The sequence below is a fragment of the Luteitalea sp. TBR-22 genome (assembly GCF_016865485.1).
In the GTDB taxonomy this organism is placed as follows: Bacteria; Acidobacteriota; Vicinamibacteria; order Vicinamibacterales; family Vicinamibacteraceae; genus Luteitalea.
The window spans coordinates 5297874-5355280 of sequence record NZ_AP024452.1 but is presented as its reverse complement, the minus strand read 5'-3'; the positions used below and the strand labels follow the sequence as shown (position 1 = coordinate 5355280).

The 57407-nt window shown below is 70.4% G+C and carries 50 protein-coding genes and 1 pseudogene (2 of these 51 cut by a window edge); 28 read left to right on the top strand and 23 right to left on the bottom strand.

The features are described from left to right. The 4 genes from TBR22_RS22225 to TBR22_RS22210 all read right to left on the bottom strand — a co-directional run. Positions 1–856: the 5' portion of a radical SAM protein gene (locus TBR22_RS22225; protein ID WP_239490027.1), read on the bottom strand. Its footprint begins 503 nt before the window's first position; the window shows 856 of its 1359 coding nt (coding positions 1–856); the start codon lies at positions 854–856; its stop codon lies off the left edge, out of view. A 108-nt stretch (positions 857–964) separates the two neighbouring features. Continuing rightward, positions 965–1237, bottom strand: coding sequence for a hypothetical protein (locus TBR22_RS22220; protein WP_239490026.1), 273 nt, complete (start codon positions 1235–1237; stop codon positions 965–967). Positions 1238–1241: 4 nt separating this feature from the next. After that, entirely contained in the window at positions 1242–1583 is a 342-nt protein-coding gene (locus tag TBR22_RS22215) for an STAS domain-containing protein (protein ID WP_239490025.1), read from the bottom strand. Positions 1584–1607: 24 nt separating this feature from the next. Further along, positions 1608–2234, bottom strand: a complete 627-nt coding sequence (locus tag TBR22_RS22210) for an RNA polymerase sigma factor (RefSeq protein WP_239490024.1) — start codon at positions 2232–2234, stop codon at positions 1608–1610. A 47-nt stretch (positions 2235–2281) separates the two neighbouring features. On the opposite strand from TBR22_RS22210, the gene lysA reads away from it, so the two are divergent. Further along, positions 2282–3550 (top strand): diaminopimelate decarboxylase, encoded by a 1269-nt coding sequence (gene lysA / locus TBR22_RS22205; RefSeq protein WP_239490023.1) that lies wholly within the window; start codon positions 2282–2284, stop codon positions 3548–3550. Continuing rightward, entirely contained in the window at positions 3547–4134 is a 588-nt protein-coding gene (gene tmk, locus TBR22_RS22200; protein WP_239490022.1) for a dTMP kinase, read from the top strand. Before lysA ends, tmk begins: the two co-directional genes overlap by 4 nt. Here the strand turns inward: tmk and TBR22_RS22195 are convergent. The 12 genes and pseudogenes from TBR22_RS22195 to TBR22_RS22145 all read right to left on the bottom strand — a co-directional run bounded on the left by TBR22_RS22195 (position 4097) and on the right by TBR22_RS22145 (position 11098). Further along, positions 4097–4345 (bottom strand): hypothetical protein, encoded by a 249-nt coding sequence (locus TBR22_RS22195; RefSeq protein WP_239490021.1) that lies wholly within the window; start codon positions 4343–4345, stop codon positions 4097–4099. The two genes, tmk and TBR22_RS22195, sit on opposite strands and share 38 nt — an antisense overlap. Before the next feature lie 26 nt (positions 4346–4371). Beyond that, positions 4372–5448 (bottom strand): S1 family peptidase, encoded by a 1077-nt coding sequence (locus TBR22_RS22190; protein WP_239490020.1) that lies wholly within the window; start codon positions 5446–5448, stop codon positions 4372–4374. Positions 5449–5523: 75 nt separating this feature from the next. After that, on the bottom strand, positions 5524–5982 hold the full coding sequence (locus TBR22_RS22185) for a hypothetical protein (protein ID WP_239490019.1): 459 nt from the start codon (positions 5980–5982) through the stop codon (positions 5524–5526). Between the two features lie 131 nt (positions 5983–6113). Further along, entirely contained in the window at positions 6114–6587 is a 474-nt protein-coding gene (locus TBR22_RS22180; protein ID WP_239490018.1) for a ComF family protein, read from the bottom strand. Between the two features lie 120 nt (positions 6588–6707). Continuing rightward, positions 6708–6782 (bottom strand): annotated as a pseudogene (locus TBR22_RS26985) (hypothetical protein); the annotation flags it as partial. A gap of 58 nt (positions 6783–6840) precedes the next feature. Continuing rightward, the gene (rsfS, locus tag TBR22_RS22175; protein ID WP_239490017.1) at positions 6841–7233 is read right to left on the bottom strand and encodes a ribosome silencing factor; all 393 of its coding nucleotides are present in this window, start codon (positions 7231–7233) and stop codon (positions 6841–6843) included. Next, positions 7220–7918 carry a nicotinate-nucleotide adenylyltransferase gene (nadD, locus tag TBR22_RS22170; RefSeq protein ID WP_239490016.1) on the bottom strand — a complete coding sequence of 233 codons (699 nt, stop codon included), beginning with the start codon at positions 7916–7918 and terminating at the stop codon, positions 7220–7222. Before nadD ends, rsfS begins: the two co-directional genes overlap by 14 nt. After that, positions 7911–9161, bottom strand: coding sequence for a GTPase ObgE (gene obgE, locus TBR22_RS22165; RefSeq protein ID WP_239490015.1), 1251 nt, complete (start codon positions 9159–9161; stop codon positions 7911–7913). Before obgE ends, nadD begins: the two co-directional genes overlap by 8 nt. A 39-nt stretch (positions 9162–9200) precedes the next feature. Next, positions 9201–9461 carry a 50S ribosomal protein L27 gene (gene rpmA, locus TBR22_RS22160; protein WP_239490014.1) on the bottom strand — a complete coding sequence of 87 codons (261 nt, stop codon included), beginning with the start codon at positions 9459–9461 and terminating at the stop codon, positions 9201–9203. Between the two features lie 14 nt (positions 9462–9475). Further along, positions 9476–9790 (bottom strand): 50S ribosomal protein L21, encoded by a 315-nt coding sequence (rplU, locus tag TBR22_RS22155; protein ID WP_239490013.1) that lies wholly within the window; start codon positions 9788–9790, stop codon positions 9476–9478. 164 nt (positions 9791–9954) lie between these two features. After that, the gene (locus tag TBR22_RS22150) at positions 9955–10695 is read right to left on the bottom strand and encodes a hypothetical protein (RefSeq protein WP_239490012.1); all 741 of its coding nucleotides are present in this window, start codon (positions 10693–10695) and stop codon (positions 9955–9957) included. Positions 10696–10723: 28 nt separating this feature from the next. Beyond that, positions 10724–11098, bottom strand: a complete 375-nt coding sequence (locus TBR22_RS22145) for a tetratricopeptide repeat protein (protein WP_239490011.1) — start codon at positions 11096–11098, stop codon at positions 10724–10726. A 136-nt stretch (positions 11099–11234) separates the two neighbouring features. On the opposite strand from TBR22_RS22145, the gene dprA reads away from it, so the two are divergent. From dprA to TBR22_RS22125, 4 genes are all read left to right on the top strand, one after another. Then, positions 11235–12365 carry a DNA-processing protein DprA gene (dprA, locus tag TBR22_RS22140; RefSeq protein WP_239490010.1) on the top strand — a complete coding sequence of 377 codons (1131 nt, stop codon included), beginning with the start codon at positions 11235–11237 and terminating at the stop codon, positions 12363–12365. An 18-nt stretch (positions 12366–12383) separates the two neighbouring features. Continuing rightward, positions 12384–15044 carry a type I DNA topoisomerase gene (topA, locus tag TBR22_RS22135; RefSeq protein ID WP_239490009.1) on the top strand — a complete coding sequence of 887 codons (2661 nt, stop codon included), beginning with the start codon at positions 12384–12386 and terminating at the stop codon, positions 15042–15044. 43 nt (positions 15045–15087) lie between these two features. Then, positions 15088–16584, top strand: a complete 1497-nt coding sequence (trmFO, locus tag TBR22_RS22130; protein ID WP_239490008.1) for a methylenetetrahydrofolate--tRNA-(uracil(54)-C(5))-methyltransferase (FADH(2)-oxidizing) TrmFO — start codon at positions 15088–15090, stop codon at positions 16582–16584. A 71-nt stretch (positions 16585–16655) separates the two neighbouring features. Further along, entirely contained in the window at positions 16656–17603 is a 948-nt protein-coding gene (locus TBR22_RS22125; protein WP_370651550.1) for a tyrosine recombinase XerC, read from the top strand. Positions 17604–17722: 119 nt separating this feature from the next. On the opposite strand, the gene TBR22_RS22120 is transcribed toward TBR22_RS22125, so the two are convergent. The 3 genes from TBR22_RS22120 to abc-f all read right to left on the bottom strand — a co-directional run bounded on the left by TBR22_RS22120 (position 17723) and on the right by abc-f (position 22663). Next, positions 17723–19132: a sigma-54 dependent transcriptional regulator gene (locus TBR22_RS22120; RefSeq protein WP_239490006.1), complete on the bottom strand. Its 1410-nt coding sequence runs from the start codon at positions 19130–19132 to the stop codon at positions 17723–17725. A 61-nt stretch (positions 19133–19193) separates the two neighbouring features. Further along, on the bottom strand, positions 19194–20420 hold the full coding sequence (locus TBR22_RS22115) for a nitrogen regulation protein NR(II) (RefSeq protein WP_239490005.1): 1227 nt from the start codon (positions 20418–20420) through the stop codon (positions 19194–19196). 170 nt (positions 20421–20590) lie between these two features. Next, the gene (abc-f, locus tag TBR22_RS22110; protein ID WP_239490004.1) at positions 20591–22663 is read right to left on the bottom strand and encodes a ribosomal protection-like ABC-F family protein; all 2073 of its coding nucleotides are present in this window, start codon (positions 22661–22663) and stop codon (positions 20591–20593) included. Between the two features lie 400 nt (positions 22664–23063). Between abc-f and TBR22_RS22105 the strand changes: the two genes are divergently transcribed. The 5 genes from TBR22_RS22105 (at position 23064) to TBR22_RS22085 (ending at position 27423) form a co-directional block, all read left to right on the top strand. Further along, positions 23064–23684 (top strand): RNA polymerase sigma factor, encoded by a 621-nt coding sequence (locus TBR22_RS22105; protein WP_239490003.1) that lies wholly within the window; start codon positions 23064–23066, stop codon positions 23682–23684. An 11-nt stretch (positions 23685–23695) separates the two neighbouring features. Beyond that, complete coding sequence (locus TBR22_RS22100; protein WP_239490002.1) at positions 23696–24544, top strand: anti-sigma factor; 849 nt, start codon at positions 23696–23698, stop codon at positions 24542–24544. A 121-nt stretch (positions 24545–24665) separates the two neighbouring features. Beyond that, positions 24666–25475, top strand: coding sequence for a hypothetical protein (locus TBR22_RS22095; protein ID WP_239490001.1), 810 nt, complete (start codon positions 24666–24668; stop codon positions 25473–25475). Positions 25476–25513: 38 nt separating this feature from the next. Continuing rightward, positions 25514–26029, top strand: coding sequence for a hypothetical protein (locus TBR22_RS22090; RefSeq protein ID WP_239490000.1), 516 nt, complete (start codon positions 25514–25516; stop codon positions 26027–26029). Between the two features lie 26 nt (positions 26030–26055). Then, positions 26056–27423 (top strand): APC family permease, encoded by a 1368-nt coding sequence (locus TBR22_RS22085; protein WP_239489999.1) that lies wholly within the window; start codon positions 26056–26058, stop codon positions 27421–27423. 29 nt (positions 27424–27452) lie between these two features. On the opposite strand, the gene TBR22_RS22080 is transcribed toward TBR22_RS22085, so the two are convergent. Together TBR22_RS22080 and TBR22_RS22075 are read right to left on the bottom strand one after the other, a co-directional pair. After that, positions 27453–27821 (bottom strand): hypothetical protein, encoded by a 369-nt coding sequence (locus TBR22_RS22080; protein ID WP_239489998.1) that lies wholly within the window; start codon positions 27819–27821, stop codon positions 27453–27455. A 15-nt stretch (positions 27822–27836) separates the two neighbouring features. Then, positions 27837–28712, bottom strand: a complete 876-nt coding sequence (locus TBR22_RS22075) for a PEGA domain-containing protein (protein WP_239489997.1) — start codon at positions 28710–28712, stop codon at positions 27837–27839. A gap of 229 nt (positions 28713–28941) precedes the next feature. Between TBR22_RS22075 and TBR22_RS22070 the strand changes: the two genes are divergently transcribed. The 8 genes from TBR22_RS22070 to TBR22_RS22035 all read left to right on the top strand — a co-directional run bounded on the left by TBR22_RS22070 (position 28942) and on the right by TBR22_RS22035 (position 42826). After that, on the top strand, positions 28942–30333 hold the full coding sequence (locus TBR22_RS22070) for a hypothetical protein (protein ID WP_239489996.1): 1392 nt from the start codon (positions 28942–28944) through the stop codon (positions 30331–30333). A gap of 126 nt (positions 30334–30459) precedes the next feature. Further along, positions 30460–31206 (top strand): fumarylacetoacetate hydrolase family protein, encoded by a 747-nt coding sequence (locus TBR22_RS22065; protein WP_239489995.1) that lies wholly within the window; start codon positions 30460–30462, stop codon positions 31204–31206. A 74-nt stretch (positions 31207–31280) separates the two neighbouring features. Beyond that, positions 31281–31928 (top strand): fructose-6-phosphate aldolase, encoded by a 648-nt coding sequence (gene fsa / locus TBR22_RS22060; RefSeq protein ID WP_239489994.1) that lies wholly within the window; start codon positions 31281–31283, stop codon positions 31926–31928. A 3-nt stretch (positions 31929–31931) separates the two neighbouring features. Beyond that, positions 31932–33482 carry an acyl-CoA carboxylase subunit beta gene (locus tag TBR22_RS22055; RefSeq protein ID WP_239489993.1) on the top strand — a complete coding sequence of 517 codons (1551 nt, stop codon included), beginning with the start codon at positions 31932–31934 and terminating at the stop codon, positions 33480–33482. A 205-nt stretch (positions 33483–33687) separates the two neighbouring features. Beyond that, positions 33688–35214: an acetyl/propionyl/methylcrotonyl-CoA carboxylase subunit alpha gene (locus TBR22_RS22050; RefSeq protein ID WP_239489992.1), complete on the top strand. Its 1527-nt coding sequence runs from the start codon at positions 33688–33690 to the stop codon at positions 35212–35214. 15 nt (positions 35215–35229) lie between these two features. Continuing rightward, the gene (locus tag TBR22_RS22045) at positions 35230–35736 is read left to right on the top strand and encodes an acetyl-CoA carboxylase biotin carboxyl carrier protein subunit (RefSeq protein WP_239489991.1); all 507 of its coding nucleotides are present in this window, start codon (positions 35230–35232) and stop codon (positions 35734–35736) included. A gap of 2 nt (positions 35737–35738) precedes the next feature. Next, positions 35739–39866 (top strand): translocation/assembly module TamB domain-containing protein, encoded by a 4128-nt coding sequence (locus TBR22_RS22040; RefSeq protein ID WP_239489990.1) that lies wholly within the window; start codon positions 35739–35741, stop codon positions 39864–39866. Continuing rightward, positions 39866–42826, top strand: a complete 2961-nt coding sequence (locus tag TBR22_RS22035; RefSeq protein ID WP_239489989.1) for a POTRA domain-containing protein — start codon at positions 39866–39868, stop codon at positions 42824–42826. The genes TBR22_RS22040 and TBR22_RS22035 overlap by 1 nt, the downstream gene beginning before the upstream one ends. Before the next feature lie 41 nt (positions 42827–42867). Here the strand turns inward: TBR22_RS22035 and TBR22_RS22030 are convergent, their stop codons facing one another. Then, positions 42868–43554, bottom strand: coding sequence for a glycosyltransferase family 2 protein (locus tag TBR22_RS22030; RefSeq protein WP_239489988.1), 687 nt, complete (start codon positions 43552–43554; stop codon positions 42868–42870). Here TBR22_RS22030 and TBR22_RS22025 point away from each other — a divergent pair. Both TBR22_RS22025 and TBR22_RS22020 read left to right on the top strand, forming a co-directional pair. Further along, the gene (locus tag TBR22_RS22025) at positions 43535–44176 is read left to right on the top strand and encodes a hypothetical protein (RefSeq protein WP_239489987.1); all 642 of its coding nucleotides are present in this window, start codon (positions 43535–43537) and stop codon (positions 44174–44176) included. The two genes, TBR22_RS22030 and TBR22_RS22025, sit on opposite strands and share 20 nt — an antisense overlap. Beyond that, positions 44173–46218 (top strand): O-antigen ligase, encoded by a 2046-nt coding sequence (locus TBR22_RS22020; RefSeq protein ID WP_239489986.1) that lies wholly within the window; start codon positions 44173–44175, stop codon positions 46216–46218. The genes TBR22_RS22025 and TBR22_RS22020 overlap by 4 nt, the downstream gene beginning before the upstream one ends. A 25-nt stretch (positions 46219–46243) precedes the next feature. Here TBR22_RS22020 and TBR22_RS22015 read toward each other — a convergent pair whose 3' ends face one another. Beyond that, the gene (locus tag TBR22_RS22015; protein WP_239489985.1) at positions 46244–47050 is read right to left on the bottom strand and encodes a CPBP family intramembrane glutamic endopeptidase; all 807 of its coding nucleotides are present in this window, start codon (positions 47048–47050) and stop codon (positions 46244–46246) included. A 65-nt stretch (positions 47051–47115) separates the two neighbouring features. Here TBR22_RS22015 and TBR22_RS22010 point away from each other — a divergent pair, with 65 nt between their 5' ends. From TBR22_RS22010 to TBR22_RS21980, 7 genes are all read left to right on the top strand, one after another. Next, positions 47116–48543 carry a sigma-54 dependent transcriptional regulator gene (locus TBR22_RS22010; protein ID WP_239489984.1) on the top strand — a complete coding sequence of 476 codons (1428 nt, stop codon included), beginning with the start codon at positions 47116–47118 and terminating at the stop codon, positions 48541–48543. A 12-nt stretch (positions 48544–48555) separates the two neighbouring features. Beyond that, positions 48556–50394 carry an ATP-binding protein gene (locus TBR22_RS22005; RefSeq protein ID WP_239489983.1) on the top strand — a complete coding sequence of 613 codons (1839 nt, stop codon included), beginning with the start codon at positions 48556–48558 and terminating at the stop codon, positions 50392–50394. A 13-nt stretch (positions 50395–50407) separates the two neighbouring features. Then, complete coding sequence (locus tag TBR22_RS22000) at positions 50408–51019, top strand: hypothetical protein (protein WP_239489982.1); 612 nt, start codon at positions 50408–50410, stop codon at positions 51017–51019. A gap of 771 nt (positions 51020–51790) precedes the next feature. Next, on the top strand, positions 51791–54559 hold the full coding sequence (locus TBR22_RS21995) for a vitamin B12-dependent ribonucleotide reductase (protein WP_239489981.1): 2769 nt from the start codon (positions 51791–51793) through the stop codon (positions 54557–54559). A 257-nt stretch (positions 54560–54816) separates the two neighbouring features. Beyond that, a complete protein-coding gene (locus TBR22_RS21990) occupies positions 54817–55587 on the top strand; it encodes a hypothetical protein (protein WP_239489980.1) in 771 nt (256 codons plus the stop codon). Further along, entirely contained in the window at positions 55584–57125 is a 1542-nt protein-coding gene (locus TBR22_RS21985; protein ID WP_239489979.1) for a serine protease, read from the top strand. The genes TBR22_RS21990 and TBR22_RS21985 overlap by 4 nt, the downstream gene beginning before the upstream one ends. Before the next feature lie 157 nt (positions 57126–57282). Next, positions 57283–57407, top strand: partial view of a TonB-dependent receptor gene (locus TBR22_RS21980; RefSeq protein WP_239489978.1) — the 5' end (the start) only. 3073 nt of this gene lie beyond the right edge of the window; only the first 125 of its 3198 coding nucleotides appear in the window; the start codon lies at positions 57283–57285; its stop codon lies beyond the right edge, outside the window.

Below are 57407 nucleotides of genomic sequence, written 5' to 3'. Positions count from 1 at the left end.
CCCAGCACAGGCGGTCGACGCCGATCTCGGCGGCCAGCTTCCTGGCGCGCGCCATCTCCGCGTCGTTGTCGTTCCACCGGAACAGGATGTAGCGCCAGTTCACGAACGGCACGTCGGTGCCGAGCCTGCGCTTCTCGTCCATCACGGCACGGAGGTTCTTCATGACGTGCTCGAAGCGCCCGCGCTGCCGGTAGGTGGCGTAGACGTCCTGCGACGCGCCGTCCACCGAGAAGGTGATCTCGTCGATGCCCGACCGCACCAGGCGCCGCGCCGACTCCTCGTTGAGCGCGCCGCCGTTGGTGGACGTGTACAGGTAGATGTGCGGGTAGTCGCGCTTGACGATCTCGCACATCTCCACGGCGCGCTTGTGGAGGAAGGCCTCGCCGTAGTTGAAGAAGTCGACGCGCTCGAGGGTCGGCCCGACCTCGCCGAGCACGCGCAGGAACAGGTCGACGTCGAGCATGCCCGCCTGCCGCGTCTTCGTGATGCCGGTCTCCGGCGCACAGCAGGAGTCGAGGCACGACACGTTGCACGCCGCCGTGCTCTCCACGTACATGCGCGAGGGGAGCGGACCGACGTCGAGCGGGCGCTGCGGCGGCTGCTCGTCCTCGGCCAGCGGCAGCTTCAGCGGGCAGTCGCCGCAGAAGTCCGAGCCACCGGCGTTGAGTTCCTGCCGCAGCCGCGACGCGGTGGGGCCGGTCCAGATCGCGTTGAGGCTGTCGGTGCGTGCATCACCGAGCACCCGCTTGCCGTACGGGTCGGCGCAGCCGCACACCACCCGCCCATCACACAGCAGGACGGCGGTGCTCCACGGCCAGGAGCAGCGATAGCGGGTGGCGAGATAGTTCTCGGACATCAGCAATTGCAGAATTTCACAATTTCAGAATTTCATCACCATCCCCATCCTTCGAGGCGCTGAGGTGGTGGCGAAATTCTGAACTTCTGAAATTCTGAAATCTCTTCTCTACTCCCCGTCTTCCGGCAGCTTCTTCACGAGGGCGCCGAGACGTTCGTTCTCGTAGGTCACCGTGTTCAGGAAGAGGCTCTCGATGAAGTACGCGCGGAGTTCCTCGGGCGACAACTGCTCGGCGAGGTGCTGGATCTCCCGCATCATGTCCTCGTAGGTCCGCGCCAGTTCGTGCCGGACCGTCACTTCCTGGAACAGGGTCTCGACCACCGCGAGCAGGTCGCCGTCCAGCGGGATCTCGACGCCAGTGCTGGTCTTGATGGCATTCACGTCGCTAGCCTCCGAAGCTCGCCAGTGCGCTCGCGGCGTCGGGATGCACCTCGATGATCTTCTGCGTGTTGGTCATCGTCAGCATGGTGTCGACGCGCTTCTGGAGGCCGGAGAGCTTGAGCGTGCCTCCCGCGCCGGTCACCTGCCGGTACAGGTCCACGAGGCAGCCGATGCTGGCGCTGTCGAGGTAGGTCACTGGCGTCAGGTCGATCAGCACCTTGCGCTGGCCCTGCTGCACCAGGTCGCTCACGGTGCTGGCGAAGTCCGGAAGGATCGGGTACAGCATGCGGGCTTCCAGGACCCGGACGACGGCCACGTCGCCATGGTGCTCGGTCGTGAGGTTCATCGTGTCATTGGCTCCGTTCCAACGCTACTCGCGGCGGCCGACGGTGGCGCGCCGCGGCGTGGAGAGGCCCGATTCCTGCAGACGGCGGATCTGCCGGGCAAGTTCCGTGCGCCCCCGGTTGATGCGGGACTTCACCGTGCCCTCGGGCAGGTCGAGCATCACCGCGATCTCCTGGTACGACAGTTCCTTGATGTCGCGCAGCAGCACGGCCGACCGCAGGGTCGGCGCCAGCTGCGTGAGCGCCAGCCGGAGCAGCGCCCGCTGGTCCTCCCGCTCGATGCCGGCCAGCGGTCCGGGCTCGGCCTTCGTCGCCGTGCCCATCTCGCGCGAGTCGACGTCGCGCGAGATCGTCTCGCGCTCCTTGCGGACGCTGCGGTAGTGGTCGATGCACAGGTTGCGGCTGATGCTGATCAGCCACGTCTGGAAGTTCGCCCGCCGGTCGAACGTGTGCAGCGACTTGAAGATCTTGACGAAGATGTCCTGCGTCAGGTCCTCGGCCTCGTCGTGCTTGCCGGTGAACTTGTACGCGACGTTGAACACCTTGCGCCAGTGCTGCCGGACGATCTGGCCCCAGGCATCCTGGTCGCCGGCGAGGCACTGCTCGATCAACGCATCGATGCCGGAGGGGGGCTGGGTGGTATCGGAGGTCATCGGGCGGGGGCGGGTCGCATGATATCAGGGGAGTCCACCTCCAGCGTATGATCCTCGCCGTGGCGGCACCCGACACCACGCACGCACCCGTCTTCGCCCTCCACGAGGTCCCGCTGCCGGCCATCGCCGCGGCCGAAGGCACGCCCTGTTACGTCTACAGCGCCCCGGTCGTCCAGGCTCGCCTCGCGGGCCTGCAGCAGGCCTTCGCCGCCTGTGGCCACCCCTGGGCCTTGCACTACGCCCTGAAGGCGAACTCGTCGTTGGGTATCGCCCGCCTCGTGCGCGAGGCCGGCGTGGACGCCGACGCCAACTCCATCGGTGAAATCCATCTGGCGCTGCGGGCCGGATTCCGGCCCGATCAGGTCGTGTTCACCGGCGTGGGGAAGTCGCCCGCCGAACTGACCGACGCCGTCGGCCTCGATCTCAAGGCGATCAACGCCGAATCGGCCGGGGAGCTCGACCGTATCGACGCGATCGCCCGGACGCAGGGCCGTCGGACCCGGGTCGCGCTCCGCGTCAACCCCGACGTCGACGCGCAGACGCACGCCCACATCACCACCGGGCTCAAGTCCAGCAAGTTCGGCGTCCCCATCGACGACGCACCGGGCCTCCTCCGGGCGCGCAAGGACGCGGCCGGGCTCGAGATCATCGGCCTTCACGTGCACGTCGGGTCCCAGATCACCACGCTCGGGCCGCTGTGCGCGGCGGCCCGCAAGGTGGCCGACCTGGCCGTGGCCCTGCGCGCGGAAGGGTTCCCGCTCTCGCACCTCGACCTCGGTGGCGGTCTCGGCATCGTCTACGAGGGCGGCGACGTCCCGACCTACGAGGCCTTCGCGCAGGCCCTGGTGGACGTTGCGCGGCCGACGGGGCTCACGCTCATCGTCGAGCCCGGTCGGACCGTCGTCGGGCCCGCCGGAGTGCTCCTCGCGCGGGTGATCGACGTGAAGCCGCACGCCGGCGGTGGCCGTTTCGTGGTGCTCGACGCCGGCATGACCGAGCTGATGCGGCCGGCCCTGTACGGGGCCTTCCACCGCATCCTCCCGGTGGAGCCGAGCGACCGGCCCCTGGTGTCGTGCGACGTCGTCGGACCGGTCTGCGAGAGCAGCGACAGCTTCGGCCGTCCCCGCGAGCTGCCCGACCCACAGGTCGGCGACCTGATGGCCATCATGGACGCCGGGGCCTACGGCGCCGTCATGTCCAACACCTACAACCGTCGTCCATTGCCGCCCGAACTGCTGGTGCAGGCCGACGGCAGCTGGCGCACGCTGCGCCGCCGCCAGACCATCGACGACATGCTCGCCCTCGAACAGGCATGACGCGCGGCAGACTCATCGCCTTCGAGGGACTCGACCAGAGCGGCAAGCAGACGCAGGCCGCTCGCCTGCGCCAGGCGCTCGAAGCGCGGGGCCTCACCGTCGTCGACTTCGATTTCCCGGACTACGCCACGCCGCTCGGCAAGGAGATCGGCGCGCGCCTGAAGGGCGAGCGCACGTTCCCGCCCGACTGCCTGCAACTGCTGTACGTGGCCAACCGGTGCGAGCATCGCCCGGCGATCGAGGCGGCGCTGGCGGCCGGGCAGTGGGTGGTCTGTGATCGCTGGACGGCCTCGTCGGTGGCCTACGGCGAGGCCCAGGGCCTGCAGCCCGAGTGGCTGCGCCTCATCCAGCGGGTGCTGCCGCCGGCCGACACCACCGTGCTGCTCGATATCGCCCCCGAGGTTGCCGCCCGTCGGAAGCAGCAGCACCGCGATGCCTTCGAGCAGGACCTCGAGCTCCTGGGGCGTGTCAGGGCCAGCTACCTGCGCCAGGCCGGCGAGGCGCCCAACTGGCACGTCGTCGACGCCGCGCAGGATCGCGACCAGGTCACGGCCGACGTGCGGCGGCTCGTCCTCGGGGCTTGATCGGGCCGACCACCTCGACCTTCACCGCAACCCCTTCGATCGAGCTGGGAAGCCGCCGCGCGGTCGGAGGCGCCTGCGCCACGTTCACCTTGACGGCGTACTCCCCGTCCACGCGCGTCAGGCCGACGGCGGCATCCTGGCCGCTCGCCTCGAGGCGCTGCTGCGTGGCGCGCTTGGCCGACCGGGCCTGCTCGAGCGAGATGTGAGCCATGGCCTGATCTTGGACCCGTGCGCGCCTCACGACAAGAGCGTCGCGCCCAGCGACTCGAGCACGGTGTGGATGGGGTTGGCGAACGTGAGGCCCTGCCCGTTGCGCCCGCCGCTGTCGCTGCCGGCAAACAACAGCGCCACCGCCCGCATGTCCTCGTCCAGGATCAGCGAGCCGCTGTCGCCGCCGTCGCTGAACGGGCCGCGCCCGGTGCCCTCGATCTCGATCTGCCCGTCGAAGCGCACGTTGCCCACCTCGTACTCGACGACGACGTTGTCGAGGTCGAAGGCGGTGACCCTGCCGCGCGTGGCGCCCGTGGTGCGGCCGACCTTGTAGACGACGTGCCCTTCGTCGACCAGTTCGGGGCCGAGCCCGGCGAGCACGCGGTCCTTGCCGCGCACGAGCCCGCGCAGCCTCGCGTGATCGAACGGCACGCCGCGTTGCAGTCGCGCGAGCGCGGCGTCCACCGCGTTGGCCCCACGGGTCCTGAAGCGGATCCACTTGCCGAGCGTGGCGACCGTGTCGCGGGGCGCGCGGCCGCCGTCGATGACGCCGGGTTGCACGATGAGGTCGCCCTTGCGCCCGAGGTCCTCGTTGGCGAGCACGTGGTTGTTCGACAGCACGTGGACCGAGCCGCGATGACGCACGAAGGCTCCGATCGTGCCGGCGGTCACGTCGACGTGGCCGATCGACCCGCCGATCAGCAACGGGCGGAGTTTCGAGCGATGCCAGGGAACGGCCGCGCGCGCCGCGACGGCGCGCTTGTCGATGCGCCCGACGACCCGGAGGTCGACCTCGCCCTTCGCCCGCGCGACCAGTCGTTCGACGACCGTGCTGTGGCGCAGCGACGGCCGCTGGATGCGGACGGCGAGGCGGAATTGCCGGTCGTGCCGCGACACGCCCAGGGCGATCGAACGGGGCACGGCGGGCACGGCGTCCAGGGCGCGGGCGCGGATGCCGAAGGTCGCATCCGGCCCCGAGAGCCGCTCGAGCGCATCGACCGCCCGGGCGCCGGCCCGATGGACCCGATTGGCCTCGACCACCATGGGTTCGATGATGTCGCCGAGGAGTTCAGCCTTGAGGCTGCGAGCCGAGTCGAGACGCACGTGTCCTCCTGATCGCCCGGATGCGCAGGATGCGCACCCTCGCTGATCAACGTCCTCGACGGCCGAGCCGCACCGCTACTTCCAGGTTGCGAGGTTCTCGGCCTTCACGGGCAGGTCCCAGTGCGCCTGCAGGAGCTCGAAGCGGCGCTGCTCCTCCTTGTCGAACAGCGCCTTGTCCGGATAGAGCTCCTTCAGGATCGCGCTGTTGTCGAACGGCGCGAAGGCCGTCGCCGCGTCCTTGAAGGTGATCGTGACGCGCATGTCCCAGCGGCCGTCCTCGGTGCCGTGGTAGACGGGGTAGTCGACGGTCACCTTCAGGATGCGCCCGAGCGCCTGCTCCTTCATCAGCACCGGGTAGTGGTTCTTCCTGAACAGCGCCTTGAACTCGTCGAACGCGCCCCAGCGCGTCTTGTAGTAATACTCGACGACGAACGGGGCGGCGGCCGTGGACGCGGCGGGCGCCTGGGCGAGGCTGGTGGCCGGCAGGGTCGCGAGCAGCGCGCACGCGATCACGAACGAGCGGAATCGGGGCATGGGACGGATCTCCTGCGCCGAAGTGTACAGAGGCCAGGTGGAGTGTCTACCCCGCCGTTCGTCATGGTGACCCCGGCGCGGTCGCCTGCCCTGAGGGACGCCGACGCGGCATCGCCCAGTCCCTGGTGGCGTCAGCGCTCCGCGCGGGCCACGACCGCGGCGCGCACGTCGCGCGCGCCGGCCTCCCGCAAGACCTGTGCGCACGCCGACAGCGTTCCCCCGGTGGTCACCACGTCGTCGACCAGCAGGATGCGGGCACCGGCGACCATCGCCCGCACGCGTGCGGCTCCACGTCCCGTGAGCGCCGGTCGCAGGCCAATCGCCCCACGCAGGTTCCGTCGCCGCGCCTCGGCGGGGAGGCCGGCCTGGGTATGCCGCCAGCGAAGGCGTGCCAGTGGCTGCGCGACGGGCGCGCCGAGCGCGCGCGCGACCCGCTCGGCCTGGTTGAAGCCGCGGCGCAACCGTCGCCAGGGATGCAGCGGCACGGGGACGACGAGGTCGATCGCGTCGAGGTGGAGGTGCGGGTGGAGGACGAGGTGCGCGGCCAGCCGGGGCGCCAGCGTCTGGTGGCCTCCGTACTTGAACGCCTGCACGATGGCCCGCATCACGCCGTCGTAGCGGGCTGCGCAGGCGATGGCCGACAGGTGCGGCGGCCGGTCGTCGCACCGGCAGGTCGCTCCGGCGGGTCGAGGCCGGCCACACCGCTCGCAGAGCGACCCCTCGTACCAGGGCACGGCGGCCCAGCAGGTGTCGCACACCGGTCCGGCCGTCGGCCGGGCCAGCGGCTCGTGACACGCCACGCACGCCGGGGCGAGCAGCAGCGCCAGGGCGGCGTCCAGCAGGCCCGGGGGCGCCGGCTCAGCGGGACTCGACGGCCAGCTCGGTGCGAGGGGCGGTGCCCCAGAGACGGTCGAGCGAGTAGAACTCGCGCGTGTCGGGCGTGAAGACGTGCACGATGAGGTCGAAGTAGTCGAGGAGGATCCACTCGGCACGGTCGTAGCCCTCGACGTGCGCGGGACGGATCCCGTGTGCCTTCAGCTTCTCCTCGATCGCGTCGGCGATCGCCTGCACCTGGCGGATGTTCGTGCCCGTGCAGATCAGGAAGAAGTCGGCGAACGCCCCGACGCCCCGCAGGTCCATCAGGGTGACCCTGGTGGCCTTGCGATCGAGCGCCGCGTCCACCGCGGCGCGGACGTCGTCCGGGATCGGGGCTGGCTGCTGCTCGGCCCGCTGCGCGTCAGTACTCGCCATGCAAGCGTCTCGCCGCCGGTGTGGGGGTGTACAGGCCGTGCCGGCGGATGTGCGCGGCCACGGAGGGAGGCACGGCGGTGCCCACCTCCTGTCCAGTAAGGACTCGTTGACGGATGTCGGTCGAGGACACGTCGGGGGTGTCGGCTTCGACCAGCCAGATGCGGCACTTCCCGGCGCCATCGGCGGGATCGAGCACCCCGCCGCGCGGCACGGCGCGCAGGCGGGGCGCCACCGCCGGGTGGTTGCGCGTCGCCTCCGGCAGCGCGTGGCCGGGGCGCGTCACGACCACGAAGTGGCCGGCGTCGAGCACCTCGGGGAAGCGGTGCCAGGTGTCGATTGCTGCAAACGCGTCGGCGCCGGTGATGAAGAAAATCTGCAACGGGTCGTGGCCGAGGGCGGCCAGCGCCTGCAGCGTGTCCCACGTGAACGTCGGCCCGGGGCGGGCGAGCTCGAGGTCGCTGGCCACGATCAGCGGGTCGTCGGCCGCCGCGAGCGCCGCCATGGCGAAGCGGTGCCACGGCGACGCGCTGGGCGAGGCCTTGTGGGCGGGGACGTGCGAGGGCATCAGCCACACGGCGTCCAGCGAGAGAGCCCGGGCTGCGGCGTGGGCCGCGGCCAGGTGACCGAGATGCACTGGGTCGAGGGTGCCACCGAGCACCCCGAGGCGCAAGGGGCGCTCACTCATGCGGGGCGTCTGGCGCTGCCGGGCTGCGACGCGAACGTCTCAGCGCCTCGATCGACGAGGGGCGCGTGGGCGCCGGCCCGGATGCAGGTGCCGCCTGGTCGACGTCGGCCTCCGGCGGTGCCGTGTCCGGGCCGACCGCCGGCGCCTCGTCCGGGCGTGCCGCGTCCGCCTCGGCGCGCCGCGCCCGTTCGAGGGCCCGTTCCGCGCTGACGTGCTGCACGTACGGCCAGAGCGTCTCCAGCAGCTCGGGCACGCCCTCGCCGGTGACGGCGGAAATGGCGTGGAACGGCAGGTCGAGGCTCGCCGCGTGGGCCCGGAGCGCCTCGAGGCGGGCCGGGTCGCCGAGGATGTCGATGCGGTTGGCCGCGACGACCTGCGGCCGCGCCGCGAGCGGCAGCGCATCGGGATCGAGCGTGTCCGCATTGGGCACGTACTGCTCGAGCTCGCGCCGGATGACCTCGAGATCCTCGACGGGATCGCGACCCGACGCGTCGCTGACGTCCACCACGTGCAGGAGCACCTTGGTGCGCTCGACGTGCCCGAGGAACCGGTGCCCGAGGCCCTTGCCCTCGTGCGCCCCCTCGATGAGCCCCGGCACGTCGGCCATCACGAAGCTGCGATCACCGCTGAGCGCGACCACGCCGAGGTTGGGGACGAGCGTGGTGAAGGGGTAGTCGGCGATCTTGGGCTTGGCGGCCGAGACGCGGGCGATCAGCGTCGACTTGCCGACGTTGGGATAGCCGACGATGCCGACGTCGGCGAGCAGCTTCAGCCGCAGGCGGATCTTGAAGACCTCGCCCTTCTCGCCGGAGTCGGCGCGGCGCGGCGTGCGGTTGGTCGACGAAGTGAAGCGCGCGTTGCCGCGTCCACCGCGTCCGCCCTTGGCGGCCTGCACGCGGTCGCCGACCATCGTGAGGTCGGCGAACTGGTGGGCGTGGCCGAACTCGTCGATGCGGTAGGCCACCGTGCCGGGCGGCACGGGCAGCTCGAGGTCCTTGCCGGACTTGCCGGTGCGGAGCGAGCCTTCGCCGTTGCCGCCGCGTGGCGCGGCGAAGTCGGGGTGGAACCGGTAGTTGACGAGGGTGTTGTGGTGCGGGCTGGCGACCAGGTAGACCGATCCGCCAGCACCGCCGTCGCCGCCATCGGGGCCGCCGCGCGGGATGAACTTCTCCCGCCGGAAGCTGATGGCGCCCCGTCCGCCGTCCCCGGCGCTGACGTCGATGTCGACTTCGTCAACGAACATGCGGGGATGCGGGACGGCCTGAGCCTGTCCCGAGCAGTGCTACTCGGTGACCGGGTGGACGCTGATGAAGCGGCCGCGGGCGCCGTGGTCCTCGAACTTGACCACGCCCGACACCTTGGCAAACAGCGTGTCGTCCTTGCCCAGGCCGACGTTCTGGCCGGCGTTGAACCGACGGCCGCGCTGACGGACGAGGATCGACCCACCCGTCACGACGTTGCCGTCGAACTGCTTCACGCCCAGGCGCTGCGCGTTGCTGTCGCGCCCGTTGCGCGAACTGCCCTGTCCCTTTTTATGAGCCATGACGTACGTCCCTGCTAGACGAGGATGTCCTTGACCTGGATGCGCGTGTAGGTCGCGCGATGCCCCTTGGTCCGGCGCATCCCCTTGCGACGCTTCTTCTTGAACACGCGAATCTTCGGCCCACGCGACTCGCCGGCCACCGTCCCGACGACGCGGGCGCCCGCGACGAACGGGGCGCCGACGAGCACGTCGCCGCCGTCCTTGCCCACGAGCAGCACCTGCTCGACGGTGACTTCCTGGCCGGCCTCGACGTCGACGCGGTCGACGGTGACGATCTCGCCCGGGGTGACTTTCACCTGGCGGCCGCCGCTTTGAATGATGGCAAACACGGTCGTTGCTCCTGCGTGCTACTGCTACGGTGTCCGCTGTCCGGACCCGGCAAAGACGACGAGCATAGCACAGCCCGTCTGGGGAGGGGAACCAGAAATGCCGCAATGCCGGGAATGGCGCGATGCCTTGGTAGGGCGCGGTCCCCGGTACCTGGCCCTTCCTTCTACTTCAGCATGATCCGCGAACCGCGGACGCGGGTGGTGCTCAAGGTGTTCAGGAACGACGGCAACACGGCATCCATCTGCTCGAAGAACGACGACAGGGCCGGGACGTTCTGCTGGCTCGGGTAAAGCCGCTCCTCGCGGTAGCTCTCCTGGTACAGCACCGCGCCGGTCCGGCCGTCGATGAACACGAGCTTGGGCCGCAGGATGTACCCCTTGCGCTCCATGTACACGCGGGTCGGCATCACCGTGCGGCGGCCGAACTGGTCGTACACCTCGCGCTCCTGCGTGACGATGCCGGAGGCCTGGTGCGGCCGGAAGATGACGGTGCCGGTGACGATGAGGGGCTGCTGGAACTCCTCGCCGATCTTCTTCCAGTACGCCGCGTTGGCAAACAGCGGCTCGTAGGCCTCGAGATCCTTCTCGTCGAGGATCTTCTCGGGAAACGCCATCGACGACGGCGCGTCGGCGGGCACGGGGGAGCCCGGCGTGGACGGGCCCTTGGCCTGGTCACGGGCGACCTGTTGCAGGGGCAGTGGGTCGGCCTCGATGACCCGCAACTTGCTCTTGGTGCGCAACTGGCTCCGCAGCAGGCGGACCGTTTCCATGTTGGCGTCGACGTCCTCGGCGCCACCGGAGATGAAGCCCACCACGTGGACGCGCGAGAACGGCGTGACGTCCAGCTTGGCCTGGATGGGCGTGTCGATGGGCACCTCGTACACCGAGGTGCAGCCGACGCCCATGGCCAGTGCCGCGCCCGCGAGCGCGAGGCTAGCTGCCCGAAGTGCCCGAGTTCCTCTTGGCGCGGTCATTGATTTCCTTGAACAGATCGTAGTTCTGCTGGATGGAGAGGTTCTGGGGTTCGAGCTCCAGCGCCTTCTCGTACGCCTTGCCCGCCCGATCGAACTTTCCGAGCTGTTCGAACGCGATGCCAAGGTTGTTGTAGGCCGCCGCGTAGGTCGGGTCGATCTCGGTGGCGCGCTCCCAGCGGAACACGGCCTCCTGCCAGAGGCCCTTCTGGGCGACGGCGATGCCGAACTCGACCTGCGCCCGGGCCTGCTCGCGGGCTTTGTCCTCGGCCGACGCGACGGCAGACGCACCCAGCACGAGCGCCAGCGCGAGCATCCACGAACGGGTCTTGGTCATGGGACTGATTGCCACTATACACCTGTGCCGGAACCCCGATAATCGCAGTTCCTGCCTCCCGACACGCGACAGGATCAATTGACGCGCGAGCTCACGTTTCAGCCGGCATGGCGGCCACTTTGCACCAGCCGCACGCGTGTCAGCCCCGTCCCTCGATGCCCTCGCCCTCGGACTGGCCGCCGCGGCCCAGCCGGCCTGCATCGCCCGGATGCTCAGGGCCGCGCCAGGCCTGTGGCCCACCCTGCCGCTGGCCGACAGCCTCGAGGCGGCAGGCCTGCACGGTCCGGGCGCCGTGGCGCACTGGCGCGCCGAGGCCGGTCGGATGGCCGCGCGGGCCGCGACGCTGGGCTACGGCCTGATCTGGCCTGACCACGACCTCTATCCGCCTCTGCTCGGCAGCCTCGTGGATCCGCCGCTCTTGCTGTGGACGCGTGGAGACGTCGCGACGCTTCATGCCCCCATCGTGGCCATCGTGGGCTCGCGGCGAGCCACCGCGTCGGGGCGGGAGGTCGCCGGGCAGTTGGCCGCCGACCTCGCGGCAGCAGGCGTGGTGGTGGCCAGCGGGTTCGCGCAAGGGATCGACGCGGCCGCGCACCGCGGCGCCCTGACCCGCGGCCGGTCGGTCGCCGTGCTCGGGTGCGGGCTCGACCAGTCGTACCCGCGCGACCACGCCCCGCTCGCCGACCACCTGGCCCGGCAGGGCGTGCTGATCAGCGAGTTCGCCCCGGGCACGCCTCCGCTGGCCCACCACTTTCCCTTGCGCAACCGGGTGCTCGCCGGGCTGGCTTCGGGGGTGGTCGTGGTGCAGGCCGCGCTGCGCAGCGGCTCGCTGATCACGGCCCGGCTGGCACTCGAACAGGGCCGCGACGTGATGGCCGTGCCCGGCGACGTGCGCACCGGCGCCCATGCCGGGGCGCATGCGCTCATCCGGGACGGCGCCCGCCTGGTCGAGACGGCAGCCGACGTGCTCGACCAGTTGGGATGGGATCGGGGCGTCGCCGTTGCCACTTCAGGTGCGGACCAGACACACGCCAGCGGGGCGCGGGACGACCGGTCCGACGAGCCCGCGACGTTCGGTCGGGGGCCGGACGGGGCGTCGTTGCGCGCGCTGCTGGCGCGCGAGGGCGGCGCCACACTCGACGAGTTGATCAGCGAAACTGGCCGGAATTCCTCGGATCTGCTCGGAGAGTTGCTCGATCTCGAACTGGCCGGCCTGCTCGCGCGCGATGCCGCCGGCCGATTCTTGCCCCCGGAACGGAAGTGGTAACGTAAAGTTCGCACGCCAATGTCCAAGCCCCTCGTCATCGTCGAAAGTCCCGCCAAGGCCAAGACCCTCGCCCGGTTCCTGGGTAACCAGTTCCGCGTCGAGGCGAGCGTGGGGCACGTGCGCGACCTCCCGGAGAACGCCAGCGAGGTCCCCGAATCCATCAAGAAGGAGTCGTGGGGGCGGATGGGCGTCGACGTGGAGCACGGCTTCAAGCCGTACTACGTCGTCTCGTCGGACCGGAAGTCGCGGATCCGGGAGCTGAAGGCCGCCGTCAAGGACGCGCCGGAAGTGTTGCTGGCCACCGACCCGGATCGCGAAGGCGAGTCGATCAGCTGGCACCTCCGCGAGGTGCTCAAGCCGAAGGGGTCCGTCAAGCGCATCGTCTTCCACGAGATCACCGAGGAAGCCGTCCGCGACGCGATCGCCCATGCTCGCGACATCGACCTGAAGCTGGTCGACGCGCAGGAGAGCCGCCGCATCCTCGACCGCCTGTACGGCTACATGCTGTCGCCGGTGCTGTGGAAGAAGGTGCAGACGGGCCTCAGCGCCGGCCGCGTCCAGAGCGTGGCGGTCCGCCTGATCGTCGAGCGCGAGGAGGAGCGGCGCGCGTTCCGGCGCAGCGCGTACTGGGACCTCGACGCCCGCGTCAGGACCGCCGACACGCAGTTCACCGCGAGCCTGGTGCGGGTCGGCCAGGAGCGCGTCGCCTCCGGCAAGGACTTCGATCCGACGACCGGCGCGCTCATCGGGCGCAACGTGCGCCTGCTCGACGAGGCCGCGGCCCGAGGGATGCGCGAGTCGCTGTCGCAGCGGCTGCCGTGGACGGTCACCAGCGTCGAGGAGAAGCCGGCCACGCAGCGCCCGTCGGCGCCCTTCACGACGTCGACGCTGCAGCAGGAAGCCAACCGCAAGCTCGGCTTCTCGGCCGATCGCACGATGAGCGCGGCGCAGCGGCTGTTCCAGGACGGCGTGATCTCGTATCACCGCACCGACTCGACGACCCTGAGCGACAAGGCCCTCCGCGAGGCGGCGCGGGCCATCAAGGGCATGTACGGGGAGCCCTTTTACGGCGGCCCGCGCCAGTATCAGACCAAGGTCAAGAACGCGCAGGAGGCCCACGAGGCCATCCGCCCGACCGACTTCGAGCAGACGCCGCAGTCGCTGTCGCTGCCCCCCGACGAGGCGCGCCTCTACGACCTGATCTGGAAGCGCACCGTGGCGTCGCAGATGGCCGAGGCGCAGTTGTTGCGCACGACCCTCGAGATCACCGCCACGGGCGCCGACGGCACGCCGCACGTGTTCACGGCGACCGGCAAGGCGATCAAGTTCGCCGGCTTCCTGCGGGCCTACGTGGAGGGCAGCGACGATCCGGCGAGCGAACTCGGCGACCAGGAGACGATCCTGCCCAAGCTTGCGGTGGGCGATCGCATCACCGCGCCCGGGCTCGGCCCGGTCGCGCTCGTCGGACTCGACCCCAAGGCGCACGAGACCGTGCCGCCACCCCGCTACACCGACGCGTCGCTCGTGAAGCGGCTCGAGGAGGACGGCATCGGCCGCCCGTCCACCTACGCGTCGATCATCCAGACGATCGAGCGTCGCGGCTACGTGTGGCGGCAGGGCAAGGCGCTCGTACCGAGCTACACCGCCTTTGCCGTCACCCGCCTGCTCAAGGACCACTTCGGCCAGTTGGTGGAGCTCGGTTTCACGGGGCGCGTCGAGGAGGATCTCGACCAGGTCTCCAACGGCGAGCTCGATCGCACCGCTTTCCTCGAGCAGTTCTACAACGGGCAGGACGGCTGGCCCGGGTTGCGCCACCTGGTGACCAACGAGGACCGCATCGACTACCCGGTGATCGACCTCGGCGTCGATCCGGACTCCGGGCAGAAGATCGTCATCCGCATCGGCCGCTACGGTGCCTACGTGCAGATGGGCGAGGCCAACGCCTCGATCCCCGAGGACGTCGCGCCGGCCGACTTCACGTTGGAGCAGGCGCTCACGCTGCTCCGCGAGAAGACGCAGGGGCCCCAGAGCCTCGGCAACGACCCGAAGTCCGGCCTGCCGGTGTACGTGCTCAACGGCCGGTTCGGCCCGTACGTGCAGTTGGGGGAGGCCCCCGAGAAGGGCAGCAAAGAGAAGCCGCGTCGGGCCTCGCTCACCAAGAACGACCGGCCCGACACGATGACGCTCGCGCGGGCGCTCGAGCTGTTGTCACTGCCCCGCACGGTGGGCCACGATGCCGAGACCGGGCAGGACATCATCGCCAACTTCGGGCGGTTCGGTCCGTACGTGAAGCGTGGTGACGAGTTCCGGTCGATCGGCGCCGACAGCGACGTGTTCACGATTACCCTCGACCAGGCCATCGAGCTCTTCAAGCAGGAGAAGAAGCGCGGCCGCGGGCGTACCGCGACGCGCACCGTGCTGCGCGAGGTCGGCCTGCATCCCGCGTCGCAGGCCAAGGTCGAGATCCTCGAGGGGCGCTACGGGCCCTACGTCACCGATGGCACCACCAACGCGTCGGTGCCCAAGGACGTCGCGGTCGACAGCCTCACGCTCGACGAGGCCGTCGGGTTGCTGAAGGCGCGTGAAGGGACGTCGGCGAAGAAGGGCCGGGGCCGTGCCCCGGCCAAGCGAGCCCCTGCTGGCGGCGCCCGCAAGCGCGCCGCAAAGCGATCCGCCTGAGCCCGTGTCCTGCCCCAAGGGCCGAACGACGAAGGCCGTCTGAATGCCGACTGTGACCATCATCGGCGGCGGACTCGCCGGCAGCGAGGCGGCGTGGCAGGTCGCCTCGCGTGGCATCCCCGTGCGGCTGCACGAGATGCGTCCGGTGCGCCCGACCGAGGTACACCAGTCGGACGGCCTCGCGGAACTGGTGTGCAGCAACAGCTTCCGCGGCGACAAGCTCGACAACGCGGTGGGCCTGCTGAAGCACGAGATGCGATCCCTCGGCTCGCTCATCATGCGGTGCGCGGAGGCGACGCGCGTGCCGGCGGGTGCAGCGCTTGCCGTCGATCGCGTGCTCTTCTCGAGGGCCGTCACCGAAGCGGTCACCAGTCATCCCCTGATCGAGGTGGTACGTGGCGAGGTGCCGGCGATTCCCGATCCGGCCAGCACGGGCGGTCCCGTCGTCATCGCCACCGGGCCACTGACCTCCGACGCCCTGTCGCAGGACATCGTCCGCCTCGTCGGCGCCGAACACCTGTCGTTCTACGACGCCATCAGCCCGATCGTGCTCGCCGAGACGATCGACATGTCGGTCGTGTACCGCGCCTCACGCTGGGGGCGAAGCTTGCGCGCGACGGAGCAGGACGGCCGGTTCGGCGCAACCGAGCCGGCCCGACGCAGCGAGAGCGCCGACACGGTGCCCGATCCCCAGTCGTCGGTGTCCGGCCCTGCCTGCGGCGTCTACGACGGCGAGGGCGACTACCTGAACTGCCCGATGACCGAGGCCGAGTACCGCGCGTTCTACGCGGCGCTCACCACCGCGGAGTCGGCCACCGTGCACGACTTCGACAAGGCGCAGTTCTTCGAGGGCTGCCTGCCGATCGAGGTGATGGCGCATCGTGGTCCCGACACGCTGCGCTTCGGCCCGATGAAGCCGGTCGGCCTGCCCGATCCACGCACCGGCCGCCTGCCGTTCGCGGTCGTGCAGTTGCGACAGGACACGCTGGCGGGCGACCACTACAGCCTCGTCGGCTTCCAGACGCAGCTGAAGTGGGGCGAGCAGGCGCGCGTGCTGCGGATGATCCCGGGGCTCGGACATGCCGAGTTCGTCCGCTTCGGCATGGTGCACCGCAACACGTACATCAACGGCCCCACGGTGCTGCGTCCCACGTGGCAGGTGCGGATGCGCGACGACCTGTTCTTCGCCGGCCAGGTGTCCGGTGTCGAGGGGTACGTCGAGTCGGCGGCCTCGGGGCTGCTCGCCGGCATCAACGCCGCACGAGTCGCCCTCGGCCAGGCGTGCGTCGTCGCCCCGCGCGAGACGGCCATCGGGGCGCTCGCCTACTACGTGTCGCACGCCGAGGCGAAGTACTACCAGCCGTCCAACATCACGTTCGGGATCATGCCTCCGCTCGCCGAACGGCCCAGGGCCGGTCGCGGTCGCCGGCAGGGCGGTCCCGGCAAGAAGGAACTGCGCAACCGGGCGCTCTCCGAGCGAGCGCTTGCGGCCCTCGATGGCTGGCTGGGCGAGGTCGTGCCCGTCGGCGTCGGCGCGTGAGGCGCGGCCCGACGACGCGGCCGGGGCGACCGGTCGAGCCGGTCACTCGCGAGGTCGATGCCGCGTCGCCGCTGCGCGACGCCATCCGCGCCTTCGGCGATCACCTCGCGCTCAACCGCAACGCGTCGGAGCACACGGTCCGGAACTACGACGCCGACCTGGTGCAGTTCCTCTACTTCCTCGGCGCCTCGACCGGCACGCCCCGTCACGCCCTCACGCCGGCCCACGTGACGCCCGATGCGATCCGCGGCTTCCTCGGCGAGCTCCACGCGCGTGGCAACAGTCGATCGACGGCAGCCCGCCGCATCTCCGCCCTCAGGAGCTTTGCGCGCTATCTGCGGCGGGAGGGCGTGCGAGACGACGACCCGGCGGCGCTGGTGGGGAGCCCGCGGCGCGAGCACCGTGTGCCACAGGTGCTGTCGGTGGACGAAGTCACCGCGCTCATCGAGACGCCCGACACGTCCACGCCGCTCGGCCGTCGCGACCGCGCCATCCTCGAGCTGTTCTACGCGTCGGGCCTGCGGTTGTCCGAGCTGGTCGGCCTCGACGTGCAGGACGTCAACCTGACGTCGCGGATGGTGCGCGTGATGGGCAAGGGGCGCAAGGAACGCCTCGTGCCGTGCCACCAGAAGGCGACCGATGCGGTCCGTGCGTGGCTGAAGGACCGTGCCGTGCTCGTGGCGCAGGCGGCCGCGATGGACCCCGGCGGCGTCCCCGGCAGGCGCCGGGGCGCGCCCGAGGATCCCCTGTTCGTGAACTATCGCGGCACCCGCCTCACGCCACGGAGCGTGCATCGCCTCGTGACGCGGTACGTGGCGCTGTGCACCACGCGCTACGGCATCAGCCCGCACGCGCTGCGCCACTCCTTCGCCACGCACCTGCTCGAGCGCGGCGCCGACCTGCGGGCGATCCAGGAACTGCTCGGCCACGTGGAGCTGACGACGACGCAGCGGTACACGCAGGTGGACGTGCAGCACCTGCTGGCGGTCTACCGCGCCGCGCACCCGAAGGCGAAGTGACGTGTGACGTGTGACGTCTAACGTCTGACGTCTGACGTTGCAACGCCTGACGCCAGGGCCGGTCTCCTGTGCCCGGTGTCCGGTACCCGGTGCCGAGACTCCCGACTCCCGGCTCTCCCTTACATGACCATCGGGGTGCCCAGGGCGGGGCGGCGACTGCGGGGGAAGTCGATGCCGAGCGTCTTGATCTTGTAGTTCATCACGCGCGGACTGATCGACAGCAGTTCCGCGGCGTCCTTCTGCACCCAGTTGGCCATCTTCAGGGCCTCGATCACCGCCTGCCGCTCGATCTCCTCGAGGGGGATCCCCTGCGGCGGGATCTTGACGACGCTGTGGGCGGCGTCGTGCGAGGACTCGGCGGCGCTCGTCCCGCCGATGCGCAGGTCCTCGGCGGTGAGCAGGCGATCCTCGGCCAGCAGCGCGGCGCGCTCGATCGTGTTCTCGAGCTCGCGGATGTTGCCGGGCCAGTTGTAGCGCATCAGCAGCTTCAGGGCATCGGGCGTCACGCCCTCGATGCGCTTCTTCAGCTCGACGGCGAACCGCTTGATGAAGAAGTTGGCCAGCGCCGGGATGTCCTCCTTGCGCTCGCGCACCGGCGGCATCTCGATCTGCACGACGTTGAGGCGGTAGTACAGGTCCTCGCGGAAGCCGCCCTGCTCGACCATCGCCGCCAGGTTGCGGTTGGTCGCGGCGATGAGGCGCACGTCGACGCGGATGGTGCGCGTGCCGCCGAGGCGCTCGAACTCGTGCTCCTGCAGCACGCGCAGGATCTTGGCCTGCGTGTTGGCGCTCATGTCGCCGATCTCGTCGAGGAACAGCGTGCCGCCGTCGGCCTGCTCGAAGCGTCCGATGCGCTGCTTGTCGGCGCCGGTGAAGGCGCCGCGCTCGTGGCCGAACAGCTCCGATTCGAGCAGGTTCTCCTGCAGGGCCGCGCAGTTCACCTTGACGAAGTTGCGCGCCGAGCGGAGCGAGTTGTGGTGGATCGCGCCGGCGATCAGCTCCTTGCCGGTGCCGGTCTCGCCGTTGATCAGCACGGTGGTGTTGCTCTTGGCGACCTTCTTCACCACGTCGAGCACGCGCTGCAGCGCGCCGCTGGCGCCGATGATGTTGTCGAACTGGTAGATGCCGCCCTGTTCGTGGCGAAGGTAGTCGACCTCGTTGCGCAGGCGCCGGTGCTCGAGCGCCTTGTCGATCTTGACCTCCATCTCCTCGATCTCGAACGGCTTGGGCACGTAGTCGAAGGCGCCGATCTTCATCGCCTCGACGGCCGTGTGCACCGAGCCGAACGCGGTCATCAGGATGACGGCGGTCTGCGGCTGCAGCGCCTTGGCGGTGCGCAGCACGTCGAGCCCGTCGCTGCCGCCCATCTTGAGGTCGCTCAGCACGACGTCGAAGTTCGTCTCGTGCAGGCGCTCGATGGCGACATTGCCGTTGTTGGCCTCCGTGATGTCGTGCCCGGCCTCGGTGAGGGCGCGGGCGAGCGCGCGGCGGAGGGAATCGTGGTCGTCGGCAACGAGGATGCGGCCCATGGTGGAGTCTCGAGAATTCGCAATTCGAAATTTGAAATTGGCCGTGGTGACGGCGCCGCCGTCACCGCGGCCTCGGCCCGCCTGGCGCCCCGTTGTCGCTCTGCGGGAGTGGCGCGTGCTCCATCGACGGCTTCAGCGGCAGCAGCAGACGGAAGCAGGTGCCGCTGCCGTCGAGCCCCGGCTGGACGTCGATCCGCCCCTCGTGCGCGTCCACCACCTTGCGCACGATCGCGAGGCCGAGGCCCGACCCGCGCGGCTTGGTCGTGAAGAACGGGCTGAAAATCCGCTCCTGCATCGCTTCCGGGATGCCCGGCCCATCGTCGATCACCGTGACCTCGACACCCGCGCCGGGCGGGTGATCCGGCGTGGACGGGATCGGCAGCCGATCGAGCGCGGTGGCCTGGATGATCAGGCGACCCTGCCCGTCGAGGGCTTCGAGGGCGTTGGTCAGCAGGTTGGTGAACACCTGGCGCAACTGGTGGCCGTCGCCCTGCACGGGTGGCAGGTCCTCCGGGACATCCACCGAGATGGCCACATGGCCGCGCTTCACCAGGCTGTCGGCCATGTGCAGCGAGTCCTGCACCAGTTCGGCCACCGACACGTCCTCGACCTGCAGCCGCACGGGCCGCACGAAGTCGAGCACCTCGAGGACGATGGCGTTGGCCATCTTGGCCTCGCCGATGATGTCGGCCAGCATCGACTGGGCCTCGGGGTTGTCCGACAGGCGCCGCTTCAGCAGTCCCGCCATGACCTCGATGCCGGCCAGCGGGTTCTTGACCTCGTGGGCGATCGCGGCCGCCATCTCGCCGAGCGCCGCGAGGCGATCGCGCAGCCGCTCGCGTTCCTCGAGTTGCTCGACACGCGTCAGGTCGCGGAAGAAGAGTGCCGCGCCAGACACGATGCCGAGGGCGTCGCGGACCAGCGACAACGTGAAACCGATCGAACGCCCGGTCCGGGCCAGCTTCACCTCGGCCCGGTTGGGCAGCGGGTCGCTGCCGAAGGCCCCCTCGAGGACTCGGACCATTTCCGGGACGTCGGCCAGGACGGCCGAGATGGGGCGGCCGACGTCGGCCGAGCCCGGCAGCATGTCGAGCGAGGCATACGCCGCGTCGTTGATCGCCACCAGGGTGCCGTCGCGACGAATCACGATCACCCCATTGCGCATGCCGGAGATGAGGTCCCGATAGAACCGCTCGGGGACCAGATCGACCTGCTGGTGGGCAACGGTCCGGTTCGACGCGCCGGCGCCTCCGGGTGCTGGTGACGGTTTCAGCCTGTATGCGCGCATGGGCCCGCTCGGCAGATTACATTCAATGCGTATGCCGGTTACAGTTTGGCCACCGGCGGGCAAATTTCGAGCGACACATGGGCCACGGATCCATAGCCTTGGATAGCCTGATCCGACAATTCTTGTAATCCAATTACAAGAATCGGCACGACACGAGTGTCAGTTGAGGCTCAGTTCGGCTCGGGCGGGGCCGCCTCGAGCAAGGCTTCCCATTCCGCCATCCGGTCGCCGACCTCCCACATCAGCGCCTGATGACGGTCGATCACGGGTTTGGACGCCACCGGGTCGTCGTAGAAGCCGGGCCGTGACATGTCGGCCTCGAGCGCCTTGATGTCGCGCTCGCACTCGGCGATGCGCGCCTCGACGCGAGCCACCCGCTCCTGATGGGCTTCCCAGGCGCGGCGCACCCGGCGTTGTTCGGCCTCGAGTCGTTTGCGTTCCTCGCGATCTATCGCCGGCGCCGGCTTGTCTGCGGCAGCCGTGGCCGCAGGCGTCGCGACGGCCGCGGCGCTCCTGAGGGGCCGGGCATCGGGAGTCGGGGGGCGGGACGTGGCGGGCGGCGCGCCTGGTGTGGCTTGACGCCCCACCGGGATCGGCGGCCGACCAGCGGGGGCCTGGACCGAGGCCCCTCGTTCCTCACGCTGGGCCTGGCTCCAGCGGAACTCCTCGTAGGTGCCCGGGTAGACCAGCGCCTCGCCATGCCCGACCGCGATGATCTTGGTGGCGAGTCGATCCACGAAGTAGCGATCGTGCGACACCAGGATGAGCGTGCCGTTGAAGCTCTCGAGGGCCTCGAGCAGCACGTCCTTGGAGTCGAGGTCGAGGTGGTTGGTCGGCTCGTCGAGCAGCAGGAGGTTGGCCGGACGCAGCAGCATCCGCGCCACCGCAAGGCGGGTCCGCTCGCCTCCCGACAGCACTCCCGCCTTCTTGTAGACGTCGTCGCCCGCGAACAGGAAGCCGCCGAGGATGTTGCGGATGGCCGGCACCATGTGCACGGGCGACCCGTCGGCGAGCGTCTCGTACACCGTTCGCGTCGGCTCGAGCCGATTGGCCTCGTCCTGCGCGAAGTACTGCATCACCACCTGATGCCCCTCGGTGCGCGTCCCCGAATCGGGCGCTTCGGCACCCGACAGCATGCGCATCAGCGTCGACTTGCCCGCGCCGTTCGGGCCGACCAGGGCGACGCGATCGCCGCGCTCGATGAGCAGCGACAGGTCCCTGAAGATGACCTTCTCGTCGTAACGCTTCCCGACGTGCGACAGCTCGAGCACCGTGCGGCCGCTCTTGGCGCACTCGGGGAAGGTGAAGTGCACCTTCTTGCGCTCGGGTGGCACGTCGATCGGGACGATCTTCTCGAGCGCCTTGATCCGACTCTGCACCTGGGCGGCCTTGGTCGCCTTGTAGCGGAACCGGTCGATGAACATCTTGATCCGCGCCACTTCCTCGTCCTGCTCGCGCTTCATCGTCCGGAGCCGCTCCATCCTGGCCTCGTGCTCGCGCAGGTAGAAGGAGTAGTTGCCGTGGTAATCGGTGATGGTCCGCAGGCTCAGGTCGGCGATGCGCGTGACGACGGCGTCGAGGAAGAAGCGGTCGTGCGACGTCAGGATGACCGCGCCGGGATACTCGTGGAGATACTCCTCGAGCCAGTTGCGGGCATCGAGATCGAGATGGTTGGTGGGCTCGTCGAGCAGCAGCAGCCCGGGACGCTGCAGCAGCAGCTTGGCCAGCGCGATGCGCATCTGCCAGCCGCCCGAGAACGTCTCGGTCGGCTTGTCCATGTCGGCCTCCTCGAAGCCGAGGCCGCGCAGCACGGTGGCCACCCGCAGGTCCATCGTGTAGCCGTCGCGTCGCCGGAACTCCTCCTGTCCCTCGCTGTACCGGACCAGGACCGCCTCGTGCGCGGCGTCGTCCAGCGTCGTGTCGGCCAGTCGTTCCTCCAGCTGGTGGAGCTCGTCCTTCAGCGCCAGCAACGGCCCGAACGCCTGCCGGGCCTCCTCGACGAGGGTGCGGCCGCCATACTCGAGCCCGTCCTGCGGGAGGTAGCCGATCGTCAGGTCGGCCGGGGTGACCACCTCGCCGGCATCCGGCTCGTCGAGGTGGGCGAGGATCTTCAGGAGGGTGGTCTTGCCGGCGCCGTTCGGGCCGCAGAGCCCCACCCGGTCCCGCGCGTTCAGCTGCCACGTGACGTCGTCGAGCAGCACCCGGTCCGCAAACGCTTTTCTGAGTCCGACCAACTGCAGCATCGCCCGTGATCGTACCGCCTCTCACGAGGAAGGCCGCCGTCGCTCGGCCGGGACGGCATTCGCAACGCGTCGGGTACTTTCGGTGCACGTAAACGCTGCCCCTCGGGAGGGACCCCGGGCCGGTCGGTGTGCCCGCCGCGGCCGGGCTCGAGGACGGTCGATCCCGCCGTTCAAGGCGGGAATGTGTGGCAATTCGAGGAAAGTGTGGGTCGGCGACGCTCGAGCGCCGATTTTGGCCGTCAGCTTGCACAATCGACCGGGCAGGAGCGTGCCAATGTCCGTTTCTGTCCTCACCGGAGACCAGCTCCGACACCTCGAGGTGTCCGAGCCGACCATTTCATCCCCCGTGCGTCAGAAGAACAGGACACGGGGAGGCGATGACCCGGGTCCTGCCGCGACGATGACCAGCGACGAGGATCTCGTCACCCGTTCAGCGGGTGGCGACATGGAGAGCTTCAACCAGCTCGTGGTTCGCTGGGAGCGGCCGATCTATGCCCTTGCGTACCGGGTGATCGGGCGCGAGGAAGAAGCGCGCGACCTGGTGCAGGAGGCTTTCCTGCGTGCCTATCGCTCGCTCGGCGGTTTCCGGGGCGATGCCAAGTTCTCGTCCTGGCTGTATCGCATCACGCTCAACCTCTGCCGCGACTGGATCCGTCGGCAGAAGCGGGCGCCCTTCGTGGAGACGCCCGAAGGCGTGGATGTCATCGAGCTGGCCGGCGAGCACGGGCCGGTCGAGTCGGTGGAGGATCTGGTGGCGCGCCGCGATCTGGGCGCTGCCGTGAACCGGGCGATGTCGGCGCTGAGCGAGGATCAGCGCAAGGCCATCGTCCTCAAGGAATACCAGGGGCTCACGTTCCAGGAGATCGCCGATCTGCTGGACTGCCCCTTGAGCACGGTGAAGACCCGCCTGTACCAGGGGCTGGTCGTGCTCCGGCGAGAGCTGGAGCGGCAGGGCATCACGGCCGACGTGGTCCTGCCCGACGCACGACCGGCATCTGGCGCGGAGGCGCGTCGACGCTGACGGCCACGTAAATGAGCGATGTGACGCACTGTCCCGACCCCGAAACCCTGCTCGTCCTGCTCTACGACGATGAGGGGACGCCCTCCGAACGGGTGACCCTGCAGGCCCACGTGGATCGGTGCTCACGGTGCGCCGCCGTGCTCGCGGGCCTCGACACCACGAGGGGCGCCCTCGGCGCCTGGCACGCTCCGCGGCTGCCCCTCGGGTTCTCGATCGTCCGCACGCCGCCGCCATCCCGGTGGCGCTCCGTCGTCTGGACGGGTGGACTGGCCGCCGCCGCCGTCCTGCTGCTGGCCGCCGCCGCGTCGCTGGCCAGGATCGACATCACCTACAACGACCAGGGACTTCGGATCAGGACGGGTGTTGTCGCCGGGGAGGGGCAGGTCGCCTCGATGGCCTCGCCGGCCGTCCCGCAGCCGTCCCGCCCGACCACTACGGCCGTCGCCCCGCCCTCGACCTCTGCTGCGTGGGTGACACAGGCGTCCTCCGGCGAACCGCCCTGGCGCGCCGACCTCGACCTGCTCGCCACGCAGATTCGCGCCGACGTGTCGCGCCTCCTGCAGGAGGCGCAGGCCTCCGCCCCGACCACTGCGTTGCGGGCGTCGGCGGTCGCTCCCGCGGCTGGTCCGGTGCGGCCCGACGTGGCCCAGGCGGAATTGTTGAAGAAGGTCCAGGACCTCCTCGACCAGAGCGAAGTCCGTCAACAGCAGAACCTCGCGCTGCGCGTCACCGAACTGGGGCGGCAGTTCGAGTTGCAGCGCCAGAACGACATCGTCCAGGTCGAGCAGGCCTTCCAGCGCCTGGAACAGCAGCGCAACGAATTGCTGCGCCGGGTCGCCGCGACACAGCCACGGCCCTGATCCGGGCGTCTTTACTCCCGTGCCTTCCGCGTCACGTCGCCGGGGCCCCGCTCCCGGCCGTCTCGCCGCCCTGACGTCGGCGTTCCTCCTTGTCGGCGCCGCAGCCCAGGCGCAGTCCCCGGTGCCCAGCGCGGTCGTCGCGTCGCCGGCGATTGCGGCGGCGACGCCATCGGTCCCCAGCCCCGACGGCGGTCGCGGCGCGACCCTCACGGCGCGCTACCACGTGCGCCAGATGGAGAGCGTGCTGGAACGGGCGGTGGAGCATGCCGCCGACCTCATGCGCCGGCGCCTTCAGGCGGTGACCCCGGACGTGCTCGCCCTGGCTGGCGCCCCGCGGGCCCAGGGCTTCCGCATCGAGGGCTACGGCCTGTTCTTCTCGGTGGAAGTGCCGCGTTTGAGCGAGTCGGTGAACTGGGCGCTCCGCGTGCTGAGCCAGGACCGCGACGAGCGCGTGCTGGCCTCGTTGCAGAAGCTCGCGTCTGCCGAACAGGACCCGATCGTGCGTGCCGACCTCGAGCGCGCCATGCGCACGGTGCAGCTGCAACTGGCCGTGGTAGCGCCCCCGCCCGGGAGCCAGACACCGGCACCGCGGCGTGCGTCGCAGGCCGCCGCTGACGGCCCGCCCAGCGCCGCAGGCGCGAACCAGGCGCCCGCCGCCGAGCCGACGCCCGATCCCAGTGCCGTGTACGAAGCCGAGGTCAAGCAGGCCCTCGTCGACGCCATGCTCGATTACGCGGGTTCCCTGCCGCTCGGCGCCACCGAGTGGGTGACCGTGGCGGCGCGCGATGCCGGCTACGTGGCGTTTCCCGATGCCGTGTCCGACATGGTCACGGTGACGCTCAGCGTGCGCGTCGCCGATCTCGCCGAGTTCCGGGCGCAGCGCCTCACCCGCGACGAGGCCCGCGCCCGTGTCGTCATCCGCGAGTTCTGAGCCGCGCGTCCGCGAGCCGAGAGGCTAGAATGCCGTCCATGCTCCGCCGGGACCGCCGCCTGTTGCTCGCACTGCCCGCACTTCTGCTGACTGCCGGCTGCTTCGGCACTCCCAGGGCCGACGAGGCGCTCGAGGTCTACGAGCTCAAGACCGGCTACGACGATGGCGGCGTCGAGGCAGGGCAGAACCGTCTCCTCCCGACCGTCTCGTTCAAGTTGCGCAACAAGGCGTCGCGCTCGATCAACAGCGTGCAGGTCAACGCCGTCTTCCGCGTGCTCGAGGATCCCGAGGAACTCGGTTCGCAGTCGGTGTGGGCGATCGACTACCAGGGCCTGGCGTCGGGCCAGAGCGTCGGGCCCTTCGTGATGCGATCGCGCTTCGGCTACTCGGGGGAGCAGGCTCGCGTGCAGATGTTCCAGCACCAGGGGTTCAAGGACGTCGTCGTGCAGGTGTTCGCCAAGCAGGGCGGCAACCAGTGGGTCAAGCTGACCGAGCAGGTGGTCGATCGACAGCTGCTCGCGATCGCCCCGGCTCCTGCCAAGGCCGCGCAGTGAGCCGCGGCCCGGCTTCAGAAGCAGCGGTGCCGTCGGCAGCGACGTCGCACCTCGAGCGCCGCCTGTCCGCGTACGACGCGGCAGCCGTCGTCGTCTCCAACGTCATCGGCAGCGGCATCCTCTTCATGCCCGCCATCGTGGCCGGCATGGCGGGCCATCCGGGCGCCATGCTCGCCGTGTGGCTGGCTGGCGGCATCCTGGCGTTCGCCGGCGCGATGGCCTACGCCGAACTCGCCGCGCTTCGCCCGCGCTCGGGCGGCGAGTACGTCTACCTGCGCGAGGCCTTCGGCCCGCTGGCGGCGTTCCTCACGGGCTGGGCCTCGTTCGTCGCCGGCTTCTCAGGGGCGATTGCCGCGACGTCGATGGGGCTCGTCGGCCTGCTCGACCGGTTCTTCCCCGGCGTCGGGAACTCGACGCCCTGGGTGAGCCTGCCGCTCGGCGTGATCTCGCTGAGCCTGTCCCCTCAGCAGCTGCTGGCCATCGTCATCATCGTGTCGCTGTCGGTGGTGCACGGGCTCGGGCTCGGGCCCGGGCGAGTGGTGCAGAACGCGCTGGCGCTCGTCAAGGTGATGGCGTTGGTGGTCTTCGTCGCGGCTGGCCTCTCGTTCGGGCAGGGCACGACCGCCCACTTCATCGCGTCGCCGACCGCCACCTGGACGGTCTCGGGCCTGCTGCTGGCGCTCATCCCGGTGATGTTCAGCTACTCCGGCTGGAACGCCGCCGCCTACATCGCCGAGGAAGTGAAGGATCCGGGACGCAACGTGCCGCGGGCGCTCGCGATGGGGACGATTGCGGTCGTCGTGCTGTTCGTCGCGATGAACGTCGTGTACCTCTACGCCCTCGACGTGCAGGCCATGGCCGCCGTGGAGGTGCGCGTCGTCGACGCTGCGGCACAGGTCCTGTTCGGCCCCGGCGCCGCGACGATGCTGGTCGTGGTCGGCATCTTCATCGCGCTCGGGACGATCAGCGCCAACGTGTTCGCGGGGCCACGCGTGTACTACGCGATGGCGCGCGACGGCCTGTTCCTGCGGGCTGCGGCCCAGGTCAACCCGAGGACCCAGACGCCGCTGGCCGCCATCGTCGCGCAGGCGGTGTGGTGCGTGGTGCTGGTGCTGACCGGGACCTTCGCGCAGTTGGTCAACTACACCGGCTTCACGGTGGTGCTGTTTGCCGGCATCGCCGTCCTGGCGCTGTTCGTCCTGCGCCGTCGTGAACCCGACGCCCCGCGTCCGTTCAAGGCGCTCGGGTATCCCGTGGCGCCGGCACTGTTCGTGGTCGCGAGCGCCGCGATGGTCGTCAATGCGATCTGGCGCGAGCCATTGCCGTCACTGGCGGGCGTCGCCATCCTCGCGACCGGAGTGCCCGTGTACTGGTTGTTCCAGCGCGCACGGTAAGGGCGAACGGCGAACGCCCGCGTCGAGCCTCAGGCCTGGCTTTCGTGCCGCATCAGGCTCGTCGTCACCAGCGCGGCGACAGCGAGATCGACCACCGCGCCACTCCAGAGCTGCGTGATGCCGCTCGACACGGCGAGCGTGCCCCACAGGGCGGCGGCGACCACCTTGACACCCACTCCGAACACCCACAGGTACGGCCGCCGTGCGCCCGACGGCATCAGCCAGGCGCCGACGGCGCTGCCAGCCAGGAAGGCGCCGAGCGAGCCGCCGAACACCCGGGCCGCGGTGGTCCCGAGGCCATCGGCGCCGGGCATCAGCAACCCGGGGCCGAATGCGACGAGGGCCCCTGCAACGACGTTGCAGAGGCCCAGGACGTGCACCAGCAGGCGTGGCGGCATGCGCCACAGGCTAGCTCATTGCCGCTTCAGCGTGGTCTTGTACGAGGTCGTCTCGCCGGCGACGATCGTCACCGTGAAGGTGGCCGTCTCGTACCCTGCCAGGCGCAGTTCGATGCGGTGCGAGCCCTGCGTGATCTTCAGCTTCTGCATGGCGCCGTCGAAGTCGTCGACCAGGCCCGCGTAGAACCCGTCGACATAGACCGCCGCATCGCGTGGCTCCACCTTCAGGCGCACGCCGCCGGTCGGGGCGTCGGGGTCGAACGGATCGGGCGTGGCGTTCTGGCTGCTGTCGGCCGGGGCGTATGTACTGCCGCCGAGGCCGCCCCCGCCGCCGCCGCCCCAGTACGGGTCGGCCCACGGGTAGCCGTAGCCGCCCCAGCCGTAACCCATGCCGCTCCACATCCAGGGATCCCAGAAGTAGCCGAGGCCCAGGGCTCCGTATCCCCACGGGTAGAAATACCAGTCGCCGGGACCCCAGTAGATCGGACCCGAGATGATGGGTGGCAGGGTGGCCACCGAGCCGCGGGGCACGCCGTAGCCGGTGACGGGAGCACCGTTGCGCGGTCGCGAATAGCCGGGTGCCGAGCCGCTGCCCCCGCCGTAGACGGGGCCGCCGCCTCCACCGCCGCCCCCGCGCGTGGTGCGACTGCCGCCGGAGGGACGCGAGACCGGTTCACTCGGCCGGGAAGCCCCCGACCCGCCACCGCCCCACGGCGTACTGCCGCCGTCTCGCGGGACCGCGACGCTGCCGGTGCTCGTCCCGCCCGAACTACCCGACGACGATCCACCCGAGTCGCCCCCCGGATTGCGGGGACGCTGCCCGGCGACGATGGCAGGCACGCCGGCGAGGAGGAAGGCCGCGACGATGGCGGTGCTGACTGTGCTCTTCATGATGCACTCCGGACGCAGGTCCACCCTTGATTTTGCAACAAGCCTGCCACGGCATCGTGATCGCCTGGCGGTGGTGCGAGCTCGCCGCCGTCCGGTGCTGTCCCCCTGAAGCAGCAGCGCGACGTCGCCCGCACAGGACGGTGCCGGCGGGTGTCGTTTCCCCCGCACCGGCCTGCTGCGGGCCAGCCAGCCCGGCCCGGCGCGGCGTGCAGGGTAGGATAGGGAGCCCGTGAGTCCTGCGCGTCCGCTCCTGCTCGGTTTCCTGCTCGCCAGTCTGGTCCCGCTCTCCGCGGCGTGCGGGAAGAAGGGGCCGCCGCTGGCGCCGCTCCGCCCGGCCCCGGCTCTGATCTCGGACGTCTCTGCCTCGAGGCTCGGCGACACGGTGGCCGTCCAGTTCACGGTCCCCACGGGCAATGCCGACAGCTCGAGCCCGGCCGACCTCGCGTACGTCGACGTATACGCGGCGACCGGCAAGGCCGAGGGGCCGCTGGGGCGCGCCCTGACGACCCGGGAGATCGAGACCCTGCTGACGCGTGTCGGACGCGTCGAGGTCCAGCCCCCGCCTCCCCCCGAGGACGAGGACGCCGACCCCAAGGAGAAGGCGGCCGATGCGTCGGGCGCGCCTGCCGTGGCCGACCCACGGCCCGTGCAGGGGCAGGTCGTCCGGGTGGAGGAGACACTCACAGACGCCATCCGATCGACGGTCTTCGAGCATCCTGACAGCGAGAAGATCGCCAAGGTGCGCGCGGCCGTCGGCGACGAGGTGGACGACACGCCGGTGCCGTCCACCGACGGCTCGGGACGCACCCTGCTCTGGCCGCAGCCGTCGCCACAGGTGACCCGCGCGTACATCACCGTTCCCTACTCCACGCGAGGGACCGCCGGCGCGCCCTCGGCCCCAATCGCGGTGCCGATGACCGCGGCGCCCCCGGCGCCGCCCGCCCCGACGGTCACCCACGACGCCTCGTCGGTGACGGTCACCTGGGCGACGCCACCGGGAGTGCAACTGCCGCTGCAACGCACCGTGAGTGCCGAGGACTTCAAGCAGGCCGTGTCGGCCAAGCCCGACGAAGCACTGCTGCCGGCGCGCCCCCTGGTGACCTACGGCACGCCGCACACCTACCGCGTCTACGAGGTCGCAGCGCCCGGTGCGACGACCCCGGTGCCGGCAGCGGCGTTGAATGCGACGCCCCTCGAGACGGGGAGCTTCACCGACCCCCGCATCACGTTCGGCACGCCGCGGTGCTACGCCGTCCGCACCGTCGAGCAGCAGGGCAAGGTCACGATCGAGAGCCCGCTGTCGCCGCCGGCCTGCGTGACCGCCGTCGACACCTATCCGCCTCCGGCGCCGACCGGCCTGGTCGCGGTGGGCAGCGGCGGCGGTGTGTCGCTGATCTGGGAGCCGGTCACGGCCGCCGACCTGGCGGGATATCTGGTGCTGCGCGGCGTGGAAGGCGAGGCGCTCAAGCCGATCACCGAGGCACCGGTGACCGAGTCGACGTTCCGCGACACCACGGCGCAGCCCGGCGTGGTGTACATCTATGCCGTTGTCGCGGTCGACAAGGCGACGCCGGCCAATGCCAGCCCGGAGAGCAACAGGGTCCGGGAGAGCGCCAGGTAGGCAGGCATCGACACAGACGGCCTTCGTCGTTCGGCCTTCCGCCTTCGCCGATGCTTCGGCGGACCGGTGGTCGGCCATCGTGAAGGCTCCGAGCATCCGACGGCCGACGGCCGACACAGAGGGTTGATGGCGAAGATCTTCAGGACCCCGGACGGGTACGTGGTGGAGGAGGGCGGCGCGTTCCGCGCCCTCGAGGGCGACATCTTCGGGGCCTGGCGCGCCGGTGCCGAGGTGGCGGCGCCGTCGCAGGTGCTGGCGCCCGTGACGCCATCGAAGATCGTGTGCATCGGCCTGAACTACAAGGACCACGCCGCCGAGCAGGGCAAGCCGCTGCCGGCCGAGCCGCTGATCTTCCTCAAGCCGTCGAGTGCGATCGTCGACCCTGGCGACGCCATCGTCATCCCCGAGGGCGTCGGCCGCGTCGACTACGAGTCGGAACTGGCCGTGGTGATCGGCCGCCGCGCGACGCGGGTGTCCGAGGCCGAGGCGATGACGCACGTGCTCGGCTACACGTGCATGAACGACGTCACGGCGCGTGACCTGCAGAAGAAGGACGGGCGCTACACCCGGGCGAAGGGCTTCGACACGTTCGCGCCGCTCGGCCCGTGCATCGCCACCGGCCTCTCGCCGGCGGACCTGCGGGTGACCGGCACGCTGAACGGCGTGGTCCGGCAGGACTCGAGCACGCGGGAGCTGATCTTCCCCGTGGCCATGCTCATCGCGTACATCTCGCGGATCATGACGCTGCTGCCTGGGGACGTCGTGTCGACCGGGACGCCGGCCGGCATCGGTCCGCTGCAGGCCGGCGACGAAATCGTGGTGGACGTCGAGGGCATCGGCGCGCTGCGCAACCCGGTGATCGCCGCCTCGTAGCGGCTGGTGTGGGAAGGGCCGGCTCTTCCCTCGACTTCGGTCGGGGCAGGCGAGCCCGGCCGAGAGGAGCAGACATGAAGTTCTTCGTCGATACAGGCAACATCGCGGACATCAAGCGGCTGCATGCGCTCGGGATCGTGGACGGCGTCACCACCAATCCGTCGCTCATGGCCAAGGAGAAGCAGGACCCCAGGGCCATCCTCAAGGAGATCTGCGACATCGTGCAGGGCCCGGTGAGCGGCGAGGTGGTCGCCACCGACCTCGAGGGCATGCTCCGCGAAGGGCGCGAGCTGCGCGAGATCTCCGAGCACATCGTCGTGAAGGTGCCATTCACGCCCGCCGGCGTGCAGGCCTGCAAGACGCTCAGCGACGAGGGCACGCGCGTCAACGTGACGCTGGTGTTCTCGGCCGCCCAGGCCCTCATCGCCGCCAAGGTCGGCGCCTACTTCGTCAGCCCGTTCGTCGGCCGCCTCGACGACATCGGCCACGATGGCATGGGGCTCATCGAGGACATCGTCGAGATCTACGACAACTACGAGTTCACCACGCAGGTGCTCGTGGCGAGCACCCGCGGGCCGCTGCACATCATCGAGGCCGCCAAGCTCGGCGCCGACATCTGCACCTGCCCGCCCGCGGTCATCGAGGCGCTCTTCAAGCACCCGCTCACCGACATCGGCCTCGAGCGGTTCCTGAAGGACTGGGAGAAAGCGCAGCAGAAGTAGCCCATGGCCCACCAGAGCCCGTCCGCGCGCTTCGCCGAGCTCGAGCACCGCGCCGAGCTCGGCGGCGGCGCCGATCGCATCGCCCGCCAGCACGCGGCGGGCAAGCTCACCGCCCGCGAGCGCATCGAGCGCCTCTTCGACCCCGGCACGTTCGAGGAAGTCGACAAGCTCGTCGTCCATCGCTGCCGCGATTTCGGGATGGAAGCGCAGCAGATCCCCGGCGACGGCGTGGTCTGCGGCAGCGGGTGCGTGGACGGGCGCGTGGTGTACGCCTTCGCGCAGGACTTCACGGTCTTCGGCGGGTCGCTGTCGGAGACCAACGCCGCCAAGATCTGCAAGATCATGGATCAGGCCGTGAAGGTGGGTGCCCCCATCGTCGGCCTCAACGACTCGGGCGGCGCCCGCATCCAGGAAGGGGTGGCGTCGCTGGCCGGGTACGCCGACATCTTCCTGCGCAACACGCTCGCCTCGGGCGTGGTGCCGCAGATCTCGGCCATCCTCGGGCCCTGCGCCGGCGGCGCCGTCTACTCGCCGGCGATCACCGACTTCACCGTGATGACCGAGGCCACGAGCTACATGTTCGTGACCGGGCCCGACGTCATCCGGACGGTCACCCACGAGGACGTCACCAAGGAGGAACTCGGTGGCGCCATGACCCACAACGCGCGCAGCGGCGTCGCCCACTTCGCGGTGGCCGACGACGACGCGGCCCTCGCGCTGGTGCGCGACCTGCTGTCGTACCTGCCGTCCAACAACGTCGACGACCCGCCGGTCGCCCCGACCACCGATCCGAGCGATCGCGAGGCGCCCGAGCTCGACACCATCGTGCCGGCCTCGGCGATGCAGCCCTACGACATGCACGAGGTGATCGGCGCGATCGTCGACGAGGGGGTGTTCCTCGAAGTGCAGCAGCACTTCGCCAGGAACCTCGTCGTCGGCTTCGCGCGCATGGGCGGCCGCCCGGTCGGCATCGTCGCCAACCAGCCGGCCCACCTGGCCGGCGTCCTCGACATCGACGCCTCGGTGAAGGGCGCGCGCTTCGTGCGCTTCTGCGACGCCTTCAACATCCCGCTGGTGACCTTCGAGGACGTGCCCGGGTTCCTGCCCGGCACCGTGCAGGAGTTCGGCGGCATCATCAGGCACGGCGCGAAGCTGCTCTACGCCTACGCCGAGGCCACCGTCCCGAAGATCACGGTGGTGACCCGCAAGGCCTACGGCGGCGCGTACTGCGTGATGTCGAGCAAGCACCTGCGCACCGACGTCAACCTCGCCTGGCCGACGGCGGAACTCGCCGTGATGGGTCCCGAGGGCGCCGTCAACATCCTCTACAAGCGCGAGATCGAGACGGCTGCCGACCCGGTGGCGGCACGGGCGGCGCGCGTGGAGGAGTTCCGCGAGGCGTTCGCCAATCCGTACGTCGCGGCGACGCGCGGCTTCCTCGACGAGGTCATCGCCCCGCGCACCACGCGGATGCGCATCTGTCGCGCGCTCGAGCGCCTGCACGGCAAGCGCGAGACGATGCCGCCGAAGAAGCACGGGAACATTCCGCTGTGAGCGCGCGACGCGCGCCCACAGCGAGAGCTGCCGCGATGCCGCGAATGCCGGGAATGTCGAAGGCCATTGCCGCCGCGCAGGCCGGCTTCGAAGGCCGACGGCCGAACTCGCCGCGCGCCAGAGGCGCCCATCGGCGAGTCTGCAATGACGACTTGTCCGCCGAAGCCTTGGCGAAGGCGGAAGGCCCAGTGACGAAGGCCGACCGATGAAGACCATCCTGATCGCCAACCGTGGCGAGATCGCCGTCCGCGTGATGCGGGCCTGTCGCGAGATGGGCATCGGCACGGTCGCCGTGTACTCCGAGGTCGATCGCGAGGCGCGGCACGTGCGCTATGCCGATCGCGCGTTCCCGTTGCAGGGCAATGCGCCCGGCGAGACCTACCTCCGCATCGACAAGCTGATCGCCATCGCGAAGGCGAGCGGCACCGACGCCGTGCATCCCGGCTACGGGTTCCTGGCCGAGAACGAGGACTTCGCGCAGGCCTGCGTCGACGCCGGGCTGACGTTCATCGGCCCGACGCCGGCCGTCATCGCCCGCATGGGCAGCAAGACCGCCGCCCGCGATGCGGCCATCGCCGCCGGCGCACCGGTCGTGCCGGGCACGCAGACGCCCGTGCTGGCCGACGTTCCCGACGCCGAGGTCCAACGGCTCGCCGACGCGGTCGGCTACCCGCTGATGGTCAAGGCGGTGGCCGGCGGCGGCGGCAAGGGCATGCGCGAGGTGCGCAGCGCGGCGGCGCTCGTCGACGCCGTGCACACCGCGCGGTCGGAGGCCCTCGGCGCGTTCGGCGACGCGGCGGTGTACTTCGAGCGCCGCCTCCTGCGCCCCCGGCACGTCGAGATCCAGCTGCTCGCCGACCAGCACGGCACGGTCCTGCCGTTCGTCGAGCGCGAGTGCTCGGTGCAGCGGCGCCACCAGAAGGTGATCGAGGAGTCGCCCGCGCCGCGCATGAGTGTCGAGCTGCGCGCACGCATGGCCGAGGCGGCGGCCTCGGTCGCGCGCACCGTCGGCTACACCAACGCCGGGACGATCGAGTTCCTCGTCGATGCCGAGGACCGGTTCTACTTCCTCGAGATGAACACGCGGCTGCAGGTGGAGCACCCGGTCACCGAGATGGTCACGGGCGTGGACCTGGTGCAGTGGCAGATCCGCATCGCCCGCGGCGAGCGCCTCACGGTCCCGCCCGAGCAGGCACTCGTGCCGCGCGGCCACGCCATCGAGTGCCGGGTCTACGCCGAGGATCCCGACCAGCGCTTCATGCCGCGGCCCGGTCGCATCACCTCGCTGCACGTCCCCGGCGGGCCGGGCATCCGCGACGACGGCGGCGTCGACGTCGGGTTCGAGGTGCCCATCCACTACGACTCGATGATTTCCAAGCTCGTGGCCTGGGGCGCCGACCGCGAGCAGGCGCGGACGCGCATGCTGCGGGCCCTGTCGGAGTACCACGTGGGCGGCATCCCGACCACGCTGCCCTTCTTCCGCTGGATGCTGGAGCAGCCCTCGTTCGTGCGCGGCGAGCTCGACACCACGATGCTCGACACCGAGCTGGAGCGGCGTGCCGGCGAGCCGTTCGCGCCCGCCGGCGACGGCCACCGCGAGGCCGCGGTGCTGGCCGTGGCCGCCTCGGCGTTCCTTGCCAGCCAGCGGCCTGCCGCCGCGGCGGCCCAGCCGCGCAGCTCGACACGCGGCGGCTGGGCTGCCGCGGCCAGGCAGGCCGCCCTCAGAAAGTAGAATTGCCCGGTGGGCATGCGCCTTCACATCGAGCTCGACGGGCAGGTCAGCGAGGTCACCATCGTTGCCGGCGCCAACGCCGGCACGCTCGACCTGCACCTCGACGGCCGCGCGCTGTCCTGCGACGTCCGTGATCTGGGACATGGACGACTCAGCCTGCGCCTGCCCGACGGCGCGATGCTCGACATGGTCGTCGAGGGCGGCGCGCAGCCGGGCGAGCGCCTGGTGCACGTGGACGGCCGGCGACTGCCCGCCCTGGCGTCGACCCGCGCTCGTCGGTCCGCCGGCAGCGGCGCCGCGGCCGGCGGGCCACTGCGCCTCGTCGCGCCGATGCCCGGCAAGGTCCTGCGCGTGCCGGTCGCGGTCGGCGATCTCGTCGAGGCTCGCCAGCCCCTCGTGGTCATCGAGGCCATGAAGATGGAGAACGCGCTCTCGGCAGGCCGGGCAGGCATGGTGCGCGAGGTCCTCGTGCGGGCCGGCGAGTCGGTCGAGGCCGGGCGCCCGCTCGTGGTCGTGGAGTGAGCGTGGCCGACGAGCCCACCCCGGCCGGCCCCCCCGACGCCACTCCGGCGCCGGACCCGGCGCCGCAATCGCGCCCGCCGCGCGAGCGCGGCCGCAAGCGCCGCTTCGTGTGGCACCTGAGCAAGCGCGCCTCCGCGCTGCTGGTCGCGACGGTCGCCGCCGCGGTGGTCTCGCTGCTCGCCATCGATCTCGGTCCGGGCCTGCGCGAGTACGCCGAGCTCGAGGGAAGCAAGCGGCTTCAGCGCCCGCTGTCGATCGGCGGCCTCTCGGTCCGCCTCCTGCGCGGCGAGTTCGTCGTCGATCGGCTGCGCATCGCCGGCCTCACGCCGGCCGACGCGCCCTTCTTCACCGCCGAGCGCATCACCATCGCCATGCCGTGGTGGTCCATCGTCCGCGGTGAACTCGTCATCCAGGACGTGACGATGCGCGACTGGACGATGAACATCGAGCAGTTCGCCGGCGGCCGGCACAACTTCCCGAAACTGACGCTCCCGCGGTCCGACGGGCCGAAGCGCTTCGTCACGACGCTGCGCCGGTTCACCGGCACCAGGGGACGCGTGTACTTCGTCGACCACGGCACGCCGTGGAGCGCCGACGCGCGCAACCTCGAGATCACGATCGCCAAGAGCGACCGTTACCGTGGCACCGCGACGTTCCACGACGGGGTGATCTCGATCATGAAGTTCGCGCCGATGTGGGCGCACATGCAGACCTCGTTCGTGATCGACGGCGGCAAGGTGAGCCTGCCTCGCATCGAGCTGCAGGGCGACGGCTCGACGTCGCAGATCCGCGGGTTGGTGAACCTGTCGAACTGGCCCGAGCAGGTGTACGACATCGATCGCTCGACGATCGACTTCTCGCGCATGAAGGCGCTCTTCTTCCCGGGCCGGGACTTCGCGCTCACGGGCACGGGCCGGTTCCAGGGGCGATTCGCCCTCGGCAAGGGCCTCCGCCGGTTGACCGGCACGTTCCAGAGCCCGCGCACCCGCCTCACCCTCTTCGACTTCGACGACGTGGCCGGTTCCCTCATCTGGGAGAAGGACCGCTTCGAGGTGCTGCAGTCGCGCATGCGGTTCGCCGGCGGGCAGCTCGACATCAACTACCGCTACGCGCCGCTCGGCGCGCCCGTCCCGGCGCACCAGCGGCTCGACGCGCGCTACAAGGACGTCGACGTCGAGCAGGTCTCCCGCGTCGTCGGGCTCGAGGGCATGGCCGTCGCCGGCCGCGCCGAGGGCCGCCACCTGCTGGACTTCCCGTCGGGGCACTTCGACCAGCGCACCGGCGACGGCGAGATGGTGGTCACCGCTCCCGATGGCCAGCGCATGCAGGGCCGCGAACTCGTCGACCTGGGCGCGCCCGCGGTGCGGCCGCCCGCCGCGCTCGATCGGGATGCGCCACTCGGCCGCGTGCCGGTCACCGCGGAACTGAAGTACGCCTATCAGGGCTCGCTGATCACGGTGGCGCGCAGCTACGCCGCGACGCCGGACACCTACATCGAGTTCAGTGGCCGCACGGCGCAGGGCGACGACTCCGACATCGCGTTCCACGTCACGAGTCGCGACTGGCAGCAGAGCGACAGGCTGCTGGCCGGCATCATGACGGCGGCAGGGGCGCGCACCCGCCCGGTGGCGGTCGGCGGGTCGGGCGTGTTCGACGGCCGGCTGACCGGCAGGTTCAAGGCGCCGCGCGTGGCCGGCGACTTCAGCGGGCGCGACCTGCGGGCATGGGACGTCGACTGGGGCACCGCGCGCACCGCGCTCGTCGTCGAGAACAGCTACGTCGACATCGCCGACGCCGAGCTCGTCAAGGGCGGCGCTCGGATGCGGGTGGCCGGTCGCTTCTCGCTCGGCTTCCCGCGCAAGGACGGCGGCGAGGAGATGCGGGCCCGGATCGCGATGACCGACTGGCCGCTCGAGGACCTGCGACACGCCTTCGTGCTCGACGACTATCCGATCGACGGCCCCGTCTCGGGCGACTACCAGTTGCAGGGCGATTACCGCGCGCTGCACGGCTTCGGGCGGCTGCGCATCGAGCGCGGGGTGGCCTACGACGAGCCGTTCGACACCATCACGTCGGTGCTCCGCTTCGACGGCCTCGGCGTGTTCCTCGACGACATCGTCATCACCAAGGCGGGCGGCCACGTCAACGGCGGCGCGTACGTCGCGTGGGCGGGCACGTACCGCTTCAAGGTGGACGGGCGGGGCATCCCGGTGTCCAGCGTCCGTGCGCTGACCTGGGAGGGCGTGCCGCTCACCGGGCAGCTGCGGTTGACGGCCGAGGGCGACGCGACCTTCCAGGCGCCGCGCTACGACGTGCGCGCCGCGATCGACGACCTCTATGTCGGCGACGAGGGCATCGGGCAGGTCACCTCGCAGCTGTCCATCCGTGACCGGCAGATGTACATCGACGCGCTCGAGATGGCATCGTCACGCCTGGCCGTCTCGGGCACCGGCCGCATGCCGTTCGACGACGATGCCGACAGCGACATCACGCTGACGTTCGCCAACACGTCGCTCGATCCCTACGTCCGCGTCTACAGCCCGACGTTCTCGCCCTTCACCTCGATGGTCGGGTCGGGCCAGTTGCGCCTGGTCGGGCCCTTGAACGATTCCTCGCGCCTGCGCGGTGACCTGCGCGTCGACAGCCTGCGCGTCCGGTTCATCGACTACGCCATCCGCAACGACGGCCCGCTGCGCCTGGCGCTCGGCCAGGACCGGCTCTCGATCGAGCGGATGCGCCTGGTCGGCGAGGGCACGCGCCTGGACGTCGTCGGCGACGTGCAAATGGGCACCGAGCGCATGAGCATCCGCCTCCTCGGAGATGCCAACCTCGGGCTCCTGCAGGGCGCGCTGCAGGACGTGCGGGCGTCGGGCGCCGCCGAGGTGTCGGCCGAGATCAGCGGTTCCTGGCGATCGCCGGTGGTCAGCGGGTCGGCGCTCATCGCCGACGGCCGGCTCCGCTACGGCGGCCTGCCGCACTCGCTCGAGTCGATCAACGGCACGGTCCGGTTCGACACCGGCGGCGCCTCGCTCGAGGGGGTCACCGCGCGCCTCGGTGGCGGTCCGGTGCGCTTCGGCGGCGGCGTGACGTTCAGGGGCCTCACGCCCAGCGAGTTCAACGTGACGGCCACCGGCTACGAGATGCGCATCCGGTACCCCGAGGGGTTCCGGTCCATCGTCGACGTGTCGCTGACGCTGCGCGGGCCTTTGTCGCTGCCGACCCTGAGCGGCGCGGTGCGGGTCCGTGATGCCGTGCTCACCCGCAGCATCGACACGAGTGGCACCGGCGTGTTCGGGCTCGCCGCCGGTGGCCTGGCCGCCGGGCCGGCGGCGGCCGAGTCGAGCTATCCCCTCAAGTTCGACCTGCGCGTCGAGGCGCCCTCGACGCTGCGCATCGAGAACAACACCGCGCGGCTCGTGTCGAGCGCCGACCTGACGCTGCGGGGCACGTACGACCGGCCGCAGCTGTTCGGCCGCGCGGAGGTCGAGCGCGGCGAGGTGTTCTTCGAGGGCAAGCGCTACAACGTGCGGCGTGGCGTGATCGATTTCTCGAACCCGACACGCATCGAGCCGTTCTTCGACATCGAGGCCGAGACGCGCGCGCAGGTGCCCGGGCAGATCTACAACGTCACCTTCCGGGTGTCGGGCACGCCCGACCGCTTCGTCTTCGACCTGTCCTCCGATCCCCCGCTCAACGCGGTCGACATCATGGCGCTCCTGTTCGGTGACGTCCGCGACCCGGTGAACGCGGAACTGCGGGCCCTGCGGGCGCCCAACCAGACCGAGCAGGATCTCATCGCCGCGCGGGCGGCACGGCTGCTCGCGAGTCCGATCTCGGCCAACGTGAGCCGCGTCGCCGAGCAGGCCCTCGGCGTCGACTCGGTGCAGATCACCCCGTCGCTCGCCAACTTCGGCCAGCAGTCGTCGCGCCTCAGCCCGGGCGCGCGCCTCACCATCGGCAAGCGCATCAGCGAGCGCCTGTACCTCACCTTCGCGCAGCTGCTGACCTCCGAGCAGCGCGACCAGCTGATCCTCCTCGAGTTCACGCAGAGTGACCGGCTGTCCTGGATCGTGTCGCAGAACGAGGACCAGACCTACGCGATCGACGTGCGGGTGCGTCACGTCTTCTGATGCGTCGCTCCCTGGCCGCACTCGTCGTGCTGCTGGCCCTCGGCCACGCGGGGCCGGCCCGGTCGCAGGCGCCGGCCACGGCGATCACGGCCACCGACGTGCAGGGGCGGCGCGTGACCGGCGTGCGGATTCTGCTCGACGGCCTGCCGGCTGCCGACCCGGACCTGCCGCCGCTGCTCGACATCGTGGTGGGGCAGCCGCTCGACCCCGCGCAGGTGCGCTCGTCGATCGAGCACCTGACGCACCTGCGCCGGTTCGCGGCCATCGACGTGCTCGCCGACCCCGCGCCCGATGGCGTCGTCGTGCGCCTGGAGCTGACGTCCGCGCAGCGCATCGGCGAGGTGCGCGTCGACGGCGCGCTGAAGCCCTTCGGCGGCGCGATCACCCGGGCGGCCCGCGAGCGCCTCGGCACGTCCGCCCCGGCCGCGTCGGCACCCGACGCGGTGGCCGCCGCGCAGGACGTCCTGGGAGGGCGGGGGTACCTGCGTCCGCAACTGGCCACGCGCCTCGAAGCCACCGACCGGCGCGACGTCGTGACGCTGGTGATCACCGGCGATCCCGGCCCTCGTTGGGAGATCGGGCGCGTCACCGTGACCGGGCTGCCTGCCGCCGCGCAGGCCGAGGCCCGCGCCGCCATCGGCCTGGCCGCCGGCACCCCCTACGACCGCGACGAGATCGACCGTCGCGTGCAGCGCTACACGGAGCGCCTGCGCGGTGCCGGCTACTACGAGGCCGTGGTGCGGACCACCCCGGTGCCGGGTCAGGACCCGACGACCATCGACGTGACGCTCGACGTCGCGCGCGGGCCGCTGGTCACCCTCACCTTCGAGGGCGACCAACTGCCCGAGTCGGCGCGGCGCGAGCTCGTGCCGGTGCGCGAGGAGGCGAGTGTCGACGAGGACCTGCTCGAGGACTCCCGCGCCCGCATCGCCACCTGGCTGCAGGAGCGGGGATACTGGCGCGCGCGCGTCACCTACTTGCGCCGCCAGACCGAGGGCGGCCTCGACGTGGTGTTCACGATCGCGCGCGGGCGGGTCTATCGCGTCCAGGCCGTCGTCATCGGCGGCGCACAGGCGCTGCCCGTGCCGGTGCTGCGACAGCGCATCGACATCAAGGAAGGCCAGCCGTTCGCGCCCTCGGCGCTCGCGGCAGGCATCGCCTCGATCACGCAGCTGTACCAGAACAGCGGCTTCCCTGCGGCGCGCGTCGAGCAGGCGCTCGTCGACGTCAGTGCGCCGTCGCTGTCCTCCGACGTGCCGGGCGCGCTCGAGATCCGGCTGCGCGTCGCCGAGGGGACGCGCGCCACCGTGTCGCGCATCGCCTTCGAGGGCGTCAGGGCCCTCGACGAGGGCGCCCTCCGCTCGGTGCTGACCATCGGACCCGGACAGGCGTTCTCGTCGTCGGCGGTGCTGGCCAGTCGCGAGGCCGTCCTGCGACGGTACCTCGACGAGGGGTACCGCCAGGCGCAGATCGAGGCGCGGCTCGAGACCGCCGCCACCCCGGGCCAGATCGCGGTGACGTTCGCGCTCGTCGAGGGCCGCCAGACGATCGTCGACCGCATCCTCGTGGTGGGCAACGTCCGGACCAGCGAGGACACGATCAGGCGCGAGCTGCGGATCGAGCGCGGACAACCCTACGGCCTCGCGCGCGTGTTCGAGAGCCAGCGCCGGCTGACCGCCCTCGGCCTGTTCCGCAGCGTGCGCATCGTCGACGTCGGCCAGTCGGACGTCGACGCCCACGACGTGATCGTCACGGTGGAGGAAGCGCCCGTGACGACCGTCGGGTACGGCGCCGGGTTGCAGGGCGGACAGCGGCTGCGCACCGTGAGTGACACCGGTGCGGTCGAGGAAGACTTCGAGTTCGCGGCCCGTGGCTTCGTCGAGGCCGGGCGGCGCAACCTCTGGGGCAAGAACCGCACGCTCAACTTCTTCATGCGCGCCAGCGTCAGGCCGCGCGACTATCCCGGCGATCCCGAGCGCGACGGGACCGGCCTCGCGCTCAACGAGTACCGCGTGCTCGGCACGTGGCGAGAGCCGCGGGCGTTCCTCGACTCGGCCAACCTCGACGTCACGGCCTTCGTCGAACAGGCCATCAGATCGAGCTTCAGCTTTCGCCGCCAGCAGGCGCGCGTCGACTGGTCACGCCTGTTCGGCGAGCACACGACCTTCGTCGCCCGCTATGGCGTCGGCCGTACCGAGTTGTACGACGCTCGCATCGCCGCCGACGACCAGTTGAACGTCGACCGCCTCTTCCCGCAGGTCCGCATCTCCTCGGTGACCAACTCGGTCATCCGCGACACGCGCGACGACCCGCTCGACCCGGGGCGGGGGACGTTCGTGGCCGTCGACGGCGAACTGGCCGGGCGCGCCATCGGCTCGGAGGTGGGGTTCGCCAAGTCGCTGCTCCAGGGCTTCGTCTACAGACGCCTTCCCGGGGCGCGACGGATTGTCGTCGCCGGCGGGGCACGCCTCGGACTCGCGCGCGGCCTGCCGCGTGACGTCGTGCGCCTCGGTGACGACGGCCAGCCGCTGGTCGGGCCGGACGGCCAGCCGTTGGTGGACACCGTGACGGACCTGCCGGCGGCGGAGCGCTTCTTCGCCGGCGGCGACAACACGGTCCGCGGCTTCGCGCAGGACCGGCTCGGCGAGCCGGCGACGCTCGATCGCAACGGCTTGCCGACCGGCGGCAACGCACTGCTGATCTTCAACAGCGAGGTGCGCGTCCCGGTCTGGCGCGGGCTCATCGCGGCCGCCTTCGTCGATGCCGGCAACGTCTTCCTGCGCGTCTCCAACCTCGACATCACCGAGATTCGCGGCGCCGCCGGCTTCGGCGTGCGTTACCTCTCGCCGATCGGGCCCATCCGCGTCGATCTCGGCTTCAAGCTCGATCGCCTGACGTTCGCCAACGGCACGCGCGAGGGCCGCACCGCGCTGCACATCACGGTGGGACAGGCATTCTAGGAGGGCTCAAGGCTCAGGACTCAGGGCTCAGGAGTCGCCGTTCAGCGCAGCCAGTTGTACTTGACGATGCACCACAGCGCGCGGACGCCGTCGCGCCAGCCGATCTTCTTGCCTTCCTCGTACGTGCGACCGGAGTACGAGATGCCGACTTCGTAGATGCGCACGCGGAGCTTGGCCACCTTGGCCGTGATCTCCGGCTCGAACCCGAAGCGGTTCTCCTCGACGGTGATCTGCTGCAGGACCTCGCGGCGGAAGACCTTGTAGCAGGTCTCCATGTCGGTGAGATTGAGGTTCGTGAAGGCGTTGGAGCAGAGGGTCAGGAACTTGTTGCCGAGCGAGTGCCAGAAGTACAGCACCCGGTGGGTCTCGCCGCCGGCGAAGCGCGAGCCGAACACCACGTCCGCCTTGCCTTCGGCAATCGGCTTCAGCAGCTTCGGGTACTCCTCGGGGTCGTACTCGAGGTCCGCATCCTGGATGATCACCACGTCGCCGGTCGCGGCCGTGAAGCCCGTCCGCAGGGCGGCGCCCTTGCCCTGGTTGCGTTCGTGGTACAACACGCGGACGTTGGGAGGAAAGGTCGTCCCGCGCAGCAGGTCCCGCGTGCCGTCGGTCGAGCAGTCGTCGACCAGCACGATGTCCTTCTCCACGGCCACGGCCTGCACCCGTTCGATCAGGTGCAGCAGCGTGTGCACCTCGTTGTAGACAGGAATGACGACGGTCAGTCTCATGCAGGCGTGGCGCCGCCGGGCGGCCGCGACAGTATATCTGGTCGTGTTGGCGCTTCCCGGCGGGGCCTCGCCACTGCTGGCCCGACAGGCCGTCCTCGTCGACCGGCTCGTGGCCGTCGTCGGTGAGCAGGCGCTGACCTGGCGCGACGTCGAGGTCGCGCGCCTGCTCGGGTCGATTCCCGCCACGGGGACGCCGGCCGATGGCGTCGAGCGCCTCATCGCGCGCGAGCTGATGCACATCGAGGTCGATCGCCTCGGCGTCGCCGAGCCCATCGCCGCAGCCGTGGACGAGCGGCTCGGGAGAGCACGGCAGCGGGCCGGCGGCGACGGTCCCTGGGCGCGGCAGCTCCGGGGGCTCGGGCTCACCGAGGCACGAGCGCGCCAGTGGGTCAGCGACGACCTGCGCATCGACGTGTACGTGGACCAGCGATTCACGGCGGCGGCCCAGCCCACCGACGCGGAGGTCGGCCAGGAGGCCGCTCGCGACGGCGGAAGTCCCACGGCGGAGCAACTCGCCGCGGCGCGGCGTCGGCTCGTGCAGGCTCGCCGATCGGCGCTCGTGTCCGACTGGCTCGATGGCATCCGCGGGCGTACCTCCGTGCAGATCGCGGGGCCGCGGTGAACGGATCGGCCGCGGTCGCGCCGCCCGAGGCGACACGACAGGGCGGGCGGCTGGTCCCCGAACTGGCCAGGCGCGCAGGACTGCTGATCCTGCTGGCCGGCCTGCTGGTCGGTCCCACGTGGGCGGCGGTCACCTCGCCACTGGTGCCCCCGTGGTGCCGACTCGCCCTGCTGGCGAGCACCCTGATGGCCGTGGTGCGTCCCCGGTGGTCACCGGTGCTGCTGATCGTCCTGGTGCCGCTCCTGCCGATCTGGCCGTCGCTGGTGCCAGGCACGCCGGAAGGCATCGAGCACCTGCTGGTGGCGTCGCAGGCGGTGCCGTGGCTGTCGCGGCGCCTCGTCGCGGGACGCAGCGGCGAAGGCAGCGCGTTGCCGGCGGGCTGGCTCGTGCTGCTCGCCGTGGCCACCGCTTCCGCGCTCGTCCTGCTCACGCCCGAGCCCTGGCGGGGCTTCGACGTCGGGCGCGTCGCACGTGATTTGCGCGCGCAGGTGCCGGCCTACATCTTCCAGCCCGATCTCGCCGACCAGGCCGGACCGATGCTGGCATGGACGGTCCTGGTCGACGGACTGCTGTGCGGCCTGATGGTCGGCTGGGCGATCACGCGCGACACGCGGGATCGCGTCCTGGCCGGTGCCGGTGTCGCCGCCGTGCTCACGGCTCTCTTCGGCATGTACCAGGCCCACACGGGACTGGGGCTGCAGCAGGCCTGGCGGGTGTTCGACGCCGGGATCATCCGGATCAACGCCACCTACAACGACCCCAATGCGCTGGCCGCGTTCTACGCCCTGGTGGCGCCCGTGATTGCCGGGCTCGCACTGCGGGCCTCCGGCCGCTGGCGCCTCGCCTGGGGCAGCGCGCTCGCCCTCACCGTCGCCGCCACGGTGATGACCGCCGGGCGGACGGGCCTGCTCGCGCTGGCTGCCGGCCTCCTGGTGGCGATCGGACTGGCAGGACGCCTCGGGCTCGACGCGGTCGATGCCTCGCGTCTGGTGCGCGAACACGCGCGTGGCTTCGTGCGCCGAGCCGTCGGCCTGCTCGGGGCGGTCCTGATCGCCCTCGTGGTCGCCGGTACGGTGCTCAACGTCAGGCACGAGCAGCAGACCTCGTACCTGCACACCTGGTTGTTCACGTTCAACCTGCGCCAGCCTCCCGACGCAATTGCCAAGGGACGGCTGGCGGTCTGGCAGGTCGCCCGCGACATGGTCCGCGCGCACCCGTGGGTGGGGATCGGGCTCGGCAGGTCGCCCCTCGAGTTCGAGGTGGTCCGGGCGCGGCTTGGCATCGACTCGCTGCCACATGACGCCAAGCTCTCCCCGCACAACACCTATCTGCTGGTCGCCAGCGAACTCGGCCTGCTCGGCGTGGCGGCCTTCCTGTGCATGCTGGCGGCCATCGCGATCGCTGCCTTCGCGCCAGGCAACCTGGTGCCCCGCGATCGGCAGTCGTGGCCGGTCGTCGGCGTGCTCGGCGGGCTGGCCGGGTACGCGCTCACCATGCTCACCGGCGATCGCATCCTGCTGCGCGAGGACGTCGTCGTGTTCACGATCTGCGCCAGCGTCGCGACGCTCGGTGCGCCGGCGCTGCCGCGGGCGTGGCGGGCCATCGCCCTTTCGTTGATCGTGGTGGCCTTCGCGTCCGTCCCGGTGCGCACCGGCTGGATAGCCGGCCCGCCGCCGCCGGTGGCGCTCCCGGCCAACGAGGGTCTCCACGAAGACCAGATCGGCGCCCGCGGCGAGACCTACCGATGGAGCACTGGCGAGTCGGTCTTCTACGTGCCGGCCGACGCGCATCGCATCACGATTCCCGTGCGCAACCTGTCGTCGGCGACGCAGCACGTCGAGGTGACGATCGACGGCCGGCCGGCCGATCGCGTTCGACTGCCGCCCGGGCCGTGGGTGACCCTCGACTACCGATTCCTCGCTGGCACGCAGCGCCGCTGGCACAGCCTGCAGATGCGCGTCACGCCGACCTGGCAGGCGCCCGGCGACGCGCGCGTCCTGGGCGTGGTCGTGGGCGAGTGGAAGGTGGAGCGATTGCCGTGACGACCGCAGGCCGGGCTGCCCGGCCCTAGGTCGGCGGCAGCAGCCCGTGCCGTGAGGCGTACTGATACAGCCCCACCTGTACGAGGTTGAAGAGGGCGTGCGAGACCGCCGAGGCGATCAGGCTGCGGCGCGCCAGCGTGATGATGCCCCACAGCAGGCCGAGCACGCCGGTGATGACCGCAGCGTCGCTGCCCTGGCCGAAATGGCCGGCGCCGAACGCCACGCTGAAGAGCACCAGGCCGAGCACCACCCCGCCGAGGTCCTGATCGAACCGGTGCAGGATGAAGGCGCGCTGCACCTCCTCCCGCACCCCGCCGGCCAGCACCACCACCAGCGCGAAGGTCACCACGCGCATCGGCGAGGTCAGCATCATCTGCAGCGGGTTCTCCGGCACGTCGTGCAGCCAGGGCATGAGCGTGCGAATCAGCCCCCCGAGCGCGATGACCAGCGCGAACACCAGCGGGAGGTACAGCACGCCCCGTCGCACCTCGGGCCACACGGGGACGTGGCCGAGCAGCACGGCGCGCGGGTCCTCGCCGCGTGCCCGCAGGAACAGGATCACCAGCCCAACCAGCACGACGGTGTCGATCAGCGAGACGGCGACGATGAAGTGGTAGGGGAGGGCGGCGCCGGGCGTGATGCGCAGGCCCAGCAGGAGCAGCAGGCCACCGATCAGCAACTGCGTCGGGAAACCCGAGCACAGCACGACCTCCAGCAACGATTGCACGGGGGCGCGTGGCAGCGGTGACGGCTCCGGAGCCACCTCGACCGTCACAGGCTCGGGGCCGTCGTAAGGCTGAGGCGCGGCGTCGAGCGTGTCCGGGTTGCTCACCATGTAGATGTTACGCTGTGGAAACGCGCCGTGTTGCCACCTCGGCTTTTTCGAAAGGATGCCGTGTGTCCAGTGCGATCGAACCCTCCAGCCAGCCCGATGCCACGCAGGACCTGCCGGCCGGCGAACGCGTCCTCGTCGTCGAGGACGACCGCGCCGCGCGCATCGGCCTGACCGAGCTGATTCGGGCCTGGGGCTACGTGGCAGAGGATGCCTCCGACGGCGAGGAGGCGCTGCAGAAGATCACGACGTTCCGGCCCGGCATCGTGCTCACCGATCTGGTGATGCCGCGGCTGGATGGTCTCGGCCTGCTGCGCGCGCTGCAGGACCAGCTCACCGATCTGTGCGTGGTGATCCTCACCGCGCAGGGCACGGTCGAGACCGCCGTCGAGGCGATTCGCGACGGCGCGTACGACTACCTCACCAAGCCGGTCGATCCACATCGCCTCCAGATCCTGCTGGCCAAGGCCGTCGAGCGGCAGGAGACCCGCCGCGAGGTGCGGGTCCTGCGCCGACAGCTGCGCGACAAGGGCAGCTTCGGGCGCATCATCGGCAACACGCCGGCGATCCGGAAGCTGTATCGCACCATCGAGCAGGCCGCGCCGACCGGCGCGTCGGTCCTCATCTGGGGCGAGTCGGGCACGGGCAAGGAGCTGGTGGCGCAGACGATCCACCAGCTCAGCGATCGCGTGCACCAGCCCTACATCGCGATCAACTGCGCGGCCATTCCCGAGACGCTCCTCGAGAGCGAGATCTTCGGCCATGAGAAGGGCGCGTTCACCGGCGCGGTCGAGCGTCGCCTCGGCTGCTTCGAGCTCGCCCATCGCGGCACGCTGTTCCTCGACGAGATCGCGGAGATGGTGCCGGTCACGCAGGTCAAGCTGCTGCGCGTGCTGCAGGAGCGCACCTTCCGGCGGCTCGGCGGTCGCACCGAGCAGAACGTCGACGTCCGCATCATCGCCGCCACCAACGTCAACCCGCTCGACGCCGTGCAGCGCGGCAAGCTCCGCGAGGATCTGTACTACCGCCTCAACGTCTTCTCGATCGAGCTGCCGCCGCTGCGGCAGCGGCGCGAGGACATCCCGCTGCTGGTGCAGTCGTTCATCGGCGAGTTCAGCGGCCGCAACGGCAAGCACGTCAAGGCCGTATCGCAGGACGCGATGGCGCTGCTCGAGCAGTACCACTGGCCCGGCAACATCCGCGAGCTCCGCAACGTCATCGAGCGCGCAACGATCCTCTCGCCGGGCGAGTTCATCGAGCCGGCGCAGTTGCCGCCCGAGCTGTCGATGCCGCCGGCCAGCGCGGCCGAGCAGCACCAGATCACGATCACGCCCGGCACCACGGTCGACGAGGCCGAGATGCGCCTGATCGAGATCACCCTCGCGCACACCGGCTTCAACAAGACGCGCGCCGCCGAGCTGCTCGGCATCAGCCTCAAGACCCTGCACAACAAGCTCAATCGCGCGAGGGGGCGCGACGGCGCCTCCGACTGACGCCTCACACGCATGCGTCTGAGCTACCAGACACGGCAGGCGCTCGGCGTCACGTGCATCGTCGCGCTGACGGTGATCGCGCTGAGCCTGGTCTACCTCGCGGCCCAGGCGCACACCCTGCTCGCCGAGAGCGAGCTGCGCGGGCGCATGCTCGCCAACGCCACCTACCAGCGGGCATTCACCCTCGTGCGCAGCCGCGAGACCGCCGCCGCCGACCTGCAGGCCGACGCCGGCCTGCGCGCGATCCTGCTGTCGGCCATCGGCTTTGCCGAGAACGTCACCTACGCCACGATCACCGACGTCGACGACAAGGCGCTCGTGCACAGCTCGCCCACCCTCGAGGGCACGCTGGTGCCGCCGCAGGCCTCGCTCGAGCAGTTGCTCGCCGGCGGGCCGTACACGCAGTTGCGCGGCGTGTGGGAGCAGCGCAACTACGAGGTCACGCAGCCGCTGCTGCTCGGCGACGAGCGGTTCGGGTCGATTCGCATCGGCGTATCGACGGTCCTGATCTGGGCCGGGCTCAAGCAGGCGCTCAAGCCGATTGCCGCCGTGGCCGCCGCCGCCATCGTGCTCGCCACGGCCGTGTCGTGGCTGATGGCGCGTCGCTTCCTGCGACCCATCCACGTGCTGCAGAGCGGCATCGCCCGACTCGGGCAGGGTGAGGAGGACGTCCGCCTCGATCTGCCCGACGAGGACTTCAAGGACCTCGGCACCTCCTTCAACGCGCTCAGCCAGTCGGTGTCCACGATCCGGTCCCAGCTCGTGGAACAGGCGCGGCGCGCCGAGTCGGTGGTCGAGCGACTGGAGGACGCGGTGGCGATCGTCGGCCCGCACGGCGAGGTCGTCTTCGCCAACGCCGCGATGAAGGCGCTGCTGCCGGCCATCGAGCCCGGACAGGCGCTGGCCGCCACCGTCGCCGCGTCGCATCCGTGTCGGCAGATTGTCGAGCAGGCGCTCAGCCTGAGGGCCTCGCGCGGGCCCGAGATGGCAGACCTGCCGGCCGCGCACGGCGAGGGGCGAAGCCAGCAGCAGCTGATGGCGCACCCGATCGCCGATCCGGCGCGCGGGCTGGTCGGCGTGATGCTGGTGGCGCGCAACGTCGGCGCGCTCTCGCAGCTGCAGACCATGTTGCGGTACTCCAGGAAGCTGGCCTCGCTCAACCGGCTGCTGGCCGGCGTGGCGCACGAGGTGAAGAACCCGCTGAACGCGATGACGATCCACCTCGAGCTGTTGCGCCAGAAGCTCGGGCGGCGGGCGCCGATTGCCGTCGCGGCAGGTGGGGCGCCGCCCACGGAGCCCGCCCCGACCGAGGCCTTGATGAGTCACGTGTCGATCATCGGCGACGAGATCCGGCGGCTCGACCACGTGGTGCAGGGCTTCCTGCGTTTCAGCCGGCCCGAGGAACTGCAGCTCGAGCCGGTCGGCGTGCTCGCCCTGCTGCAGGACATCGTCGACGTCGTGCGCCCGCAGGCCGGTCAGCAGGGCATCGACGTCGAAGTCGAGGGCACCGACGCGGTGGCCGTGCAGGTCGATCGCGCGATGGTGCGGCAGGCGTTGCTCAACCTCGCGCTCAATGCCATCGACGCGATGCCGGCGGGAGGCCGGCTGTCGCTGCGGGCCCGGCCCGTCGACGAGCAGCAGGTGCAGATCGAGATCGCCGACACCGGCGTCGGCATCAAGCCGGAGCACCTCGGGCGCATCTTCGACCTGTACTTCACGACCCGCGAGCAGGGGAGTGGAATCGGCCTCTCGATGGTGTACCGCACGGTGCAACTGCACGACGGCACGATCGAGGTGGAGTCGACGCCCGGACGAGGCTCGACGTTCCGCATGCGGCTGCCACACGCGTAGGATGGGGATCCCGATGCTTCAGCCCGGCCGTGCTCATCGTTGCCATCTCGCCCCGCTCGTCTGGGGCGTGGTGGCGTGCGTGCTGGCCGTGGCGCCGGGCTGCGCCAGGCCCAGGCCAGCCGCCGCGCCCGTGGACCTGGCGCTCGACGTACCGCCCGCCCCGCCGCGGGTCATCTCCACGCCGCCCGAGCCGGTCGCCCCGACCGAGGCCTCCACGGTGGAGCGTCCCGCGCCGGCGGCGCGTCCGCAGCGCACCGCGCGTGGATCGTCGACGCGAGCCGAGTCCCCGCGGCCTGCCGAGCCGGCCAGGGCCGAGGGCGCCGTGGAGGCGGCAGCGCCCGTCGCGACGCCCGAACCCCCTGCCGCGCCCGCGCCCTTGCTGCGAACGCCGCAGACCGCCGACGAGTCCAACGCGGAACGCCGCACGCAGGAAGTGCTCGCCCGGGCGTCGGGGCTGCTCGACCGCGTCGACCAGAAGACCCTCGGAGCGCAGGCGCGGCAGCAGCACGAGACGGCGCGGCGCTTCGTGGTGCAGGCCAAGCAGGCGCTCACCGAGCGCAACTTCGTGCTGGCCTCCTACCTGGCCGACAAGGCCGAGACGCTCGCCAAGGGGCTCAGCCGCTAGTTGCAGCAATTGCCAACATCTGGTCAGCCGTTGACTGTGGCCGGGCGACCCACGGGCCTGTGGGAGTGGTGAAAGCCCGCCACTTTCGGCCTTCCGCATCGCGGCATTCCGTTTGCTATGGAGGAAGGTACCTCGCTCCGCACGGAGCACAACTCCTCCTGAGACCCGCAGCACCCCGCGGGAGGCCGGACGCACCCGGCTTCCCGCTCCTCCCTTCCTTCCGATAGGCAGTTGCGGCGCAACCCACAAGGGATTGTGTCTGCCGCTCCGCCCAGCCACACACTCTGTGGCGCGCTCGTCGAAAAACGGCCATGCGCAAAGCTCCTGCCAACTCGACCTGGAGGGCAGGCTGCCCGTAAGTGGCGGCACTGGAAGGCGTTGCGAGAGTTTGGGTCACTCGCCTGTATATTGGGTGTGGTCAGTCGAGCGGGCACAAGATGTGGTGTAAATTCCCGTTGACAACCCTCGAGCCGCGGCGCATAGTGGCTGTCCGAAGCGCCGAAGTCCGCTCCACCCGAGAGCACCCAGCCACTCGGAGCGACGGGCCTGCGAACGAAGTGTTCGAAGGCTACGCCGCAGGACGGATCACGCCTCCCACACTGGTTCGATGTCCGCGCCCGACATGCCCCTGGGCATGCTCCTCACGATGGTGGGCTTGCGCGTGATCGACCGCGGTGTGGGGACGGTTCGACGTGTTCGGTCCGAGGCGTAGACAGAGATATCGCTGGTGCCGACCCGGGGCGGGTCCGCGCCGGCTGCATGGAGGAAGGAATGCAGGCAGGGTCTGCACAGTCGGTCGAGAGCGTCCTGAGCCCGTCGACTGCCCCCGTTGAGGGACGGCCGGTCACCGGTCTGGAGTTCCCGAGGACCTTCACGAAGGACGGGATCGATCCGTTCGATGCCATCGAGTGGGAGACCCGCTCGGCGGTCATCGGCAACGAGAAGGGCAACGTCGTGTTCGAGCAGCGCGACGTGGAGATTCCGAAGTCGTGGTCGCAGCAGGCGACCAACATCGTGGTCTCCAAGTACTTCCGCGGCACCATCGGCACGCCGGAGCGTGAGCGCTCGGTGCGTCAGCTGATCGGCCGCGTCGTCGACACGATCACCGGCTGGGCCCGCAAGCAGAAGTACTTCGCCAGCGAGGACGACCTGCAGGCCTTCAGCGACGACCTGAAGCACCTGCTCGTGTTCCAGAAGGCGGCCTTCAACAGCCCGGTCTGGTTCAACTGCGGCATCGAGCCCCATCCGCAGTGCTCGGCCTGCTTCATCAACGCCGTGCAGGACACGATGGAGTCGATCCTGACCCTGGCCAAGACCGAGGGGATGCTCTTCAAGTACGGGTCCGGCACGGGCTCGAACCTGTCGGCGATCCGCTCGTCGCAGGAGCTGCTCGCGGGTGGCGGCACGGCCTCCGGGCCGGTGTCGTTCATGAAGGGCTTCGACGCGTTCGCGGGCGTCATCAAGTCGGGCGGCAAGACGCGCCGCGCCGCCAAGATGGTGATCCTCAACGCCGAGCACCCCGACATCGTCGAGTTCATCAACTGCAAGGTCGAGGAGGAGAAGAAGGCCTGGGCCCTCATCGACGCGGGGTACGACGGCTCGTTCACGGGCCCGGCGTACGCGTCGGTCTTCTTCCAGAACAGCAACAACAGCGTGCGCGTGACCGACGACTTCATGCGCGCGGTGCTCGACGACAAGGACTGGACGACGCGTGCGGTCCGCGACGGGGCGCCGATGGCGACCTACAAGGCGCGCGACCTGATGCACCAGATCGCCGAGGCGACGCACATCTGCGGCGACCCGGGCATGCAGTTCGACACGACGGTCAACGACTGGCACACCTGCCCGAACACGGCCCGCATCAATGCGAGCAACCCGTGCTCGGAGTACATGTTCCTCGACGACTCGGCGTGCAACCTGGCGTCGATCAACCTGATGAAGTTCGTCGACGAGCACGGCGAGTTCGACGTCGAGGGTTTCCGCGCCGCGTGCCGCACGCTGATCACCGCGCAGGAGATCATCGTCGACAACGCCAGCTACCCGACCAAGGCGATCGAGCGCAACAGCATCGCCTACCGCCCGCTCGGCCTCGGCTACGCCAACCTCGGTGCGCTGCTGATGTCGCGCGGCCTGCCGTACGACAGCGACGCCGGCCGCGACATGGCCGCCGCCATCACCGCGGTGATGACCGGCGAGGCCTACGCCCAGTCGGCGCGCATCGCGCGCGACCACGGCGGCCCCTTCGAGGGCTACGAGAAGAACCGCGAGCCGTTCCTGCGCGTCATGCGCAAGCACCGCGCCGCGATCAAGGGCATCGACCGCACCAACGTGCCCAAGGATCTGTTCGAGGCGGCGCGCGCCGCCTGGGACGATGCCATCGAGGTCGGCGAGCAGTACGGCTTCCGCAACGCGCAGGCCACCGTGCTCGCGCCGACCGGCACCATCGGCTTCATGATGGATTGCGACACGACGGGCGTCGAGCCCGACATCGCGCTCGTCAAGTACAAGAAACTGGTTGGCGGCGGCCTGATGAAGATCGTCAACGGCACCGTGCCGATGGCGCTCGAGAAGCTCGGCTACGCCCCGCAGCAGATCAAGGAGATCGTCGCCTACATCGACGAGCACGAGACGATCGAGGGCGCGCCGCACCTGAAGGCCGACGACCTCGCCGTGTTCGACTGCGCCTTCAAGGCCCTCAAGGGGGATCGCTCGATCCACTACATGGGCCACATCAAGATGATGGGCGCCGTGCAGCCCTTCATCTCGGGCGCGATCAGCAAGACGGTCAACGTCCCGAAGGACGCCACGGTCGAGGAGATTCAGGAGGCCTACGTCCAGTCGTGGCGCCTGGGCGCCAAGGCCGTGTCCATCTACCGCGACGGCAGCAAGCGCACCCAGCCGCTCAACACGTCAAAGGACAAGCAGGTCGATGCAGCCGTCGCGACCTCGGGCGTGCCGCAGCCGGTGCGACGCCGCCTGCCCGACGAGCGCCCGTCGATCACCCACCGCTTCGACATCGCGGGCCACGAGGGTTACATCACCGTCGGCCTGTTCGAGGACGGCCAGCCCGGCGAGATCTTCCTCGTGATGGCCAAGGAAGGCTCGACGATCTCGGGCTTTGCCGACGCCTTCGCGCAGGCGATCTCCTATGCGCTGCAGTACGGCGTGCCGCTGCAGGTGCTGGTGGACAAGTTCAGCCACGCGCGCTTCGAGCCGTCGGGCATGACGCGCAACCCCGAGGTCCGGTTCGCCAAGTCGATCGTCGACTACGTGTTCCGGTGGATGGCGACCAAGTTCCTGTCGCCGGAAGCGCGTTTCCGCGCCGGCGTCAACATGCCGGACCCGACGCTCGCGGCCGTCGACGCGCCGGCCCAGGCGGCCGTCGACGCGACGATCGCGGCCGCGGCGCCACGCACCGAGTTCGCGTCGATGCAGAACCAGGAAGACGCGCCGCCCTGCACGACGTGCGGCTCGATCATGGTGCGCGCCGGCGCCTGCTACAAGTGCGCCAACTGCGGCACGACGAGCGGGTGCGGCTGAGCATCCGCTGGTCGGGCCAGCCCTGAGCGACGTCGACGGGCGGCACGAGCAGGTGTGGTTTCACGGGGGCGAGGGCCTGGCGGCTCTCGCCCCTTTTGCTGTTTCCAGGACTCCTCGGCGCACCAGGCCGGCGATTCCGGCGCTGCCCACAACCTCGACCCTGTCAGGCCGGGCACTTCGCCGTGCCGCGCCGAAGTCCCGGGCTCGCGCATTCCGGATGTCGAATTCCAGATTGCCAACGTGTTATTGATGGCAGGATGCGCTCCTCGCTTGCCAGCCTCCTGCTCGTCCTCGGCCTGGCCGGCCCCGCCTCGGCGCAGGGCCTGTTCGGCGCCTCGCCCTACCAGCCGCCCACCTCGGACAAGACTGGCACCGACCCGCTCAACCTCCAGCAGCAGGTGGACGTGCGCAACGTGTACGCCACGCTCGAGGACTTCTACGTCGACACCACGTCCTACCGGCATGCCGTGCCGCTGATGGCGCGGCGCCTCCGGGTGGTCGGCACCGTCCCCATCGGGTTCAGCAACCTCACGGGCCTGACCGAAGGCGGACTGTCCGACATCGGCGCCGACGTGGAGTGGACGCCGTGGCTCACCCGGCGTGGCGGGCTGCTCGTCGCGTTCCGTACCACGTGGGACACCGCGACCTCCGATGCGGTCGGGCTCGGCACGAACACGCTCGCGCCGACGGCGCAGTTCGTGTTCCGGTTCTCGCCGCGCGCGCTGGTGGCGCCGTTCGTCTCGTATCGCAAGAGTGTCGGCGGCGACCAGTACGCCTTCGAGGTGGAGGACACGACGGCCGGCGCGTCGATCGTCTGGCGCACGACCGAACGGACATGGGTGTCGGGCCGCGCCCGGTACGTGATCGACAGCCGGTACGACCGGCGCTACGGCGACCTCAGCGGCGAGGTCGGCTGGATGCTCCTCGACCGCGTCAGCACCTACGCGGGGCCGACGTTCGGCCTGGGGTCCGATGAGGATCGCGGGCAGGATTGGGGCGTGACGTTCGGCTTCAGGATCGTCCCGTGACGCACCGCGGCGTGCGCCGGCTGCAGGTGACGGCCACCGCGTCGGCCTGCGTCCTCCTCGGTCTCGTCCTCCACGGCAGTCGCGGCGTGCCGACCTACGGCGCGGTGGCCGGCGGGGATGCGGTGCTCCTGTCCAACGCCGACGGGCAGAACGCCTACGCGAGCGTCGTCCGCTACAACGGCCGCGCGTCGTGTTCGGGGGTGCTGCTCGATGTCATCCCCGACGGCGAGGATCCGGGCGACGCGCCGGCGTACGTCGCCACCAACGGCCACTGCTCCGACTTCCCCGGGCCCAACGAGGTGCTGCCAGACAGGCCAGTGTCGCGGCACACCGTGACCTTCGACTACTTCGTCGACACGCGAGCGTCGCAGGTGATCGTGCCCGTGTCCCGCGTGGTCTACGCCTCGATGAAGGGGCAGGACATCGCGGTGCTCGAGCTCGAGGCGCGCTACGCCGACCTGGCCAGGCAGGGGCTCGCGGGTTGGCGCCCGGCCGAGCGACTGCCCGCCGATACCGAGCCGGTGGTGACCGTCGGCGCGCCGCTGCAGCAGGATTCCTCGAAGGCGTACCTCCGCCTCGCGGCCTGCGATCTCGAGGGGCATGCCCCGGTGGTCCAGGAGTACGTCTGGCACTGGTACGACTTCATGCGCCTCGCCTGTCGCGGGGTCGCCCCGGGCTCGTCGGGGTCGCCGGTGATCTCGCGCGTCAGCGGCCACGTCATCGGCCTGCTCAACACGACCACGCAAGGCGGCCGCGCGCCCTACACGGCCTGCGCGCTCGATCATCCCTGCGAGCCGCAGGGCAGCGCCGATCCCGTCGGCCTCCAGGAGATGTCGTACGCCACGCCGTTGGTCCGCCTCGGCCGCTGCTTCGACGATGCCGGGCGGTTCGACCTGGCGGGGCACGGGTGTCCCCTCGATCCCGGCCGGCAGATCGGCGCCACGCCCTCGCAACTCGGCGCCCTCAACCCCACTCTGGCGTCCTCGCCCATTGGTCGCGTGCGCACGCGCTGGGACGTCGTGCTCGCCGATCGGCTGGACCTGCCGTACCACCGCTACAAGGTCGTCGCCACGCCCGGCCAGGAATGTCGTGACCTGCGCGGCTACGGGCCGCCGCGCCGTACCCTGGTCGCGCCCGTCATCGACGATCCCCTACCGACCCGCGACGGCACCTGGTACCTGTGCATCCTTGCCGGTCCGGACGAGCGCTGGAGCAGCGGCTGGCAATCGGTGGCGTTCCCGACGGTCGTCAAGGTGCGCATCGACACCGTGCCCCCGCGGATCACGCCGCCGCTGTCGATCCGCGAATCGACCGACGGCTGGTTCGTCGAGTTCCTGACGCAGGAGCCGGAGGTGGCCGGCTATCGCTACAAGTACGGTCCGGCCGGCAGGACGTCCTGCGCCGACGGGGCCGACTACCGGCCGAGCTTCATTCCCTTCATCACGCTGCAGCGGAAGGACGGGCCGTTCACCTTCTGCGCGATTCCCTACGACGCGGCGATGAACGAGGGGGCGCTGGTCGAAAGATTGCTGATGTAGGAGCGCTCGCCCGGGGTCCGCAGCGGGCGGGGCAATCCGGTCGTGGACCGTGATAGTGTCGAACGTCTGCGGTTGGCGAAGGTGGCGCGTCGTCGGCGCCACGCCCTTTGGTCGTGCGGCCTGCTGGACCGCGCGTGCGTCCCGGCGTGACGGACCGGTGGCGTGTCGCGCCGACATCCTGAACGTGCCCGAGTACTCCCTTTCCAGATTCCTGTCGTTGCGCCGGGGCGTGGCCCTGGCGCTGCTGGCGTCGCTGCTGGCGGTGTTTCCGCCGACCGTGCG

What these genes read in the sequence shown, in the direction of transcription:
- TBR22_RS22215 (WP_239490025.1), bottom strand. Translation starts at nt 1,583, where the DNA reads ATGAACCTCACGACCGAGCACCATGGCGACGTGGCCGTCGTCCGGGTC.
- TBR22_RS22210 (WP_239490024.1), bottom strand. Translation starts at nt 2,234, where the DNA reads ATGACCTCCGATACCACCCAGCCCCCCTCCGGCATCGATGCGTTGATC.
- lysA (WP_239490023.1), top strand. Translation starts at nt 2,282, where the DNA reads ATGATCCTCGCCGTGGCGGCACCCGACACCACGCACGCACCCGTCTTC.
- tmk (WP_239490022.1), top strand. Translation starts at nt 3,547, where the DNA reads ATGACGCGCGGCAGACTCATCGCCTTCGAGGGACTCGACCAGAGCGGC.
- TBR22_RS22195 (WP_239490021.1), bottom strand. Translation starts at nt 4,345, where the DNA reads ATGGCTCACATCTCGCTCGAGCAGGCCCGGTCGGCCAAGCGCGCCACG.
- TBR22_RS22185 (WP_239490019.1), bottom strand. Translation starts at nt 5,982, where the DNA reads ATGCCCCGATTCCGCTCGTTCGTGATCGCGTGCGCGCTGCTCGCGACC.
- TBR22_RS22180 (WP_239490018.1), bottom strand. Translation starts at nt 6,587, where the DNA reads ATGCGGGCCATCGTGCAGGCGTTCAAGTACGGAGGCCACCAGACGCTG.
- rsfS (WP_239490017.1), bottom strand. Translation starts at nt 7,233, where the DNA reads ATGGCGAGTACTGACGCGCAGCGGGCCGAGCAGCAGCCAGCCCCGATC.
- nadD (WP_239490016.1), bottom strand. Translation starts at nt 7,918, where the DNA reads ATGAGTGAGCGCCCCTTGCGCCTCGGGGTGCTCGGTGGCACCCTCGAC.
- obgE (WP_239490015.1), bottom strand. Translation starts at nt 9,161, where the DNA reads ATGTTCGTTGACGAAGTCGACATCGACGTCAGCGCCGGGGACGGCGGA.
- rpmA (WP_239490014.1), bottom strand. Translation starts at nt 9,461, where the DNA reads ATGGCTCATAAAAAGGGACAGGGCAGTTCGCGCAACGGGCGCGACAGC.
- TBR22_RS22150 (WP_239490012.1), bottom strand. Translation starts at nt 10,695, where the DNA reads ATGGGCGTCGGCTGCACCTCGGTGTACGAGGTGCCCATCGACACGCCC.
- TBR22_RS22145 (WP_239490011.1), bottom strand. Translation starts at nt 11,098, where the DNA reads ATGACCAAGACCCGTTCGTGGATGCTCGCGCTGGCGCTCGTGCTGGGT.
- topA (WP_239490009.1), top strand. Translation starts at nt 12,384, where the DNA reads ATGTCCAAGCCCCTCGTCATCGTCGAAAGTCCCGCCAAGGCCAAGACC.
- trmFO (WP_239490008.1), top strand. Translation starts at nt 15,088, where the DNA reads ATGCCGACTGTGACCATCATCGGCGGCGGACTCGCCGGCAGCGAGGCG.
- TBR22_RS22120 (WP_239490006.1), bottom strand. Translation starts at nt 19,132, where the DNA reads ATGGGCCGCATCCTCGTTGCCGACGACCACGATTCCCTCCGCCGCGCG.
- TBR22_RS22115 (WP_239490005.1), bottom strand. Translation starts at nt 20,420, where the DNA reads ATGCGCGCATACAGGCTGAAACCGTCACCAGCACCCGGAGGCGCCGGC.
- abc-f (WP_239490004.1), bottom strand. Translation starts at nt 22,663, where the DNA reads ATGCTGCAGTTGGTCGGACTCAGAAAAGCGTTTGCGGACCGGGTGCTG.
- TBR22_RS22105 (WP_239490003.1), top strand. Translation starts at nt 23,064, where the DNA reads ATGACCAGCGACGAGGATCTCGTCACCCGTTCAGCGGGTGGCGACATG.
- TBR22_RS22100 (WP_239490002.1), top strand. Translation starts at nt 23,696, where the DNA reads ATGAGCGATGTGACGCACTGTCCCGACCCCGAAACCCTGCTCGTCCTG.
- TBR22_RS22090 (WP_239490000.1), top strand. Translation starts at nt 25,514, where the DNA reads ATGCTCCGCCGGGACCGCCGCCTGTTGCTCGCACTGCCCGCACTTCTG.
- TBR22_RS22080 (WP_239489998.1), bottom strand. Translation starts at nt 27,821, where the DNA reads ATGCCGCCACGCCTGCTGGTGCACGTCCTGGGCCTCTGCAACGTCGTT.
- TBR22_RS22075 (WP_239489997.1), bottom strand. Translation starts at nt 28,712, where the DNA reads ATGAAGAGCACAGTCAGCACCGCCATCGTCGCGGCCTTCCTCCTCGCC.
- TBR22_RS22065 (WP_239489995.1), top strand. Translation starts at nt 30,460, where the DNA reads ATGGCGAAGATCTTCAGGACCCCGGACGGGTACGTGGTGGAGGAGGGC.
- fsa (WP_239489994.1), top strand. Translation starts at nt 31,281, where the DNA reads ATGAAGTTCTTCGTCGATACAGGCAACATCGCGGACATCAAGCGGCTG.
- TBR22_RS22055 (WP_239489993.1), top strand. Translation starts at nt 31,932, where the DNA reads ATGGCCCACCAGAGCCCGTCCGCGCGCTTCGCCGAGCTCGAGCACCGC.
- TBR22_RS22050 (WP_239489992.1), top strand. Translation starts at nt 33,688, where the DNA reads ATGAAGACCATCCTGATCGCCAACCGTGGCGAGATCGCCGTCCGCGTG.
- TBR22_RS22045 (WP_239489991.1), top strand. Translation starts at nt 35,230, where the DNA reads ATGCGCCTTCACATCGAGCTCGACGGGCAGGTCAGCGAGGTCACCATC.
- TBR22_RS22035 (WP_239489989.1), top strand. Translation starts at nt 39,866, where the DNA reads ATGCGTCGCTCCCTGGCCGCACTCGTCGTGCTGCTGGCCCTCGGCCAC.
- TBR22_RS22025 (WP_239489987.1), top strand. Translation starts at nt 43,535, where the DNA reads ATGACGACGGTCAGTCTCATGCAGGCGTGGCGCCGCCGGGCGGCCGCG.
- TBR22_RS22030 (WP_239489988.1), bottom strand. Translation starts at nt 43,554, where the DNA reads ATGAGACTGACCGTCGTCATTCCTGTCTACAACGAGGTGCACACGCTG.
- TBR22_RS22005 (WP_239489983.1), top strand. Translation starts at nt 48,556, where the DNA reads ATGCGTCTGAGCTACCAGACACGGCAGGCGCTCGGCGTCACGTGCATC.
- TBR22_RS22000 (WP_239489982.1), top strand. Translation starts at nt 50,408, where the DNA reads ATGCTTCAGCCCGGCCGTGCTCATCGTTGCCATCTCGCCCCGCTCGTC.
- TBR22_RS21995 (WP_239489981.1), top strand. Translation starts at nt 51,791, where the DNA reads ATGCAGGCAGGGTCTGCACAGTCGGTCGAGAGCGTCCTGAGCCCGTCG.
- TBR22_RS21990 (WP_239489980.1), top strand. Translation starts at nt 54,817, where the DNA reads ATGCGCTCCTCGCTTGCCAGCCTCCTGCTCGTCCTCGGCCTGGCCGGC.